This window comes from Bradyrhizobium macuxiense (assembly GCF_001542415.1).
GTDB lineage: Bacteria > Pseudomonadota > Alphaproteobacteria > Rhizobiales > Xanthobacteraceae > Bradyrhizobium > Bradyrhizobium macuxiense.
The window spans coordinates 1-56,662 of sequence record NZ_LNCU01000127.1; the positions used below are offsets into that span (position 1 = coordinate 1).

Below are 56,662 nucleotides of genomic sequence, written 5' to 3' on the forward strand. Positions count from 1 at the left end.
AAGCTGAGGTTGCGAAACTTCAGTGTTCCCCGGAGAGACCAGATGAACATCCACAAGAATGCGCCTTTGACGCCGAAAGGTCGAGAGGCGATGGTGCGGAGCGTGATCGAGGGCGGCCTGACGAAGGCCACAGCCGCGCTCCAATTCAATGTGACGGCAAAGACGGTCGCCAAATGGGTCAAGCGCTTCCGCGCATTAGGCGTCGATGGTTTGCGGGATCGTTCCTCGCGGCCTCATTCATTGCCAAGCCAAACCCCGGCAGCCACATGCGCCGCTGTCGAGACGTTCCGCCGGCAGCGCCACACCGGCAAACAGATCGCGCTCGAAGTTGGGGTCTCCGCAGCAACCGTCAGCCGTATCCTGCGCCGACTCGGTTTGAACAGGCTGGCTGCCCTGGAGCCGGCCGAGCCGATCCGGCGCTATGAGCGCCAGCATCCTGGTGAACTGATCCACATAGACATCAAAAAGCTCGGCAAGTTCAATCGGATCGGCCATCGGATCACCGGCGATCGACATGGGTCGAGCAATCTGCGTTCTCGCCGTCAAGGGCCAGGCTGGGAATACGTACATGTCTGCATCGACGATGCGTCACGGATCGCTTTCAGCCAGGTCATGAAGAACGAGCGAAAGGGTTGCGCCATCGCTTTCCTCAAGGCGGCCGTGGCCTACTACGTGAGCCTCGGCGTGAAGGTACAGCGCGTCATGACCGACAACGGCGCGTGCTACAAATCCTTCGCCTTCCTAAGGGCGTGTAAGCGCCTCGGCCTCAAGCACATCCGCACCAGGCCCTATACACCCAAAACCAATGGCAAGGCCGAACGCTTCATTCAAACCAGCCTACGAGAATGGGCCTATGCGCAGGCCTACAACACCTCAGCAGAAAGAGCAGCCGAGTTGCCACGATGGCTTCATTGCTACAACTGGCATCGTCCTCATGGCAGTATCGGCTCAAAGCCACCGATCAGCAGACTCGGATTGACCGGGAACAACCTCTTGAGGCTCCACACCTAGTGGCAGGTGTCCCCCCGCAAAACGCGAAAGCGTTTTTGCGGAGGGCGGTGACAAAACAGCCCAGTCTCACCGGGGAGAGTACGTATAAGCCGTAAACCATCGCGCAGGGAAAGCCGGATTGCTCCGGTTACACCTGTGGTCCTACCTCCCGCGTTTTTTACTACGCGGGACCCATGGGTGCGATCGGCACCCGGCTTTCCCTGCGCCCTCTGCTTGAAGGGAGGGCGGAAAGTGAACCAAAGCTCGGACAGCTTATGTCGCGAGAATGCGGATGTATGACTCACCGGCGGTACAACACATTCGGTGTCGTCCCAGCGAAAGCAGGGACCCATAACCACAAATGGTCATTGTTGAGCGACCGCTGGAACGACGAGGCCCATCAACAACATCCATCGCGGAGTATGGGTCCCTGCTTTCGCAGGGACGACGATGTCGTGAGAGTGACGCAAATCAACTTCAGGCGCCGGCGTCTCTGGAATACTGGATCACCCGCATGCGCGGGTGGTGACACTGAGCAAGCTGTTTGACAATTGAATACGTCTGCCATCGTCGGGGTTGCCGCCGTGACGATTGCAGAAGGCATCGTCGCGAACGACGGCTCGACCGCGCACTACTTCGCCCGTATCGCTTCCGGCGTATCCGGCTGCACGGAGGGATGTGCCTTGGCGAAAGCCGGCAGGGCCATCGCGGTTTCGTGGATGCGCTTCACGGTCGGCCAGGGCGACAGGTTGATCTGCTGGTTGACCGCCGCGGTGACATGGCTGACCAGGCAGATGTCGGCGAGACCGGGCGTGTCGCCGTGGCAGAATTGACCGGTCGCCTTGTGGCCGGCGAGGTGGCCTTCGAGCGCGGCGAGCGTCTCGACCGTCCAGTGCCGTCGCCAGGCGCTTTGCTGGCTGTCGCGCAAGTCCAGCTCGCGGTCGAGATAGCGCCGCACCCGCGGCGTCAGCAGCGGATGGCCCTCGCAGGCAACCATCTGCGCGAGCCCGCGGACTCGGGCGCGGCCGAGCGCGCCGGCCGGCAGCAGCGCTGGAGTCGGATGGGTCTCGTCGAGATAATCGATGATCGCGAGCGATTGGACCAGCACGGTGCCGTCATCGGTCACCAGCGCTGGCAGCGCCATCTGCGGATTGACCTTGCGGTAGGCATCAGTGCGGTGCGCATCCGCATCGATGTCGACCAGGATCACCTCGACCGGCACCTGTTTCAGGTTGAGCGCGATCCGCACCCGAAAGCTCGCCAGCGACCGCCAGAAGGAGAAGAATTGCATGGGCCCCTCAGGTGTCATGCCCGGGCTCGACCCGGGCATCCATCGTTCAGAAAGTGTCCTTGAAGATGGATCGCCGGGTCAAGCCCGGCGATGACAAGTGTCGGAGAGGTGATGATGCTTCCCTCTCCCCCTGTGGGAGAGGGCGGACGCGATGCGACAGTGTCGCGGATTGCATCCGCGACACCTTCTCCCACAAGGGGAGAAGGGAAGGAAGAGCTACCCCGCGCCGACCTTCTTCTTGCGCCAGGCCAGATGCACGGCGCAGGTACAGCCCGGCGGGTGCGAGGCGAGTTCGGTGGCGTCGTTGGCGGGCGTGGCGGCCGGAGCGATCGCGGGCTCCTTCGCGCCATCCTTCGACGGGATGTAGTTCAGGATAGGCGCGAGCCAGCGCTCGATCTCGGCGGGTGTCATGTCCTTGCGCGCGGCGTAGTCCTCGACCTGGTCGCGCTCGATCTTGCCGACGCCGAAATAGAAGCTCTCGGGATGCGAGTAGTAGAGCCCGGAGACCGAGGAGCCCGGCCACATCGCAAAGCTCTCGGTGAGCTTCACGCCGGCGGTGTTCTCGGCATCGAGCAGCGCAAACAGCGTCCGCTTCTCGGTGTGGTCAGGCTGCGCCGGATAGCCGGGCGCGGGACGGATGCCGTCGTACTTCTCGAGGATCAGTTCGTCCGAGGTCCAGGTCTCGTCCGGTGCATAGCCCCAGAACTCCTTGCGCACGCGCTGGTGCATGCGCTCGGCAAACGCCTCGGCGAGGCGGTCGGCCAGCGCCTTGCACAGGATCGAGGAGTAATCGTCATTGGCGTTCTTGAACCGGTCGGCGACCGCATCCTCGCCGATGCCGGCCGTGACGACGAAACCGCCGATATAGTCGGCCACGCCCGACTCCTTCGGCGCGATGAAGTCCGACAGCGCGGCGTTGAAGCGGCCCTCGCGCTTCTCGAGCTGCTGGCGCAGCGTGTGGAAGGTCGCGATCCTCTCCTTCCGCGTCTCGTCGGCATAGACCTCGACGTCGTCGCCGACGGCATTCGCCGGCCAGAAGCCGATGGTGGCGCGGGCGGTGAACCACTTCTCCTTGACGATCGTGTCGAGCATCTTGCGCGCGTCGTCATAGAGCGAGCGGGCGACCTCACCGATCTTGGGATCGTCGAGGATCGCGGGGAAGCGGCCGGCCAATTCCCAGGTCTGGAAGAACGGTGTCCAGTCGATGTAGGAGGCCAACTCGGCGAGGTCGTAGGCGTCGAAGCTCTTTTGCCCGAAGAAGGTCGGCTTCTTCGGCGGCACGGCAGCAAAGTCGATCGCGACCTTGTTGGCGCGCGCATCAGTGAGCTTCAGCCGCTTCTTGTCGGCCTGGGCGCGGAAATGCGCCGCGGAGATCTTGGCATATTCGGCGCGCACCTCGGTGGCATAGGCCTGCTTCTTCTCTGGCGACAGCAGCGAGGAGGCAACGCCGACCGCGCGGCTGGCGTCGTTGACATGCACGACCGGTCCGCCCCGATAGTTCGGATCGATCTTCACGGCGGTGTGCACGCGGCTCGTGGTGGCGCCGCCGATCAAGAGCGNGGTTCAGGCCCTGCCGTTCCAGCTCGGCCGCCAGAAAGCTCATCTCGTCGAGCGAGGGCGTGATCAGACCGGACAGGCCGATGATGTCGGCGTTCTCTGCCTTGGCGGTCTCGATGATCTTGTTGGCAGGTACCATCACGCCGAGGTCGATGACCTCGAAATTGTTGCACTGGAGCACGATGCCGACGATGTTCTTGCCGATGTCGTGGACGTCGCCCTTCACGGTCGCGAGCACGATCTTGCCCGCGGCGCTACGGCCGTCGCCGGTGACGCCATTGGCGAGGTTGCGCGCCTTCTCCTCCTCCATGAACGGCATCAGATAGGCGACCGCCTGCTTCATCACGCGCGCCGACTTCACGACCTGCGGCAGGAACATCTTGCCGTCGCCGAAGAGGTCGCCGACCACGTTCATGCCGGCCATCAGCGGCCCCTCGATGACGTCGAGCGGGCGGGAGGCGTTCTGCCGGGCGGACTCGGTGTCTTCCTCGATGAACTCGGTGATGCCGTGCACCAGCGCGTGGGAGAGCCGCTTCTCGACCGGCCATTCACGCCAGGCGAGATCCTGCTCCTTGGCCTGCTTCTCCTTGCCGCGGAACTTCTCGGCCAGCGCCAGCAGCCGCTCGGAGGCGCTCGCGTCGCGGTTGAGGATGACGTCCTCGCACACCTGGCGCAGCTCGGGGTCGATGTCGTCATAGACGATCATCTGCCCGGCATTGACGATGCCCATGTCCATGCCGGCCTTGATGGCATAGTACAGGAACACCGAGTGCATCGCCTCGCGTACCGGCTCGTTGCCGCGAAACGAGAAGGAGAGGTTGGAGACGCCGCCGGAGATATGGGCGCCGGGCAGGTTCTGCCGGATCCAGCGTGTCGCCTCGATGAAGTCGACGCCGTAATTGTTGTGCTCCTCAAGGCCGGTCGCGATCGCGAAGATGTTCGGATCGAAGATGATGTCCTCGGGTGGGAAGTCGAGCCGGTTGACCAGGATGTCATAGGCGCGCTTGCTGATCTCGGTCTTGCGCTTGAACGTGTCGGCCTGACCGGTCTCGTCGAACGCCATCACCACCACGGCGGCGCCGTGGCGCTTGGCGACCGTCGCTTCGTGGATGAACTTCTCCTCGCCTTCCTTCAGCGAGATCGAGTTGACGATCGGCTTGCCCTGGATGCACTTCAGGCCGGCCTCGATGACGTGGAATTTCGAGGAGTCGACCATCACGGGCACGCGCGCGATGTCAGGCTCGGCGGCGACGAGGTTGAGGAATGTCACCATCGCCGCTTCGGAATCGAGCAGGCCCTCGTCCATGTTGACGTCGATGACCTGGGCGCCGTTCTCGACCTGGTCGCGCGCGACCTGAAGAGCCGCGGTGTAGTCGCCCGCAGTGATCAGCTTGCGGAAGCGAGCGGAGCCGGTGACGTTGGTGCGTTCGCCGACGTTAACGAAGGGGATCGCATCGGTCAGCGTGAACGGCTCCAGGCCGGAGAGCCGCAGTCGCGGCTCGATCACGGGCACCACGCGCGGCTTGTGCGGCGCGACGGCGTTGGCGATCGCCGCGATATGGTCGGGCGTGGTGCCGCAGCAGCCGCCGACGATGTTGACGAGGCCGGAGGCGGCGAACTCGCCGATCAGCGGCGCCATGTACTCGGGCGTCTCGTCGTACTGGCCGAACTCGTTGGGCAGGCCGGCGTTCGGATACGCACAAACCAGCGTATCGGCGACGCGGCCGATATCGGCGATGTGGCCGCGCAGATCCTCGGCGCCGAGCGCGCAGTTGAAACCGATGGTGACAGGCTTGGCGTGCCGCACCGAGTGCCAGAATGCTTCGGGCAACTGGCCGGAGAGCAGGCGGCCGGACTTGTCGGTGATGGTGCCCGAGATCATCACGGGCACGTCGATGCCGCGCTCCTCGATGATTTCGGCGATCGCGTACAGCGCGGCCTTGGCGTTCAGCGTGTCGAAGATGGTCTCGACCAGCAGCATGTCGGCGCCGCCATCGAGCAGGCCGCGGGCCTGTTCGCCGTAAGCCTTGCGCAAATCGTCGAAGGTCACCGCGCGATAGCCGGGGTTCGACACGTCGGGCGAGATCGAGGCGGTGCGGTTGGTCGGGCCGAGCGCGCCGGCGACGAAGCGCTCCTTGCCGTCCTCGGCCGAGACGCGTTCGGCGGCAGCGCGGGCGAGCCGGGCGCCCTCGCGGTTCAGCTCATAGGCGAGGTCCGACATGTCGTAGTCGGCCTGCGCGATCGAGGTCGAGGAGAAGGTATTGGTCGCAACGATGTCGGCGCCGGCACGCAGATAGGCGGCGTGGATGTCCTCGATCGCCTGCGCCTGCGTCAGGATCAGGATGTCGTTGTTGCCCTTGATGTCGCGGTGGAAGTCCTTGAAGCGCTCGCCGCGGAAGGCGGCTTCGTCGAACTGCAGCCCCTGGATCATGGTGCCCATGGCGCCGTCGAGCACCAGGATGCGCTCACGGGCAGCCGCGAGCAAAGCGTTACGCTTGGGAGAAACGGGAACGGTCATGGATCAGGCAGCCTTCTGCGTGCCATTCGGGCGGATGCCGAGCAAATGGCTGATCGCGAACACGAGGTCCGCGCGGTTCATGGTGTAGAAGTGGAAGGTGTCGACGCCGTGCTTGAACAGCTTCTGCACCTGGCCGGCGGCCACGGTGGCGGCGACCAGCTTGCGCGTCTCGGCGTCGTTGTCGAGGCCGTCGAACTTCTCGGCGAGCCAGTCCGGCACGCTGGTGCCGGCGCGGGTCACGAAATTGCGGGCCTGCTTGAAATTGTGCATCGGCATGATGCCCGGCACGATCGGGATCTCGATGCCGCGTGCCCGCACGCGGTCGACGTAGCGGTAGTAGAGTTCGTTGTCGAAGAACACTTGCGTGATGGCACGCGTCGCGCCGGCGTCGACCTTGGCCTGCAGCGTGTCGATGTCGGCGTCGAAATCAGCGGCCTCCGGATGCTTCTCGGGATAGGCCGAGACAGAGATCTCGATGTCGGCGTGACGCTTCTTGATCCCGGCGACGAGCTCGGCCGAGCTCTGATAGCCGTCCGGATGGGTGAAGTAAGGCGTGCCGATGCCGCCCGGCGGATCGCCGCGCAGCGCCACGATGTGGCGGACGCCGACCTCGTGATAGCGGTCGACGATCTCGTCGATCTCGCCCCGCGAACTGCCGACGCAGGTCAGATGCGCGGCCGGCAGCAGGGCGGTCTCGCGCAGGATGCGGGTGATGGTCGAATGGGTGCGCTCACGGGTCGAGCCGCCGGCGCCATAGGTCACCGAGACGAAGTTCGGCGTCAGCGGCGCCAGGCGGTTGATGGTGTCCCACAGATTGCGCTCCATCTCCTCGGTCTTCGGCGGGAAGAATTCGAAGGAGATATTGGGAGTCTTCGGTGCATGGCGTCCGTTCGACGCGGGAGAAAGGGTCTCGGTCATGATACGCAAGGGCTCCGCAACGAGTGGGCAGACGTCTGGCCTGGATATGACGCCTAAGATAGGGAAAATGGACCAAATCAAACAGCCCATCGGGTATGGGAAATTGCCCATTGACGGTTGAAAATTGCTCAAAAGAGAACCGGTAAAGGTGCAAGTGGGAAGCTGATTCTAAATGCGGATGACATATATACTGTTGTTATTGATAATGAAATATGCGTCTTGGCGCGCGTCGACTCCTAAATAAGGTTGGGCAGAGCTGACCTTTCAATGAATTGTTTTATTTCGTCCCAAGGCAGGTGGCGCTGGGAGCATCCGGTACGGGCCTCGCGGCGCGGGCCTGATCTGCGCGGCCTGGGCCTTTGTCGGCCGATCGTACGACACTAGGCTGGCGCCATGATCCCGCTCTCCGTCCTCGACCTTTCTGTCGTCACCACCGGCACGAGACCCGCCGCCGCGCTGCGCAACAGCATCGATCTGGCACGCCATGTCGATGCGCTCGGTTATGTCAGGTACTGGCTTGCCGAGCACCACAATCTCGCTTCCGTCGCGAGCCCCGCGCCCGACCTGATGATCGGGCAGATCGCGGCGGTGACACAGAACATCCGCGTCGGCTCCGGCGGCGTGATGCTGCCCAACCATGCGCCCCTGGTGGTCGCCGAGCGCTTCAAGATGCTGGAGGCGCTGTTTCCCGGCCGCATCGATCTCGGCCTCGGCCGCGCGCCCGGCACCGATAGCGCCACGGCCTATGCGCTGCGCAGCCGGCTCGACCGCCGCGAGGGCGATGATTTTCTCGAACGGCTGCACGAGCTGACCCTGTGGGAGACGCGCGATTTCCCGGCCGGTCACCCCTACAACAAGGTGGTGGCGATGCCGGACGATTCGCCGCTGCCGCCGATCTGGCTGCTCGGCTCGAGCGATTATTCCGCCGAACTCGCCGCGCAGGTCGGGATGGGCTTTGCCTTCGCGCACCATTTTGCAACCCACGATGCGATCGCTGCGATGGTCAACTATCGCGCGCATTTCACGCCGTCGGGGTGGCGTGCCGCGCCGGCCGCGATCCTGGCCGTTGCCGTCGTCGCGGCCGAGACGGATGCGGAGGCCGAGAAGCTCGCGATGTCGATGGATCTCAACCGGCTGCGCCGCGACCGTGGCCAGTATCTGCCGCTGCCGAGCGTCGAGGAGGCGGAAGCCTATCCTTACACGGACGCCGATCGCGCCTTGATCGCCCGCAACCGCTCGCGTCTCTTCGTCGGCAGCCCGGCGACAGTGATGACGAAGCTGCGGCCGCTGATCACAGCGACCCAGGCCGACGAGTTGATGGTGATCACCGCGGTCTACGACCATGACGCGCGGAAGAAGTCGTACAGCCTGCTCGCCGAGGCGTTTGGGCTAAGGAAGAGGGCGGCATAACTGTCGTCGTCCCGGCGAAGGCCGGGACCCATACGCCGCGGCTTCAGCTGTCGAGCGAGGTGGTCATGGCCTTTCGTTTAACTAAGGTCGGTGGTTATGGGTCCCGGCCTTCGCCGGGACGACGTATGCGTGGAGGGCTGCGCGGGCGACTCAGTCCCGCGTTTCGCTGAACGTCGCACGGAAGGGGTGGCCGGGATAGACGCCGATGATGCGGAATTCGCGCGAGAAGAATTTCAGCTCCTCCAGCGCGAAGGCGAGCCCGCGGTCGTCGGGATGGCCGTCGACATCGGCGTAGAATTGCGTGGCGAAGAAATTTCCGTCGACCATGTAGCTCTCGAGCTTGGTCATGTTGACGCCGTTGGTGGCGAACCCGCCCAGCGCCTTGTAGAGCGCCGCCGGCAGGTTGCGCACCCGGAAGACAAAAGTGGTGACCAGCGGCCCCGACCCCTGCTCGGCCCATTTGGCCTCGCGCGCCAGCACCACGAAGCGGGTGGTGTTGTGGGCCTCGTCCTCGATGTCCTCGGCGAGGATATTGAGGCCGTAGATGTCGGCGGCGAGGCGGGAGGCGATCGCCGCCACGCTGGTGTCGCCGCGATGGGAGATGTCGCGCGCGCTGCCGGCGGTGTCGCCCGCGACGATCGGCCGGATGCCGAGCTTGCGGATCATGCGCCGGCACTGGCCGAGCGCGTGGACATGGCTCTCCACGGTCTTGATGTCGGCGAGCTTGGTGCCTTTGATCGCCATCAGCTGGTGGCGGATCGGCAGGAACCACTCGCCGACGATGAACAGGCCGGAGGCCGGCAGCAGATGATGGATGTCGGCGACGCGGCCGGCGACCGAGTTCTCGATCGGGATCATGCCGAGATCGGCCTCGCCCGACGAGATCGCGGCCAGCGCATCCTCGAAGGTCGGGCAGGGCATCGGCTCGGCGTCCGGATAGGCCTCGACGATCGCGATATGGGAATTGGCGCCGGGTTCGCCCTGGAACGCGATTTTCAGCTTCTTGGTCATGGTGGGCCTTTTACCAGCGGATCAGGCTTTTGCCAGTATCCGCCTGGTGGTTTCGAGATCGGCCGGGGTGTCGACGCCGCGCGGGACGGTGTCGACGATGGTGACGTCGATCCGCATGCCGGCCTCGAGCGCGCGGAGCTGTTCGAGCTTCTCCTGCAATTCCAGCCGGGAAGGCGGCAGGCGCACGAAGCGCTCGAGCGCGGCGCGGCGGTAGGCGTACAAGNAAGCCGATGTGATGGTAGCGCGGTCCGTCGCCATGGGGCGCGGTGGCGCGGGTGAAATAGAGCGCGCGGAGCCGGTTCGGACCGATCTGCGAGCCGACCGCCTTGACGACGCTGGGGGCCTGGTCCTCTTCCTCGGTATGGATCTGCGAGGCCAGCGTCGAAATATCGACGGCCGGATCGGCCAGCGGCGGCATCACGCTGCGAATGGTTTCGGGCGTGATGGTCGGGAAATCGCCCTGCAGGTTGACCACGATGTCGGCTGTCCCGTCCGGATCGAGGATCGTCATCGCCTCATGGACCCGGTCCGAGCCGGAGGGATGGTCGGCGCGGGTCATCACCACCTCGCCGCCGGCCGCCTTCACCACGTCAGCGATCTCGGCGGTGTCGGTTGCAACCGCGACCCGGCCGATCCGCGCAGCCTCGGCCCGCCGCAGCACGTGGACGATCATCGGCAGCCCGGCGATGTCCAAAAGCGGTTTTCCGGGCAGCCGCGTAGCGGCCATGCGGGCGGGAATCAGCACCAAGGTACGCGGTTCGGTCATTCGTGTCGGGGCCCGTCCGGCCTGCGGAAATTGATGGGGAGGGGGTCAAATCCGGCGCGTTTATACGGGTTGCCAGAGCGCGGGCAAACCGATATCTCAAACCTGCCTGGGGGGAGGCACGAATGGTCGATTCCCGGGTCCTTTCCCGCGGCCGTTTTCCCGGCCTGAAGTTGACATTCAAGGCCCGGAGCCTGACCCACAATGGACTCCTTCGAACTCAATAAGATTCTCGGTGCGCTTCTCGGCACCTGCATTGTTGTCTTGGTGACGAGCTTTACCGCCGGTGCAGTGTTCTCTGCGAAGGAGCCGGAGAAGCCGGGTTTCGAGATCGCAGTCAAGGAAGCGGCCCCCGCTGGTGGCGGCGAGGCCGCCGCGGCCAAGTCGGAGCCGATCGAGAAGCTGCTGCAGACCGCCTCGGTCGAAAAGGGCGCCGCCGCGGCCAAGAAGTGCCAGGCCTGCCACACCTTCGAGAAAGGCGGTCCGAACCGCGTCGGTCCGAACCTCTACGGCATCGTCAACGAGCCTCGTGGCGAAGGCCGCGGCTTCAACTTCTCGGCGGCCATGAAGGCCAAGGGCGGCACCTGGACCTTCGACGACCTCAACAAGTTCCTGACCAACCCGAAGGGCTTCATCCCGGGCACCGCGATGGGCTTTGCCGGCGTTCCGAAGGACAGCGAGCGCGCCGACATTATCGCCTTCCTGAACTCGAATTCGGAGCATCCCGCTCCGCTCCCGACGGCTTCGAAGTAATAACGATTTGCTTTTCGCGATCATGCGCGGACGAGACGGCCAGGCAATGCCTGGCCGTTTTCGCTTGGGCAATCGGGTGTCGCGGGACTGTTATCGGGACGTTTCGCCGCACCGACATCGTTCCCGGGTTATTATCATGAGGAAAAAGCAACGTAATTTGTCGAATCGTTGCCTTATATTGGGTCCCATGTAAGCGGGGGCCGCGAGCAGGAAAGACGAATTTTGGCGATCACCCGACGACATCTTCTTCAAGGCAGTGCGCTGGCCGCAATGGCTCCGGCGCTTGGGCTCAATCCCGGCTTGTCCACGGTCACGCCGGCATTCGCGGATGACGCCCCGAACGGGCTCAAATGGCGCCACGGCCTGTCGCTCTTCGGCAACGTCAAATACCCGGCCGATTTCAAGCGATTTGACTATGTCAATCCGGATGCCCCGAAGGGCGGTCTTGTCCGGCAAATTGCCATCGGCACTTTCGACAATTTCAATATCGTCGTCTCGGGCGTGAAAGGCTCCATCGCTGGCGGCGTCGCGATGGTCTATGAATCGCTGACGACGCCTTCGCTCGACGAAGTCTCGACCGAGTACGGATTGCTGGCGGAGGCTGCAAGTTATCCCGACGACTTCTCCTACGTCATTTACCGTCTGCGTCCTCAAGCAAAGTGGCATGACGGGGCACCCATTACCCCGGAAGACGTGATTTTCTCGCTCGGCGCCTTCAAGACGCATCATCCGATGTTTTCCGCTTATTACAGCCATGTAGTGAAGGCGGAGAAGATCAGCGATCGCGAAGTGAGGTTTGTCTTCGACATGCCGGGCAATCGCGAACTGCCGCAGATCGTGGGCCAACTGATGATCTTGCCCAAGCACTGGTGGGAAGGCACCGATGACCAGGGCCGTAAGCGTGATATTTCAGCGACAACGCTCGAGAAGCCGCTCGGGTCGGGACCGTATCGCATCAAGGAGTTTGTCGCGGGAAGGACTGTGACTCTCGAGCGAGTGAAGGACCATTGGGCACACGACGTCGCGACCAATGTCGGCTGCAACAATTTCGACGAGCTGCGCTACGAGTACTTCAGGGATCCGACGGTTGCGATCGAGGCGTTCAAGGGCGATCAGATCGATTGGCGTACGGAGAACAGCGCGAAGGCGTGGGCGACCGCCTATAGTTTTCCCGCTGTCACCGACAAGCGCGTGGTGCTGGAGGAGTTTCCGAACCGCAGTTCCGGCATCATGCAAGCCTTCGCGCCGAATCTGCGTCGCGCCAAATTCGCTGATCCGCGGGTGCGCCGGGCTTTGAACTTTGCGTTCGACTTCGAGGAAATAAACAAGCAGCTGTTCTTCGGCCAATACAAGCGCATCATCAGCTACTTCGACGGTGCCGAGGAACTGATGGCGACTGGCCTGCCGCAGGACAAGGAGCTTGCCATTCTCGAACCGTTGCGTGGACAGGTGCCAGCCGAGGTATTTACGACGGCCTACACGAATCCGGTCGGTGGAAATCCCGAGGCCGTGCGTGAAAATCTCCGCGAGGCATTACGTCTGCTGAAGGAGGCCGGCTACGAGGTGCGTGACCGCAAGCTGGTGAATTCAAAGAGCGGCGAGCCCTTCTCGATCGAATTGCTGAGCGAAGATCCGAATTTCGAAAGGGTCATGCTGGCCTACAAGCCCTCGCTCGAACGGCTTGGAATGTCGGTCAGTGTGCGCACAATTGATGCAATTCAATATGAAAACCGTCTGCGCGATTGGGATTTCGACATCGTTGTCGGGTCCTGGCCAGAATCCCTGTCTCCCGGCAATGAGCAGCGCGAATTCTGGGGAACGAAAGCCGCGGAAGCGCCGGGATCCCGCAACATCGTCGGCATCAAGAACCCCGCGATCGACAAGCTGATCGAGCGGGTGATTTTCGCGACGGATCGTGACGATCTTGTTGCTGCAACCAAAGCGCTCGACCGTGTGTTGTTGTGGAATCATTACGTGGTCCCGCAATGGAACTATCCCAAGGTGCGTACGGCGCGTTGGGATCGTTTCGGTCGCCCGGATCAGATGCCGAAATACGGTCTCTCGGGATTCCCGCTGATCTGGTGGTACGACGCCGACAAGGCGGCGAAGGTCAAGCGTTCATAACGTCAAGGATCCGCGCATGGTGCTATTTACCCGTCGGCACGCACTCGGTCTCGGCATCGGTGCGTTGAGTGCTGCAGGACTTCGCACAGCACCGGCAGCCGCCGACAACGGAACCGAGATGCATGGCATGTCGGTGTTCGGCGACCTGAAATATCCGGCAGATTTCAAGCAGTTCGACTACGTCAATACGAGCGCCCCGAAGGGCGGGGCCTTTTCGTTCATCCCTTCGGTGCGCGACAACAACCAGTCCTACTTCACCTTCAACTCGCTGAACGCCTACATCCTGAAGGGTGAGGGTGCGCAGGGCATGGACATGACGTTCGCGACATTGATGTCGCGCGCCAATGACGAGCCCGACGCGATGTACGGCTTTGCAGCGAAGTCGGTGCAGATCTCGCCTGACAAGCTCACCTACCGCTTCACCATGCGCCCCGAGGCGCGCTTTCACGACGGCTCGAAGCTGACCGCGCAGGACGTCGTCTTCTCGCTCACTACGCTGAAGGAAAAGGGCCATCCGCTGATCGTCGTGCAGTTGCGCGACTTCGTGAAGGCCGAGGCGCCCGACGATGCGACCGTCGTCGTGACCTTCGCGCCCAATCGCGCTCGCGACGTGCCGCTGTTCGTTGCGAGCCGGCCGATCTTCTCCAAGGCCTATTACGCGACGCGGCCGTTCGACGAAACGACGCTCGATACGCCGCTCGGCTCAGGGCCGTACAAGGTCGGCAAGTTCGAGGTCAATCGCTTCATCGAGTTTGATCGCGTCAAGGACTGGTGGGGCGCCGACCTGCCGGTCAACCGCGGCAGCTACAATTTCGATACCGTGCGCTACGAATTCTATCGCGATCGCGATGTCGCGTTCGAGGGCTTCACCGCGAAGAACTATCTGTTCCGCGAGGAGTTCACCGCCCGCGTCTGGGCGACGCGCTACGATTTTCCCGCGGTGAAGGACGGCCGCGTCAAGCGCGAGACGCTGCCTGACGACACGCCGTCCGGCGCGCAGGGCTGGTTCATCAACATGCGCCGCGACAGGTTCAAGGATGCGCGCGTGCGTGAGGCGCTGATCAACGCCTTCGACTTCGAGTGGACCAACAAGACCATCATGTATGATGCCTATGCGCGTACCGTATCGCCGTTCCAGAATTCGGACATGGTGGCGGAAGGGCCGCCCTCTCCGGAGGAGCTTGCACTGCTCGAGCCGTTCCGCGGCCAGATGCCGGACGAAGTGTTCGCCCTGCCCTACGTGCCTCCGATGTCCGACGGCTCCGGCCAGGATCGCACGCTGCTCCGCAAGGCCGCGCAACTGCTCAACGAGGCCGGTTGTGCCATCAAGGACGGCAAGCGCGTGCAGGCGAGCGGAGAGCCGTTCACGATCGAATTCCTCGTCGATGAGCCCTCGCTGCAGCCGCATCACGGGCCCTTCATCAAGAATCTCGGGACGCTCGGCATCGATGCGACGCTCCGCGTTGTTGACCCCGTGCAGTATCGCGCCCGGGTGGACGACTTCGATTTCGACATCACCATGCAGCGCTTCAGCTTCTCGGCGACGCCCGGCGACAGCATGCGGCCGTTCTTCTCGTCGCAGGCGGCGAAGACCAAGGGCTCCTACAATCTTGCGGGCATCTCCAGTCCTGTCATCGACGCGCTGGTCGAAAAGATCATCGGCGCGAACAACCGCCATGAGTTGACGATTGCCTGCCGCGCCTTCGACCGCGTGTTCCGCGCCGGCCGCTATTGGGTGCCGCAGTGGTATCGCAACACACATCCGATCGCCTATTGGGATCAGTTCGGTCATACCGAGAAGCTGGCGAAATACACCCAGGGCGTCGGTGCGCCTGAGAATTGGTGGTATGATGCGGCCAAGGCCGCGAAGCTCGAACAGGCGAAGTAGCCGATGAGCGCCTATATCGCCCGTCGCATTTTCCTGATGCTGCCGACGCTGCTGGGCATTCTGTTCGTCTCCTTCGTGGTCGTGCAGTTTGCGCCCGGCGGCCCGGTCGAGCGCGTCATCGCCCAGATCAACGGCGCCGATACCGGTGGCACCTCGCGCGTCTCGGGCGGCGGTGGTGATTTCGCTGCCCAGCGCGGCCAGGGCAGCGGCGCGGCCGCCGCGATCAACTCCAAATATCGCGGCGCACAAGGGCTGGATCCCGACTTCATCAAGAAGCTCGAAGTGCAGTTCGGCTTCGACAAGCCGGCGCCCGAGCGCTTTGCGCTGATGGTTTGGAATTTCGCCCGCTTCGATTTCGGCAAGAGCTATTTCCGCGACATCAGCGTGATCCAGCTCATCAAGGAGAAGCTGCCGGTCTCGATCTCGCTCGGGATCTGGATGACGCTGCTGACCTACCTGATCTCGATCCCGCTCGGCATCCGCAAGGCGGTGCAGGACGGGTCGCGGTTCGACACATGGACGTCGGCGGTGATCATCATCGGCTTCGCCATTCCCGGCTTCCTGTTCGCGATCCTGCTGATCATCCTGTTCGCCGGCGGCTCGTTCTTCAACATCTTCCCGCTGCGCGGCCTCACCTCGGACGGCTGGTCGCAATTCCCCTGGTACTGGAAGATCATCGACTATTTCTGGCACCTGACGCTGCCGATGATATCGATGGCACTCGGCGCCTTCGCCACCATGACGCTGCTGACCAAGAACTCGTTCCTCGACGAGATCCGCAAGCAGTATGTCATGACCGCGCGCGCCAAGGGCTGCAGCGAGCGGCAGGTGCTCTACGGTCACGTCTTCCGTAACGCCATGCTGATCGTGATCGCGGGTTTCCCGGGCGCCTTCATCCACGCCTTCTTCTCCGGCTCGCTGCTGATCGAGACCATCTTCTCGCTCGACGGCCTCGGCCTGCTCGGCTTCGAGAGCATCCTCAATCGCGACTATCCGGTTGTGTTCGGAACGCTGTTCATCTTTTCGCTGGTCGGACTCGTGGTCAATCTGATCTCCGATCTCGCTTACATGTGGATCGATCCGCGGATCGACTTCGAGGCGAGGGAGGTCTGATGGCGATGCTCGCTCCCCAGCCGGTCGAGACCTCGACGCAATCGCCGCTCGGCGAGACCGTGCCCGCCACGCAGCATGCTTTCTCGCCGTCGCCGCTGAACAAGCGGCGCTGGCAGAACTTCAAGGCGAATCGTCGCGGCTACTGGTCGTTCTGGATCTTCCTTGTGCTGTTCGTGACGTCGCTGTTCGCGAACGTCATCGCCAACGACAAGCCGCTGGTCGTCAAGTATGACGGCCATTACTACTGGCCGGTGCTGTTCAGCTATGCCGAGACCACCTTCGGCGGCGACTTCGAGACCTCGGCTGATTACCGTGACCCGTACCTGCAGAAGCAGATCGCGGCCAAGGGCGGCAGCATCGTCTGGGCGCCGATCCGCTATTCTTATGACACCCGTAACCTCGACCCGCCGACCTCCGTGCCGTCGAAGCCGACCTGGATGCTGACCGAGGCCGAGTGCAAGGACGTGGTGCAGCGGAAGGGCCTGAAGGGCTGCCGCGACCTCGAATATAACTGGCTCGGCACCGACGATCAGGGGCGCGACGTGCTGGCGCGGCTGATCTATGGCTTCCGTATCTCGGTGCTGTTCGGCCTGACACTCACGATATTCTCCTCGATCATCGGCGTCGCCGCCGGCGGCGTGCAAGGCTATTTCGGTGGCTGGATCGATCTCACCTTCCAGCGGCTGATCGAGATCTGGACCGCGATTCCCTCGCTCTATCTGCTGCTGATCATCTCGGCGGTGCTGCCGCCCGGCTTCTTCATCCTGCTCGGAATCCTGCTGTTGTTCTCGTGGGTCTCGCTGGTCGGGCTGGTGCGCGCCGAGTTCCTGCGTGGGCGCAATTTCGAGTATATCCAGGCGGCGCGCGCGCTCGGCGTCTCCAACGCCGTGATCATGTTCCGCCACCTGCTACCGAACGCGATGGTCGCGACCATGACGTTCCTGCCCTTCATCGTGTCGTCCTCGGTGATGACGCTCACCGCGCTGGACTTCCTCGGCTTCGGCCTGCCGCCCGGCTCGCCGTCGCTCGGCGAGTTGCTGTCGCAGGGCAAGGCCAATGTGCAGGCGCCGTGGCTCGGTCTCACCGGCTTCTTCTCGGTCGCGATCATGCTGTCGCTTCTGATCTTCATTGGCGAAGCGGCGCGCGATGCGTTCGATCCGCGCAAGACATTCTCGAAGGGTTGACGCATGGACGCCATCAACCAGCCCCTGCTCGACGTCCGCGATCTCTCGGTCGCGTTCGGCCGCTCGGTTGCGGTCGACGGGATCTCGTTCTCGATCAAGCGCGGCGAGTGCGTGGCGCTCGTCGGTGAATCCGGCTCGGGCAAATCCGTCAGCGCGCTGTCGATCCTGAGGCTGTTGCCCTATCCGACGGCCTCGCATCCCTCGGGCGCGATCCGCTTCCGCGGCCGCGACCTGCTCACGGCGTCCGACCGGGAGATGCGCGAGGTCCGCGGCAACGACATCTCGATCATCTTCCAGGAGCCGATGACCTCGCTCAATCCGCTCCACACCATCGAATCCCAGATCGGCGAGATCCTGTCGCTGCATCAGGGCATCGGCGGCACGGCGGCGAAGGCGCGGACGCTGGAACTGCTGCGCCAGGTCGGCATCCCCGAGCCCGAGACGCGGCTCAAGAGCTATCCGCATCAATTGTCGGGCGGCCAGCGCCAGCGTGTGATGATCGCGATGGCACTGGCCAACGAGCCTGACCTGCTGATCGCGGACGAGCCGACCACGGCGCTCGACGTCACCGTGCAGGCGCAGATCCTGTCGCTGCTCGCGGAGATCCGCACCCGGCTCGGAATGAGCATGCTGTTCATCACCCACGATCTCGGCATCGTCCGCCGCATCGCCGACACGGTCTGTGTGATGAACAATGGCAAGATCGTCGAGCAGGGGCCGGTCGAGCAGGTCTTCACCGCGCCGAAGCACGTCTATACCCGCGCGCTGCTTGCGGCCGAGCCGAAGCCCGATCCGGCGCCCCCGCAACCCGACGCGCCGGTCGTGATGTCCGCCGACAAGCTCAAGGTCTGGTTCCCGATCAAGCGCGGCTTGCTGCGCTCCACCGTCGGCCACATCAAGGCGGTCGACGGCGTCAGCCTTGCGGTGCGCAAGGGCGAGACGCTCGGCGTCGTCGGCGAGTCCGGCTCCGGCAAGACCACGCTGGGGCTGGCGCTGTTGCGGCTGATCTCGTCGGACGGTCCGATCGTGTTTCTCGGCAAGGACATCCAGGGCCTGCGCTTCAAGCAGATGCGGCCGTTCCGCCGCGACATGCAGATCGTATTCCAGGATCCGTTCGGCTCGCTCAGTCCGCGCATGTCGGTGGCCGATATCATCGACGAGGGGCTCGAGGTGCACCAGCCGCAGCTGTCGCGCGAGGAGCGCGAGGCGCGGGTGGTGAAGGCGCTGCAGGATGTCGGCCTCGATCCCGAGTGGCGCTTCCGCTATCCGCATGAATTCTCCGGCGGCCAGCGCCAGCGCATTTCGATCGCCCGTGCCGTCGTGCTGGAGCCGAACTTCGTCGTGCTCGACGAGCCGACCTCGGCGCTCGACATGCTGCTCCAGGCGCAGATGGTCGACCTGCTGCGCGACCTGCAGCGCAAACGCGATCTCACCTACATGTTCATCTCGCACGATCTGCGCGTGGTGGCCTCGCTCGCGAGCCACCTGATCGTGATGAAGTCAGGCAAGGTCGAGGAGGAAGGGCCGGCCTCCACGCTTTTCAAGAATCCGAAGAGCGAGTACACCCGCACGCTGTTCGCCGCAGCGTTCCGGCTTGAGACGGACGGCGAGGGAGCGGTGGCGACGTAGCCTTACACGTGTCATTCCGGGGCTCGTGAAGCGAGAACCCGGGATCTCCTTCCGCAAAACCTCTGGATTCCGGGTTCACGCGCTCTGCGCGTGCCCCGGAATGACAAGGCAGGGCTAAAGCCGCTTGATCGCCAGGACTTCGCTCCCCGCAGCCTTGATCCGCGCGATGGCCGCCTGCGTGGGTTCGATCACGGTTGCCATGTGATGCGCGTTGGCGTGCACGATGGTTGAGGCGTCGCGCGCGATCGCGACATGGCCCTTCCAGAAGATCAGGTCGCCGCGCTGCAGGTGCTTCTGCTCCGCCGCGCTCAATTCCCGGCCGAGTCCCTCCTGCTGCATGTCGCTGTCGCGCGGGCAGCCGGTGCCGGCGGCGGTCAGCGCGACCTGCACGAGGCCGGAACAATCGATCCCGAGGCTCGACTTGCCGCCCCAGAGATAGGGCGTGCCGACAAAGCGCTCGGCGATCGCGACAAAATCCCGCTCCATCGCATTGAGCGCGCCGACATGCAGGCGCGGCAGATGCCAGCCTTCGCGGGTCACCGCGAAGGGGCCGTCCTCGCGGATCACGGTCAGCTTGGTCCCCATCACCAGCGCGTCGGCCGGCGGCAGCTTGATCGAGGGGCCCGGGAAGGCGAGCGTGCGCAGCGCCGTCACCCTGTGGGTCGGCGCGGCCGCGGGGTCCATCAGCGCAGCGTCGGGAATCCAGCCGACATAGCCGTCGTCGACCAATTGGCCCCAGGCCCAGCCTTCGCCATTGCGGTCGTAGATCGTGACGCGCTCGCCCTTCAGCGCCTGCGTCATCAACTCGGCCTCGGCGGAGGGCGCCTTGCGCAACGGCGCGATGGCCTCGAACACCTCGAACTGCTCGCCCTCGACGAAGCGTGCCGCCTTGACCTTGCCCTCGAGATATTTCGCGGCGAGGTCGGCGCGGGCCGGGGTCAGGCGCGGGTCATGCATAGCGCTGGCTCAACAGCTTGTAGATCGCACGTGCGGCCTGGCACTCGCCGCCTTCGGGGCGCCCGGGTTTTGCCGAGGGCGTCCAGCCGTAGATGTCGACATGCAGCCAGCTTGTCGCCTGCTCGACAAAGCGCTGCAGGAACAGCGCGCAGGTGATCGAGCCGGCGAAGCCGCCGGACGGCGCGTTGGTGATGTCCGCGGTCTTGGAGTCGAGCCAGGCATCATAGGCCGACCAGAGCGGCAAGCGCCACAACGGATCGTTCTCGCTCCTCGCGTGGGCGGCAACGTCGCACGCCAGCGTCTCATCGTTGGTGTAGAACGGCGGCAAATCCGGGCCCAGCGCGACGCGTGCCGCGCCGGTCAACGTGCCCAGATCGACCAGGAGATCCGGCGTCTCCTCGTCGGCCAGCGCCAGCGCGTCGGCGAGCACCAGCCGTCCCTCGGCGTCGGTGTTGCCGATCTCGACGGTGACGCCCTTGCGCGACTTGAAGATGTCGAGCGGACGGAACGCGTTGCCCGCGACCGCATTTTCGACCGCGGGGATCAGCACGCGCAGCCGCACCTTCAGCCTGGCGTCCATCACCATCTGCGCCAGCGCCAGCACGTTGGCGGCGCCGCCCATGTCCTTTTTCATCAGCAGCATGCCGCTCGACGGCTTGAGATCGAGCCCGCCGGTGTCGAAGCAGACGCCCTTGCCGACCAGCGTCACCTTCGGATGCGCCGGATCGCCCCAGGTCAGATCGATCAGGCGTGGCGGACGCGTCGAGGCCATGCCGACGGCGTGGATCAGCGGAAAGCCCTGTTCGAGCGCCTCGCCGGTGATGCAGTTGAAGCTGGCACCGAACCGCGCCGCCAGATCGCGCGCGGCTTCCGCAAGCTCGGCTGGGCCCATGTCGTTGGACGGTGTGTTGATGAGGTCGCGCGCGAGCGCGGCCGCATCCGCCATGCGCGCGATATCGGCGGCATCGATGCCGTCGGGCGGCACGAGCCGCACATCGGGCGCCTCGTTCTTGCGGTAGCGGCCGAAGCGGTAGCAGCCGAGCGCGGCGAGCCTGATGTCATGGGGCGCGTTGGCAAAGCGGTAGACGCCCGGCGGCAGCAGACCGGGCAGCGCGCCCGGCCGGAACACATCGCGCGCCTTGTGGCTCTCGTCCTCGATACCGAACAGCACCTGCACGATGGCGCCGTCGGGTGCCGGCAATGTCAGGCATTTGCCGGGCTTGGCCGCAAAGCCGTTGGCTTCGGCGAATTGACGCGCCGGTGCCGGCAGCTCATTCCGGATCGCGTCCCATGTCGTCTTGGTAACGAAGGTGATCGGGATGGCGTTGGTTGCGTTCTCGAAGACGGACGGCATTGGCAAGCTCGGTCGTGGTAGCATCGCTCATCGCTAGTACACGCCTTTCGGCCGTTGTGGTAGGCTCCGCAAGCCGCAGCATCCGGGGAGGGCTGACATGGCCAAGAAGGGTCTCGACGGCAGGCACCGCGACAAGACGGGCCGCATCGACAAGAAGCACGGCAACACGCTGGTCGGCTCGCTGCGCAAGACCTATGGCGAGCATTTTGCAGCCGGCCGCCGCAAGGACATGATGCTGAAGACGCTGCTCGTCGAGACGGGCACCGAGTCATTGCACGAATATTTACGCAAGCATCACAAGTAGCAGGTCGTTCGATCGCATTTGTCGGTCGGTGTCACGACAAGCATCGCTTTCCCGGAGCGGGGACGCGATCGATATGGTGCTGAGAAGCGTCGGTGAATCCGCCGCGCGATCGCGCTGATCGCCGCGTCTGAAAAGTTGCGACAGGATTTTCGGGCAGCCCCGATCGGCTCATCTCTTCCGGCGCTCTCCCTGTGTCCACGACCGCAACCTCGCTGCGCTTCGGCGTGGGTAGGCAGACCGCCAAGATCCGTTCGCCGAGGTGGGTGCGGCCGGTTCCCGGCGACGCAAGGCCCTCCACCGGGAATTAACCGGGCGTTAGGGTTAACAGTCTATTGCTGGCGCGTTCGGCTCGATCATCTCGCCCGATTTCGTGAGTCAAAGTGCCATGCGTCGACAGTCCAACCTGGGCCGGCTTGTTGCCCGGTATCTCGCTTCCGCGGCGTTTGTGACGGTCCTGGCGGCAGGTCTCGGCGGTTGCCAGACCATGTCCGACGTGACGGGATCACTGACCGCCCGATCGGAACCGGCGTCCGATGATCCGCGCCGTTCCGTCGAGCTCTACGGCGACCGCTACCGCAAGAATCCGAAGGATGCCGCTATCGCGATCGCCTACGGCCAGGCCTTGCGGACCACCGGCCAGCGCGAGCAGGCTTGCGCGGTGCTGGAACAGGCAACCATCGCCAATCCCGGCAACAAGGCGGTGCTCGCCGCCTATGGCCGTGCGCTCGCCGACAACGGCAATTCGCAGACCGCATTCGACGTGCTGAGCCGCGCGCATACCCCTGACAATCCGGACTGGCGCATCCTGTCGGTCCAGGGAACCACCCTCGACAAGATGGGCCGGCACGAGGAGGCGCGCCGCTATTATGCGAGCGCGCTGCGGATCGTCCCGGACGAGCCGTCGGTGCTGTCCAATCTTGGCCTCTCCTACATGCTGACCAAGGATCTGCCCAAGGCCGAGGAGACGCTGCGCCGTGCCTATGCCGGTGCCCGCGCCGATGGGCGGATCCGGCAAAACCTTGCGCTCGTCGTCGGCCTACAGGGCCGCTTCGCCGAGGCCGAAAGCATCGTCAAGGCCGATCTGCCGGCGGCCGAGGCGGAAGCCAATGTCGCTTATCTGCGCGACATGCTGAACCGCAAGGACGGTCCGCGGATCTCATCGCGATCCGCGCCGGTGGTCGCCCAGGACGACCAGAACGACAACTGAGGCTGACATCAGGCCCCATTAAAAAACGCCGGGCAATGCCGGGCGTTTTCGTATCCGTGTGCCGGCGTCCCAGAGCGCGATGAGATCAGGTTGAATCGTCATCGCGCCTTAGTTTCTTGCTTGAGCATGATCTCCGCGCAAACGCTACGCGTTTGCCGCGAGGGAAAACCGCTTCAGACTTTTCCGGATCATGCCCTAATAGATCGCCGAGATCTTGATGTAGGACGGCCCGAGGATCACGATGAACAGACAGGGCAGGAAGAACAGGATCATCGGCACGGTCAGCTTGGGCGGCAGCGCCGCTGCCTTTTTCTCGGCCTCGTTCATGCGCATGTCGCGATTTTCCTGCGCCATCACGCGCAGGCTCTGACCGAGCGGCGTGCCGTAGCGTTCGGACTGCTGCAGAGCGAGGCACACCGATTTCACGCCCTCGAGCCCGGTGCGGCGGGCCAAGTTCTCATAGGCGGCCTTGCGATCCTGCAGGTAGGAGAGTTCGGCCGTCGTCAGCGCGAACTCCTCCGACAGCGCAAGCGACTGTCCGGCGATCTCGTTGGCGACCTTGCGAAAGGCGACTTCGACCGACATGCCAGACTCGATGCAGATCAGCAGCAGGTCGAGCGAGTCGGGGAAGGCGCGCTTGATCGAGAGCTGACGCTTGGTGATGGCATTCTTCAGGAACAGCATCGGCGCCTGGAGACCTGCATAGGTCGCCGCGACGCAGATGCCGATCTTGAGCGTGATCGACCAATTGGCTCCCGTGATGAAGAATGTGTAGACGATGGCGGCGATCAGCATCACGATCGGGGCGACCGCGCGCGCGAACAGGAAGGTGACGTAGGGGGCGTGGCCGCGATAGCCCGCCATCACGAGCTTTTCGAGCGCAGCCTCCTGGGCGAGCCATTTGGTGAGGTTCAGGTCGTCCACCACCTTGGAGACGATCTGTTTCGGCGTCTGCCGCAGCGCCACCTTTTCCGTCTTGGCGAGACGGTCGCGTTCGCGTTGCCGGATGCGTTCACGCTCGCTGGCGACGGACTTCATGCGCTTGTTGAGATTGCCGCCGGCGAACAGCGGCATCACCAGCGTATAGACCGTGGCGCTCGCCGCGAAGAAGGCAAGCAGCATGGTCATGAACCTGACGTCGTGGATCTTGGTCACAAGGAAATCGATCATGCTGCACCGTCAGAAATCGAAATTAATCATCTTCTTCATTACGAGAACGCCGATCGTCATCCAGATGGCGCAGAATACCAGCATCAGCTGGCCGGTCGGATTGGTCCACAACAGTGCGATGTAATCCGGTGTCGTGATGAACACGAGGAGCATCACAATTGGCGGAAGCGAGCCGATGATGCCGGCGGAAGCCTTGGCTTCCATCGACATGGCCTGGATCTTCTCGGCCATCTTCTTGCGGTCGCGCAACACCCGGGACAGGTTGCCGAGCGCTTCCGACAGGTTGCCGCCGGATTTCTGTTGGATTGCGATCACGATCCCGAAGAAGTTCGCTTCCGGCAGCGGCATGCGTTCGTAGAGCCGGGAGCAGGCCTCGGCGAGCGGCATGCCGATGGCCTGGGTTTCGATGATCGCGAGGAACTCGCTGCGCAGCGGTTCCGGCGAGTCACTGGCGACCACCTTGATGGATTCGAACAGCGGCAGGCCGGCCTTGATGCCGCGCACGATGACGTCGACAGCATCCGGCAGCGCCTTCAGGAACGCCTTTTCCCGCCGCTTCTTCAGGAAGCCGAGCAGCCAGCGGGGCAGGCCGAAGCCCATGGCAAAGCCGATGCCGGCTGCACCGAGCGGGCCGCCGCCGGCCAGGAATGCCGCGCCGAACCCGACCAGGCCGAGAACGCCGGAAATGATCCAGAACTTCTGCTCGGACCATTCCAGTCCAGCCTGCGAGATGCGCATGCCGAGCGGGACCTTCTTGTCCTTCTGGCTTCGCGCCTCGAGTTCCTTCAGCGATCCTTCGACCTGCTCGCGGCGCGAGCGTTGCGTGCGTTCGCCGCTGCGCGCGGCCGTGGGCTCGGTACGTGCCACGGATGCGCGGCGCGACTCGGCCTTCTTCTCGCCGGACAGATAGGGATACAGGAACACCCAGGCGAGACCGCCAACGGTCGTGGCGGCGAGGAAGGCCAGGGCAAGGGATTGCATTTGCATCGTGCGGTCCCCTTAGTCCGGCGGCGGGGCTTCGGAGGCATCGAGGGCCGCCGCAAGCCGCTTCTCTTCATTGTAGTAGCGCGCGCGCTCCCAGAATTTGGGCCGGCCGATGCCGGTCGAGCGGTGCCGGCCGATGATCTTGCCGTTCGCGTCTTCCCCGAGCATGTCGAAGAGGAAGATATCCTGGGTGATGATGGTGTCGCCTTCCATGCCCATCACTTCGGTGATGTGCGTGATGCGGCGTGAACCGTCGCGCAGGCGCGCGGCCTGGATGATCACGTCGATCGATGCGCAAATCATCTCGCGGATGGTGCGGGAGGGCAGCGAGAAGCCGCCCATGGTGATCATCGATTCGCAGCGCGACAGCGCTTCGCGCGGGTTGTTGGCGTGCAGCGTGCCCATCGAGCCGTCGTGACCGGTGTTCATCGCCTGCAACAGGTCGAACGCCTCGGGTCCGCGGACTTCGCCGACGATGATGCGCTCCGGGCGCATACGCAGGCAGTTGCGGACCAGTTCGCGCATGGTGACCTGGCCCTCGCCTTCGATATTCGGTGGGCGGGTTTCCAGCCGCACCACATGCGGCTGCTGCAGCTGGAGTTCGGCGGCGTCTTCGCAGGTGATGACGCGTTCGTCGTGCTCGATATAGTTGGTGAGGCAGTTCAGCAGCGTGGTCTTTCCCGAGCCGGTGCCGCCGGAGATCAGCACGTTGCAGCGAACACGGCCGATGATCTGCAGGATGGCCGCCCCTTCAGGCGTGATCGCGCCAAACTTGACGAGCTGCTCCAGCGTCAGCTTGTCCTTCCTGAATTTGCGGATGGTGAGCGCTGGCCCGTCGATCGCCAGCGGCGGCACGATGGCGTTGACGCGGGAGCCGTCGGCGAGACGCGCGTCGCAGATCGGCGAGGATTCGTCGACGCGCCGGCCGACCTGGCTGACGATGCGCTGGCAGATGTTCAGGAGCTGCTGATTGTCCCGGAAGCGAATGCCGGTGCGCTGGATCTTGCCGCCGACTTCGATGAACACGGTGCCAGCACCGTTGACCATGATGTCGGCGATGTCGTCGCGCGACAGCAGGGGTTCCAGCGGGCCGTAGCCGAGCACGTCGTTGCAGATGTCGTCGAGCAGCTCCTCCTGCTCGGCGATCGACATCACGATGTTCTTGATCGCGATGATCTCGTTGACGATGTCGCGGATTTCCTCGCGCGCCGACTCGCTGTCCAGCTTGGCGAGTTGGGCGAGGTCGATCGCCTCGATCAGGGCGCCGAAGATCGTGGCCTTGACCTGATAGTAGTTGTCGGAGCGGCGGGTCTCCATGGCGGGAGCGGGCACCGGCTTCGACGGGGCGAGCGGCGGCGACGGTATTGCCGGTGCGCCGGACTCGCGCGACATGGTCGACGAGCCGGCAGGCTCCGGCGTCTGAAAGGCGGGCTTGGGTGCCCGCAGATCCACATCGCTTCCGCTACGCTTACCAAACACGACGTCTTGACTCCACGCGGGCCACTATTTGGACCGTAACTTTTCGAGCAGGGGTGACAGGAACGATCCCCTCGGCTTCTTGGTTTCGCCGCGGCCTGTCAGCCGCTGCGCCATTTGCAGGAATATCTCGACCGCGCGGTGATTGGCGGAGATTTCCGCGATCATCTGGCCGTTGTTGGCAGCCGAACCGAAAATCTGCGGGTCGAACGGAATGGTGGCGATCGGCTGGCTCTCGATCGCCTTGGCGAATTCGCTCGCCGCGATCTCCGGCCGCTTCGGCACGCCGACTTGGTTCAGGCAGTACAACGGCGCGCGGTCGTTCGGCCGGGCTGCCTTGAGAAGGTCGAACATGTTCTTGGCGTTGCGCAGATTGGCAAGGTCCGGCGCGGCCACGATCAGGATATCGTCGGCCGCGATCAGCGCTCGCTTGGTCCATCCCGACCATTGGTGGGGCACGTCGAGCACGATGCAGGGCATCGTGGTGCGCAGCGTGTCGAAGATCGCGTCGAACGCTTCGGCCCCGAAATCGTAGACCTTGTCGAGCGTCGCCGGCGCCGCCAGCAGGCTCAGATGGTCGGTGCATTTCGAGAGCAGGCGGTCGACGAAGGCGGTATCGACACGGTCGGGCGAGAACACGGCGTCCGCGATGCCTTGTGCCGGGTCCTGATTGTAGTTGAGGCCTGCGGTGCCGAAAGCGAGATCGAGATCTGCGACGACGGAATCCAGCGCGAGGTCGCGGGCAATCGCCCAGGCGACGTTATGGGCGATCGTCGAGGCACCGACGCCGCCCTTAGCCCCGACGATCGCCACGATGCGGCCGACGGCCTTGGCTTCCGGTGCCGAGAACAGGTTGCAGACCGCGCGCACCACGTCGATCGCATGTGCCGGCGCGATCACATAGTCGCTGACGCCGCGACGCACCAGTTCGCGATACAGCGTGACGTCGTTGACGCGGCCGATCACGATCACGCGGGTGCCGGCGTCGCAGACTGTGGCGAGTTGATCGAGGCCGGCCAGCACGTCATTGCGGCCTTCGGTTTCGAGAATGATGACGTTCGGCGTCGGCGCCGAGCGATAGGCCTCGATCGCGGCGGCCATCCCGCCCATCTGGATCTTGAGATGGGCTTTGGCCAGCCGGCGATCTTCGGCCGCCGACTGTACGGCGGCAGCGGTCTCGACCGTCTCGCAGAATGCCTGGACCGAAACCCGCGGTGCCGGCGCAATATGATCCTCCGCGGGCGGCGTCGTGACGTCCGGCTGCTCTTCGGAGTTTTGTCTTGCGTAAGTGATCATTTGCCGGTGTCGCTGAGTTTGGCCTTATCGGACTCGGGATAGCTTGTCGCGGTAGTGGTCCCCTTGCGATACTTGTCGAAGGCGATGTTACGACGCGGTGCGTAGGGCGGGGTCTCTGCACGCGGCTGCACGAGGTCCGTCGGCTCCGCTATCATGGCGGCCATGTTACGTTGATAGGCGCAGCCGTAATTGTAGTAGTCCTTGTTCTCGATATAGGACTTGTTGTGGATCGACTGGCTGAGGTCTTCCGGCCACAGGCCGCACGGTCCGGCGACCGCCGTCATTCTCGGATAGTTGACTCGGATCGCCGGCATCTGGCGCGGATCCTCGGGGTGGTATTTGCGGACGATGACCCCACGCGGCGGCACGCCGGCGGCAGCGAACGTCGCCTGGATCTCGTGCAGCGACTCCTGGGCGGCGCGTGCGTTCGCGGTGTCGACGGGAAGGTCGATGGTGACGGCACCGGTGCCGTCCCGCATCCAGTCCCGCGCCATCCCCATGACATCGGCGCGCTGTTCGGCGGTCAGCCCGCCACGGCTGCGGCCGACGAAGACCACGATCGAGCGATTTGCCTCGGTGACAGCGATCGGATGGCGCTGGCGATAGTCGGCCGGCGCGTTGACCATCGCGAGACTGTCGTCGTTGGTGTGCTGGCAGGCGCCGAGCGTCACGGCAAGACCGACGAACGCCCCCGTGAGACAAAGGGCGCGCTTCCAATCGGCTGATGTCAAGGATGTCGTTTGTGTCATCGTCCCCGCCTCAGTCGGTAATGAAGCCGTAGGTGCCGCGGTAATTCCGCGCCGGCTCGGTACGACCCGGAACGCCGTAGATGCGATTGATGCTGCCGAGCAAGTCGGCTTGCGGATCGGACGCGTTGGCGAAGCCGTCATCCGGACGCGACAGATCCTTCTGGGCCACCGCGCGGACGACATACGGCGTCACCAGCACCATCAGTTCGGTCTGGTTGTTGACGAAGTCGCGGCTGCGGAACAGCGTGCCGAGCACGGGCAGCGACGCCAGTCCTGGAAGGCCGTTGATCGCCTGCTTGGTCTGCTGCTGGATCAGGCCGGCCATCGCCATCGAGCCGCCCGAGGGAATCTCCAGGGTGGTCTCGGCGCGGCGGGTCTTAATCGAGGGAATCGTCGTTCCGTTCTGACCGCCGGTCAGTGCGTTCTCGCTCGAGACTTCCGACACTTCGGTCATCACGCGCAGGCTGATCCGTCCCTCCGACATCACGACCGGGGTGAAGTTGAGCGAGATGCCGAACTTCTTGAAGCTGACGGTCTGGACGCAGTTTCCGATCGCGCCGGTGGTCGATGTCTGGCAGGTCACGCCGGTGGGGATTGGAAACTCGCCGCCCGAGATGAAGGTCGCCGATTCGCCGGAGATCGCCGTCAGGTTCGGCTCGGCGAGCGTCCGCACCACGCCCGCGCTTTCCATGGCGCGCAGCGTCGCCTTGACCGACGGGGTCGACCCGAACGACGTGGTGATGGCGTTGCCCGACACCAGGGGTGCGTTGTTTGCCGTGAACGGGTTGGCATTGTTGAAGTTCACGACCGCGGTACCGTAGTTGAGGGTGCCGGACAGGTCGATGCCGAGTTGCTTGATGATCGAGCGTTGGACCTCGGCGACGGTGACTTTCAGCATCACCTGGTCGCGGCCGCGAACCGCGATGGAGTTCACGACCTTGTCGGCGCCGCCGGCCAGCCGCATTGCGATGTCATTGGCTTGCTGCGCCTCGATCGGGCTCGATGCGGTGCCAGACAACATAATGCTGTCACCGATGCCCTCGACCTGGATATCGGCATTGGGCATCACCTGGCGCAGCGCGGCGCGTATGCCGTTGAGGTCGCGCTTGACGGCGATGTCGTAGGCGGCGATCTGCTGGCCCGCGGCATCGAAGAACACGATGTTGGTCTGGCCGACCGTCGCGCCGATGATGTAGGCGCGCTGCGCCGAGCGGACCACGGCATTGGCGATCTTGGGATCGGCGACCAGCACGTCCTTGATGTCCCGCGGCAGGTCGATCACCACGGACTTGCCGACGCCGAGCGACAGGAAGCGCGCGTTCATCTGGCCGTCGGCTCCTGCCGGCGCCGCGAGGCGATAATCGCTGGCCATCACCGGCGTCAGCGCCGGGTTGAGCGTGAACGCGGCGACCGCCGAAAACGACAGGGCGCGGACCAGCGAGGTCCGCCTCGTACGCTGATTTGCCCCGCATTGCATCCCGTGTGTCCTCATCGTCACTTCTGCATCGTTGCCTGGCTGGCAACGCCGTAACGGATGACGTTCACCGTCTCGCCGCGCCTGTTGCGGTTGTCCTCGGTATTGACGTCGGTTGCGTTGACGTCTGCGATGCTGCGCAGCGCGAGCGACAGTGTGCCGCTCTGGCGCGCCCGCGCCAGCGTCTCGGTCTGTTCGGGCTTCAGCTCCAGCGTCACGGTCTTGCCGACCAGCGCGTTGGCGCCGTCCTTTTCCTTCGGAGCCTGATCGATCGCGAGCACACGGACATTGGTCAGGATGACCTCGGAGTTGACGATGTCGGGGCCGTTGCGGTCGGGATTCTTGTCCCGCTTGGACAGCAGGACGTCGACCCGGTCGTTCGGCAGAATGAAGCCGCCGGCTGCAGTCTCGGGCGAGATTTCGGTCGATACGGCGCGCATGCCGGTCGGCAGGATCGCAGCCATGAAGCCGCTTCCGTCGGCCTTGACGAGCTTCTGCTGGCGGATCGGTTCGCCCTGGATGAAGGGGGCGCGGGCGATCGAGCCGGTGACGTCCTTGATGGCGTCGGCGTTGGTGTCCCGGCGCATGAAAGTGTTGCTGGCGGTCGCCGCCGGCCAGGTCTGCCATTGCAGGTCGTCAGGCTTTACGGTCTGACCGAGACCGATGTCGGATCGTGCGACCAGGATGTCGACTGTCGGCAACTGCGCAACGGGCGGGGTGGCCGGCGCCGGCTTGTTGTCGCTCCCGCTCGCCAGATAAAGGGCCGCGAGGCCGGCGCAGCCTGCGATAGCCAGGACCAGAATGCGGGCCGTATTCATTACGCTTCACTTTCCACATGACGCCGCGACGCTGCCGCCGCCGTGATGGGAGTTGACCAGCTATTCGTCAAAGCATGGTTAATGAGGCGTATCTAAATCGCCTTAACGGGTGGTTACCCGTCGCCTTGCGCCCAGGTTCAACCCATGGCGGCGAAGTGGGTGAGGTCGATCGCCTTGATCCAGACCGTCTCCGGATAGACCAGCAATGCACCCAGCGCGAGCGCGATGCCGTAAGGGATGCCGGTCTGCTTGTCGTGCAGGCGGGCGAGCCAGGCCTGGGAGGCGAGCGGGTAGGGCAGCGGCCACAGCCTGAACTGCAACAGCAGCACGGTCAGCGCGCCGCCGAACAGGGAGGCAAGGACCAGGTATTCGAGCAGGTGCTCGAACCCAAACCACAGGCCGATCGCCGCCGCGACCTTGGCGTCGCCGCCGCCGACCCATCCCATCGCAAACATGCCGAACGCCACGACGAGCACCAGCGCGCCGGCGCCGATATGATTGAGGATATCGTAGGGCCCCATCCCGATCAGCGGCGCCAGCACCGCGAAGCCGGCGAGCAGCGCCAGCGAGACCCGGTTCGGAATCGTCATGGTCAGGAGATCGCTCGCCGCCGCGAAGGCCATCAGGGCCGGAAACAGCATCAAGCGCGCGATGTCGAGGATCATGGTTGAAACGCCATCAAGCTGGAGCTGGGGTCGAGGTCTGACGCTAGCGGCCAATGGTGAACAATCGGGAAAGGGGCGTCCGTCCCCTTTAAGGCAACGGACGATCGACCCCGGACAAATAGCAAAGGCCCCGGGAGCGCCGGGACCTTTGCTGCGAACCCGCCGGAAACTGCTTACTTGAGCGAGGTCGAGATCGAGGTGAAGGTCGTGGACAGCGCCTTGCCGACGCCGTTGACCGCGGCGATGATAGCAATTGCGATACCGGTCGCGATGAGACCATACTCAATGGCGGTCGCGCCGGACTCATCCTTCACGAAGCGCGAAACAAGGTTCTTCATAAATTGCTCCTGTGTACACGTGGCTGGTCGAACTACATTTGGTCTGGCCGGCGTTCTCAGCACCGTGACCATTGCGGCACCGTAAGTTTCGACAATTGCGGCGCAGTTAATTTGATCGCGCAAAATCGGGCCGAACCCGCAGTTGTTGCGCACAGTAAATTTGGAATTAAGCCGATCGCGAAAATTGCACGTTGTTGCTGGATGTCTGGTTTGGTCGGGATTCACAGCTCCTTAAGCGCGAGTCGTTAGCTATAGGACTTGCCATTGGAAGATGCTGTCATGCCCACGCTGCCTCTCGAAGTGATCTCGATGCTCGGCCAGACAATGATCAAGGTCGTGCCGATCACGCTCATGCTGGCGGTGGTCTTCACCGTGATGACGCACTTCTGGGCATGCAATCCCGGCAAGCCATGGTGGCAGAAGCGCGAGCTCGTCACCGACATCTGCTACTGGTTCTTCGTGCCGGTGTTCGCGCGCGTGTTTCGTATCGGCCTGCTGGTGGTCGGCGCCGCGGCCGTCTTCAACGTGCATGGCGCCGACGAACTGATCGCGTTCTACGACAATGGACACGGTCCGCTGTCGAGACTTCCGCTTGCGCTGCAGGCCATCATCTTCCTGGTCGCCTCCGACTTCATGCTCTACTGGCTGCACCGGATGTTTCATGGCGGCGGGTTCTGGAAGTATCATGCGATCCATCATTCATCCGAGGATCTCGAGTGGATTTCGGCGGCGCGCTTCCATCCCGTCAATCTCCTGATCGGCACGATCTCGGTTGACGTCATCCTGCTGATGGCGGGCATCTCGCCGAACATCATGCTGTGGGTCGGTCCGTTCACCACATTCCACTCGGCCTTCGTCCACGCCAATGTGAACTGGGCGCTCGGTCCCTTCAGATACGTGATCGCGACGCCGGTCTTCCATCGCTGGCATCACACCAGCGTCGATGAGGGCGGTGACACCAACTTCGCCGGTACCTTCCCGATCTGGGATATCCTGTTCGGAACGTTCCGGATGCCTGACAACGTGCTGCCTGCGGACTATGGCGCCGACGACAAGGCAATTCCGACCGAGATCACCGGACAACTGGCCTATCCGTTCCGTCAATGAGTTGATCCGGCGTTTGCCGCCATGAGCTCAGAGATCGCAACCATTCCACGGGAGAGAGCCTCCGCTCTCGGCGAGGTGCCTGCCTGGTTGTGGGTGGGGTGCGGCGTCTATGCGCTGCTGCTGCTGACCGGCAGCAAGCTGCTCGCCGATTCCGACACCTACTGGCAGATCGCCGTGGGCCGCTGGATCCTCGACCATGGCGCGGTGCCGTCGGTCGATATCTACTCGTTCACCAGGGCCGGCGAACCATGGATGTCGTCGTCCTGGCTCTCGCAGGTCCTGTACGCGAAAGCCTACGATCTGGCCGGCTGGACCGGGCCGGCGGCGCTGGCCGCGATCTGCATCGCCGCTGCGTTCGCGCAGCTCACCGCCATTCTCAGCCGCCGGATGCCGGCAACCTATGCGAGCGTCGTCGCGCTCGCCGCGCTGGCGGTGTCGACCCAGCATCTGCTGGCCCGTCCGCACGTGCTGGTGCTGCCGGTCATGATCGCCTGGACCAACAGCCTGATGGTCGCCAGCGAACGCCGCGAGGCGCCCTCGTTCTGGCTGCCGCTGCTGATTGCGCTGTGGGCCAATCTGCACGGCGGCTTCCTGTTCGGTCTGGTGCTGGTCGGTGCATTCGCGCTCGATGCTGTCTGGAATGCCGAGCCGGCACGGCGGCCGATGCTGGCGCTGCGCTGGATCGCTTTCGGGATCGGCGCGCTCGCGGCCTGCTGCGTGACGCCCTATGGCTGGGGCGCGATCCAGGCTTCGCTGAAGATTCTCGGTCTCGGTGAGCTGCTGCATCTCATCGGGGAATGGATGCCGGCGGATTTCGGTCGCGTCGGCCCATTCGAGCTGTCTGTTCTCGCCCTGATCGGTGCCGCGCTCTATGCCGGCGTGCGGCTGCCGCCGCCGCGGATCGCCTTGGTGCTCGGCCTGCTCTACATGGCGCTGGCCCATGTCAGGAACGTCGAGATCTTCGCGCTGCTCCTGCCGCTGGCCGTGCTCACGCCGGTGGCGTCCCGGTTCGGCTTGCGGGCGGCGGGCGCTGTCCGGCTGAAGGCTGCGCCGGCCATGGCGCTGCTGGTGCTGCTCTGCGGCGCGACCTGGGCGGTTGCCAGGAGCGAGAGCATCGCGCCGCCGCCTCTCCAGTCGCCGGCGGCCGCAGTCGACGTGCTGAAGGCGCACAATGTCAAGCGGGTGCTCAACGACCTTCCGTTCGGCGGCTACCTGATCTGGCGGCAGGTGCCGGTGTTCATCGATGGGCGCGCCGAGCTGTATGGCGAGACGTTCGACATCGATTACTATCGCGCGCTGCAGCTCAAGGATGTCGGCCGCTTCATGGATCTGCTCCGCACCTATGACATCGATGCAGTGATGCTCGAGCCTGCGACGCCTGCCGCGAAACTGCTGGACCGGACCGGCGGCTGGCAGCGTGTCTATGCCGATGACTACGCGGTGGTGCATGTACGCACCGCCAATTGACCGGCGCTTCTCCGTTCGACAGGATCGGGCATGAGCTTGGCAGGTGCTATCACCGATGGCCGGCAAGGCATCCTGCGGCCGCCTTGGGCCGTGCTCGTGAGCGGCATCGGGATGTCGGTCTATGTCTGGGTCATCCTGGCCACGACCATTTCCTATCCAGGCCGGATCGGGCTCGACTACAATACGCTGGGCACCGACTGGATGGTCTTCTACGGCGCGATCCGTTCGGTCCTCGATGGCAACGCGCCGCTGATCTTCGACGGCGACCGGTTTACCGGCTTCCTCAACACGGCGTTTGCGGACTGGCTCTCCAAGCCGTTGGCTTTCCGGCCGTGGGCCTATCCGCCAAGCTTTCTCATGCTGCTTCTACCGTTCGCCTCCCTCGGGTTCTTTGGCTCCTATCTGGCGTTCCAGGCTGCGAGCGCCGGCCTGATGGCGGTCACGCTGCGAGCGAATGCGGCGGGTTCGCCCTCTCCGGGGATCCTCCTGGCGATGGTCCTGTTGTGCCCGGCATCGGCGATCAATGTGATCGATGGTCAGGTCGCGTTTCTGGTCGTCGCGCTGATCGTCGCCGGCCTGGGATCTCTCGAGAAGCGCCCGGTCCTGGGCGGGCTGGCGTTGGGGCTGCTGACGTTCAAGCCGCAATTCTGCATTCTGGTCCCGTTGGCGCTGATCGCGGCCGGGCGGTGGCGCGCGCTCTGGGCGGCCGGCCTGTCCGCGCTCGCGATGGCCGTTGCGAGCGGCCTGATCTTCGGATGGGATCTGTGGCTGCGCTGGTATCCCGTCATGATCGACAATCTGGTCAGGCCCGATGCGAAATGGATCGAGTACGGCCGCATGTGGGGCAACAGCGTCTACACCTGCGTCAGCCTGCTCGGCGCTCCGCCGGCGCTGGCCTCGGCAATCCAGCTTGCTGCGATGATTGGCGCTGCTGTCTCGGTCGTTCTCGCCTTCCGCTCGCAGTTGAGCCCGACGCAGAAGACGGCCGTATTCCTGGCGGCGACCCTGCTCGCCGCGCCGCATTCCGGGCCCTATGATCAGCTCCTGCTGGTGGTTGCGGGTGTGTACTGGCTGATGACGCAAGGCCGCACGCAACCGATGTGGTGCTGGACGGTGATGCTCATGATCTGGCTCGTGCCGATCGTCAGCCCGCCGCTGCTCTTTACCACGGGCCGGTTCGCCCCGCTGCTGACGGCGATGCTCATCGTGCTTGTGCTTCGCCGCGCGGCGCCGATGCCGGACACGTTGGCCCGGTAGACTTCGCCGCGATGCGACCCAACTCGCACGCGGCATTGCTTTCGATCAATCGAGCCTCTGATCGAGCGTCCCTTCAATCGGTTGGGTCATCTGCTGGCTGCGGGCGTCGGGACGCGTGACGTCGTCGCACCCGGGCAGAGCGCGACGAAATGAGGTTGGGCTGTCGTCGCGCGTTTTCGTTCCGGTCGACGGGCCGGGGCTACCCGTTCCGGAAGTCGGGACATCCACGCAATTGGCGGAGCGATTTTTGCTCTTCTTAAATGAATTGCGGTTAGATTTGCGGCGTCGGGCGCCGGTCCGCTGCGTATCGCTTTTGCCGGCTTGTCAACGTCCCGGGGTAGAGTATGTCGTTTCAGTCCCAACGTATTCGCGCCGTCACGCGCGTCGGATTTATCTCCTTGGCCGCAGCCATGCTGCTGTGGCCCGCGATTTCCTCGGCTGCGCCGGATCCGGACAGGATCGCGGTCAATGTCGATCAGGCCAAGCTCGTCAAGCTGCCCTCGGGCATCGCCACGATCGTCGTCGGCAATCCCCTGATCGCCGACGTGACCTTGCAGAACGGCGGGGTGGTCGTCGTCACCGGCAAGGGCTACGGCGCGACCAATTTCATCGCGCTCGACCGCACCGGCCAGGTGCTGGTGGATCGCCAGATCCAGGTCGAAGGCCCGACTGACCAGCTCGTCACGGTCTATCGTGGGATCGATCGCGAGACCTACAGCTGCATGCCGGTCTGCCAGCGTCGTGTCACGCTCGGCGACGGCGAGAGCTACTTCAAGGCGACGATGGGGCAGGCCAGCACGCTGAGCAACGAGGCGACCGGCTCGGGCGCTGCGGCCAAGCCGACAAACTGATGCGTCCTCGGTCCGGCGTTTCCCCAACGCCGGAGCTACGGACGTCGATCCCAGACCGGCACTTCAACACGGTTAAGATTGGCTTGACGGATCGGGTCGCTCTGTCTCGATCCGACGAAACACTTCAACAATGAGTCTTCGCTAGTTGTTGCCGCCAGTCACCTGGGGTCGTTGATGTCGTTGCCCGCCCGTTTTTCCCTGAAACTCCTTCATCGCTTCCGCCGCAATCGTCGCGGCTCGGCGGCCGTCGAATTCGCGCTGATAGCGCCGCTGTTCTTCGGATTGCTGTTCGCGATCATAGAGACGGCGATGATCTTCTTCGCCGGTCAGGTGCTGGAGACGGTGGCGCAGGATTCTGCGCGTGTGATCATGACCGGTCAGGCACAGAACGGCCAGGTCACGGGCTGTTCTGCGCCCTGCACCCAGGCGCAATTCAAGAGCTATGTCTGTAGCCAGATCAACGCCTTGTTCGATTGCGTCAACGGCATCTATGTCGACGTTCGCAGTTACCCCGCGAACCAGTTCGGCTCCGTCAACATCACTCCGCCGATCGATTCGAGCGGCAACTTTCTCCCGACCATGCAGTACAACATCGGTGCCAGCGGCAGCATCGTCGTGGTTCGCCTGTTCTATCAATGGCCGCTGTTCGTGACCGCACTCGGCTTCAACTCCGCCAACCTGAACAACAACAAGCGGCTGCTGACGGCGACCGCAGCCTTCAAGAACGAGCCCTTCTGATGCGGATCATGCGGCAGATATCACGTATCACGCTCTGCTTGTACCGCTTCGCCGGCGACGGGCGCGGGCTTGCCGCCGTCGAATTCGCGATGGTCCTGCCGGTCATGCTGGTGATGTTCTTCGGCACCGTCGAGTTTTCGTCCGGCGTTGCCGTCGACCGCAAGGTGACGTTGATCGCGCGAACGCTCTCTGACTTGACCTCACAGTCGAGCTCGGTGGCGGACAGCGATCTCACCAACTTCTTCAGTGCCAGCATCGGCATCATGACGCCCTATGATCCGTCGCTCACCAAGGGCACATTGTCGGAGATCTACGTCGACGGCAGCAAGAACGCGAGAATTCAGTGGAGCAAGTCCGGGGTCATCGCCAGCGGCTCCACGCAGGCGACCCTGACGAGCTCGACCCGCAATCCTGGCGATACCGTAACCCCCATCGTTCCGCCCGCGCTGCTGATTCCATTCACCTATCTGATCCTCAGCGAGGTGAGCTACAACTACAAACCGACGGTCGGCTACGTGATGGCGAAAGGCGGCATCAACCTTAGCGACGTCGCCTATACGCGCCCGCGCCAATCGACCTGCGTGTACTATCCGCCGCCGAGCTCCGGAACATCGCAGAACTGTCCGACCACATAGGCCGCCGACGCGGCGGCTCGCTCGCAATCAAAACAAGCGCAATCAAAACAAAAAGGCCGCATCCGAGGATGCGGCCTTCGTTGTCTTGACGCAATTTCCTGGAGCTTAGCGCTCGCGGGAAATCGGCTTATCCAGCGGCGCGGAGATTGTCGGCCGAGGATTTGCCGGAACGGCGGTCAGCCACGATCTCGTAGGAGATCTTCTGGCCTTCACGCAGAGTGCCAAGGCCGGCGCGCTCGACAGCACTGATGTGCACGAACACGTCGTTCCCGCCTTCATCCGGCTGGATGAAGCCGTAACCCTTGGTCGCGTTAAACCACTTCACGGTTCCCATGCTCACGTGGGTAGTCCCTTCTCAGATAGACAGTTCAAAACCCGCTGGTTGGCGGGGTGGTGAGATCGAATTTTTGGAAGGGTCGTCAGCGTCTGAACCGGCTGTACCGGTAATAGCTAATGTCGTCCGGCCGAAAATCGATACCGGATATTATTCGATAGAACGGTTCAAAACAATCCTGACGTGCGCGATTTTTTGGCCGGCGAGCCGCCGGCCAATTGTTGCGCAGGACACCAGGATGTCATGCGCGCAACAGTTGCAAAGTTTCGTTCAGCGGCGGCGGAACTGACCGCCGCGTTGCTGACCGCCCCGCGGCGGGCCGCCCGGCGAGCTCGGGCGCTCGTCCTTGTGGCGGAAAATCAGCCGGCCCTTTTCGAGGTCGTAGGGCGACATTTCGATCGTGACGCGGTCGCCGGCCAGCGTCTTGATCCGGTTCTTCTTCATCTTGCCGGCGGTGTAGGCGACGATCTCGTGCCCGGCATCGAGTTGCACCCGGTAGCGAGCGTCGGGGAGGATTTCGGTCACCAGTCCTTCGAACTGGATCAGCTCTTCCTTAGCCATGTGTTTCTCCAGATCGAGCGACGGCTAGTGCTGTGGTTGCTTGTTGCGGTTGGGTTGCGGTTTCGGCCGGCTTTCGCGGTGCAAGAAGGCGACGCCCTGCATGCTTTCGCTGTTGCCGGCCTGCGACGGACGAGGCGACTCGCCCCGGCCCGTCTGCGGCGCGCCATTATTACCACCTCGACGGCGGCGGCGGCGAGGCCCTTTTGCACCTGGAGCGCCCTCATTCCCACGGACATTATGCGCGCGTGACGCAGAGCGGCCGCCCCGGTGCGGCTGGGTCGCCTGCGCCGGCGCGGCGGCGTCGCGATTGCCCGGCGTGCGGCGGTCTTCCCGCGGCACGGCAATACGGATCAACCGCTCGATATCGCGCAGATAGCCCATTTCCTCGGCGCCCGCGATCAGCGAGATCGCGACCCCGTCGGCGCCGGCACGCGCCGTGCGGCCGATGCGGTGGACGTAGGTTTCCGGGATGTTGGGCAGGTCGTAGTTCACGACATGGCTGATGCCGTCGACATCGATGCCGCGGGCGGCGATGTCGGTCGCCACCAGCGTGCGGATTTCGCCGGAACGGAACGCCGCCAGCGTGCGCTCGCGGTGGTTCTGCGACTTGTTGCCGTGGATGGCGTTGGCCTCGATCCCGGCCTTGGCAAGGCTTTTCACCACCTTGTCGGCGCCATGCTTGGTGCGGGTAAAGACCAGGGCGCGGTTGACCGGTTCCTGCTTCAGCAATTGTGCCAGCACCGCGGGCTTGGCGGTGAAATCGACCTGGATCGCGCGCTGGGTGATCCGGTCGGCGGTCGAGGACACCGGCGTCACCGCCACGCGGGCGGGATCGCGCAGCATCGCCTCGGCGAGCTCGGCGATGTCCTTGGGCATGGTGGCCGAGAAGAACAGCGTCTGCCGCTTGATCGGCAGCTTGGCGACGATTTTGCGGATGTCGTTGATGAAGCCCATGTCGAGCATGCGGTCGGCTTCATCGAGCACCAGGAACTCGACCTGATTGAGCTTCAGTCCGTTGCTCTGCACGAGGTCGAGCAGGCGGCCGGGAGTGGCCACCAGCACCTCGACGCCTTGCATCACGGAACGGACCTGGCGACCCATCGGCACGCCGCCGATCGCAAGCGCCGAGGAGAGGCGGATGTGGCGGCCATAGGCATTGAAACTGTCGAGGATCTGCCCGGACAGCTCGCGGGTGGGGGAGAGCACCAGCACGCGGCAGCTCTTGGGCTGCGGCCGGACGCGGTTCTCGAGCAGCCGATGCAGGATCGGCAGCGCGAAGGACGCGGTCTTGCCGGTGCCGGTCTGGGCGATGCCGACGACGTCACGGCCGGCAAGCGCGAGCGGGATGGTCTGGGCCTGGATGGGGGTCGGCGTGAGATAGTTTTCTTCTCGAAGCGCGCGGGCGATGGGATCGGCGAGGCCGAAATCCTGAAAGGAGGTCAAAAGGGCGTTCTTTCCATAAAGGCAGTCGTCGTCCCGGCTGGTATCGCCAGGAGCGCACGAGGGCGTTGGGACACCCGCGTGTCTAGGGCATCTAGCTTGGTTGGCTGATAAGGCGAGCCAGAAGCCGTTGGGACGGCTTGGAACACGCAGCTCGCGGGGCTCCGCGATTCTCGCGGGCACGGCGGTCATATGGACCAGGAACGCGGCGGTTTCAAGGTGTTGCGTATGTGGGATCAGGGAACCGCCCGATCGTCGCGCAGATTGTCACAGACCCATGCCGGAAATTTAGCCAAAACACCAATTATGCTCAGAAAATAACCAGACTGCTCTTTCGGCATACATTCGGGTCGCCCAATGATTGAGCAGTCGAATTCCGTATTTCTCCGGAATTCGAGGAATTATCTAGTCAGTTCATTGGCTTAATTGGCATCCGGACCGTGGCACGGTTCTTGCGATTCTCTTAACCGCAGGCGGCCAGACGGCCGTTCGCAGCGTTCACGCCTGCGTCAGGGAGATGACATTTCATGCTTACTCAGCTTACTCACGATATAGCGACGATGACCCGTCGCCGCGCTCTCGCGGCGACTGCCGGCCTGGTTTTGGGTCTGGCTGCGTCCTCGCCGTTCTCGCCCGCGCAAGCGGCCGACGACACCATCAAGGTTGGCGTTCTCCATTCGCTCTCCGGCACCATGGCCATCAGCGAAACCACGCTGAAGGACACGATCCTTTTCCTGATCGACGAGCAGAACAAGAAGGGCGGCGTGCTCGGCAAGAAGCTCGAGGCTGTCGTGGTCGACCCCGCCTCGAACTGGCCGCTGTTTGCCGAGAAGGCGCGTGAACTGATCACCAAGGACAAGGTCGCGGTCGTGTTCGGCTGCTGGACCTCGGTCTCCCGCAAATCCGTGCTCCCGGTGTTCAAGGAGCTGAACAACATCCTGTTCTACCCCGTGCAGTACGAAGGCGAAGAGTCCGAGCGCAACGTGTTCTACACGGGCGCAGCGCCGAACCAGCAGGCGATCCCCGCCGTCGACTACCTGATGAAGGAAGAGAAGGTGAAGCGCTGGGTGCTTGAAGGCACCGACTACGTCTATCCGCGCACCACCAACAAGATCCTCGAGGCCTATCTGAAGTCGAAGGGCGTTGCGCCCGAGGACATCATGATCAACTACACGCCGTTCGGCTTCTCCGACTGGCAGACCGAAGTTTCCAAGATCAAGACCTTCGGCTCGGCCGGCAAGAAGACCGCGGTGGTCTCCACCATCAACGGCGACGCCAATGTTCCGTTCTACAAGGAACTCGGCAACCAGGGCATCAAGGCGACCGACATTCCGGTCGTGGCCTTCTCGGTCGGCGAAGAAGAGCTCGCCGGCATCGACACCAAGCCGCTGCTCGGCCATCTCGCCGCCTGGAACTACTTCGAGTCGATCAAGACCCCTGCGAACGAGAAGTTCATCAAGGAGTGGCAGGCCTACACCAAGAACCCGAAGCGCGTGACCAACGATCCGATGGAGGCGCACTACATCGGCTTCAACATGTGGGTGAAGGCGGTCGAGAAGGCCGGATCGACCGATCCGGACAAGGTGATCGACGCGCTCCCGGGGATCGAGACGCCGAACCTGACCGGCGGCGTGGCCAAGATGCTGCCGAACCATCACATCACCAAGCCGGTGTTCATCGGCGAGATCAAGGGCAACGGCCAGTTTGACGTGGTCTGGAAGACCCCGGGCCTGGTGGCCGGCGACGCGTGGTCGAAGGAGCTCGAAGGCTCCAAGGACCTGATCGGCGATTGGGTCGGCAAGAAGTGCGGCAACTGGAACACCAAGACCAACAAGTGCGGCGGTCAGGGCTCCTGATCTGATCCACGACACGACACAACACAACCTTCCAAGACCTTGGAGAAGGCGGCATCGCTCGCCGCCTTCTCCTCACACTCCTGCCGGGGTATTCGACGTGCTTGTTCATTGTTCTGATCGCGTTCGCGCGCTGCTGCTTGCTGTTCTGCTGCTGACCTGTCTTGTCGTGCCGGCACTCGCCGGGCCGTTCGAAGACTCGGTCGCCAAATTCGCCAATGACGACTTCTCCGACACCGAGGCTGCGATCGGCGAGGTCGCATCATCAGGCAATCCGCTTGCGTCAACGATTCTGAGCGCGCTGCAGGATGGCCGGCTATCAGCGGATCCTGACACCAAGAAGATCTTCGTCACGCGAAGCGACGGCAAGATCATCGACGCCGCAACCGGCGCCGCCGTCGACAAGCTGTCGGACAATGTCGCCGACGTCCGGGTCAATAATCGCCTGCGTCGTGCCATCGAGGCCGCGCTCGGCGGCTTGACGCTGTTGTCGTCGGATCCGGCCAAGCGCCTTGCCGCCGCGCAATCGGTGTTCAAGAGCCACGAGGAGAACCTGCTGCCGACGGTGGAGAGCGCGCTTGCGAAGGAGACCAACAAGTCGATCAAGCAGGCCCTTGCCGAGGCGCGCGCCGCCATCATCCTGTTCAAGTCCGATGCGTCCGACAGCGACAAGCTCGATGCCATTGCCGTGATCAAGGCGCGCGGCGACCAGGAGGCTCTGGCGCTGCTCAACGATGTCGGCACGGATCAGCCGGCGCTGGTCACCAAGGCTGCAAGCTCCGCGATCTCCTCGATCCAGAGCAACCTTGCAATGTGGTCGATGGTGCAGAATGCCTGGTACGGCCTGTCGCTCGGCTCGGTGCTGCTGCTCGCCGCGATTGGGCTTGCGATCACCTTCGGCGTGATGGGCGTCATCAACATGGCCCATGGCGAGATGGTGATGCTCGGGGCCTACACCACCTTCGTGGTGCAGGAGATGATCCGCACCCGCTATCCCGCCCTGTTCGACTATTCGCTGCTGATCGCCGTGCCGCTCGCCTTCCTGGTCGCAGGTGCCATCGGCGTTGTGATCGAACGCACCATTATCCGTTTCCTCTACGGCCGTCCGTTGGAAACGCTGCTTGCGACCTGGGGTCTGTCGCTGGTGCTGCAGCAGGCGGTGCGCACCATGTTCGGCCCGACCAACCGCGAGGTCGGCAATCCCTCCTGGATGAGCGGCGCGTTCGAGCTCGGCCAGATCACCATCACCTATAACCGGCTCTGGATACTCTGCTTCACGCTCGCGGTGTTCGCCATCCTGCTCGCGATGCTGCGCTACACCGCGCTCGGGCTCGAGATGCGCGCGGTGACGCAGAACCGCCGCATGGCGGCCTCGATGGGGATCGCCACCTCGCGGGTCGATGCGCTGACCTTCGGACTCGGCTCCGGCATCGCCGGTATCGCCGGCGTGGCGCTGTCGCAGATCGACAATGTCAGCCCGAATCTCGGCCAGAGTTACATCATCGACAGCTTCATGGTCGTGGTGTTCGGTGGCGTCGGCAATCTCTGGGGCACGCTGGTCGGCGCCTTCACGCTCGGCATCGCCAACAAGTTCCTCGAGCCGGTGGCAGGCGCGGTGCTCGGCAAGATCGCGATCCTGGTACTGATCATCCTGTTTATCCAGAAGCGGCCCCGCGGCCTGTTCGCGCTCAAGGGACGGGCGGTGGAAGCATGACACCGCACATCCTCACCCGTTCGCTGGATCGCGCCGCGACCAGCTTCATCCTGATCGTCGCGGCCTTCGGCGTGCTGATCCCGTTGTCGAACCTGCTGCTGCTGCCGGGCTCGGTCTTCCACGTGCCGACCTATCTGGTGGCGCTGTGGGGCAAGTATGTCTGCTACGCCATCCTGGCGCTCTCGATCGACCTGATCTGGGGCTATTGCGGCATCCTCTCGCTCGGCCACGGCGCGTTCTTCGCGCTCGGCGGCTACGCCATGGGCATGTACCTGATGCGCCAGATCGGAAGCCGCGGTGTCTACGGCAATCCTGTTCTGCCCGACTTCATGGTGTTCCTGAACTGGGACAAGCTGCCCTGGTACTGGTACGGCTTCGACAAGTTCTGGTTTGCGGCGCTGATGGTGCTGCTGGTGCCGGGACTTCTTGCCTTCTGCTTCGGCTGGCTCGCCTTCCGCTCCCGCGTCACCGGCGTCTATCTCTCGATCATCACGCAGGCGATGACCTATGCGCTGCTGCTCGGCTTCTTCCGCAACGATTTCGGCTTCGGCGGCAATAACGGCCTGACCGACTTCAAGGACATCCTCGGCTTCAACGTCCAGGCCGAGGGCACGCGCTGCGCGCTGTTCCTGCTGAGTTGCCTCGCACTCGTGATCACCTTCGTGATCTGTCGCGCGGTGGTGACCTCGAAGCTCGGCAAGGTGCTGATTGCGGTGCGCGATGCCGAAAGCCGCACCCGCTTCCTCGGCTACCGGGTCGAATCCTACAAGCTGTTCGTGTTCACGCTGTCGGCCTGCATGGCCGGCGTCGCCGGCGCGCTCTATGTACCGCAGGTCGGCATCATCAATCCGAGCGAGTTCGCACCCGGCAATTCGATCGAGGCCGTGATCTGGGTCGCGGTCGGCGGCCGCGGCACGCTGGTGGGCGCGGCGCTCGGCGCCTTCGTCGTCAACTACGCCAAGACCTTCTTCACCTCGGGGGCACTCGCGCCCTATTGGCTCTTCATGCTGGGCGCGCTGTTCATCCTGGTCACGCTGCTGCTGCCCAAGGGCATCGTCGGCACCTTCAATTCCTGGTGGGAGCCGCGGAGGGTGCAGCGCAACTCGTGCATCGCGGCCGACGAGGCGAGCGCGGCGCGTGAAGACGGCGTCGGCGCCCCGAAGATGGCGGAGTAGGATCATGAACGTGATGGATACCCGCGCCACCTCGGCCATGCTCTATCTCGACGGCGTGCATGTCTCGTTCGACGGCTTCCACGCCATCAACAATCTGTCGCTGACGCTCGAGCCCGGCGAGATGCGTGCGATCATCGGTCCGAACGGCGCCGGCAAGACCACGATGATGGACATCATCACCGGCAAGACCAAGCCGGACGAGGGCACTGTGCTGTTCGACGGCACCGTGGACCTGACCCGGCTCGACGAGACCCGCATCGCCGAGCTCGGCATCGGCCGCAAGTTCCAGAAGCCGACGGTGTTCGAGAGCCAGACCGTGCAGGACAATCTCTTGCTCGCGCTCAATGTCGACCACTCCGTCCGCGGCACCCTGTTCTGGCGCGGCAGCAGGGCCGAGGCCGAGCGCATCGACAAGGTGCTCGAAACCATCCGCCTGACCGATGCGCGCAACCGCCTCGCCGGCAGCCTGTCGCACGGCCAGAAGCAGTGGCTGGAGATCGGCATGCTGCTGGNCCCGAAGGTGCTGCTGGTCGACGAGCCGGTCGCCGGCATGACCGACGCGGAGACGCACCTGACTGCGGAGCTGCTCAAGGAGATCAACAAGAACCACACCATCATGGTGGTGGAGCACGACATGACCTTCGTGCGCGAGCTCGGCGTCAAGGTGACCTGCCTGCACGAGGGCTCGGTGCTGGCAGAAGGCACCATCGACCAGGTGTCGTCCAACGAGCGGGTCGTCGAAGTGTATCTGGGGCGGTAAGCGATGCTGAAGGTCGACAACATCAACCTCTATTACGGCGCGGCACAGGCGCTGCGCGGCGTCTCGCTCACCGCCGAGCCCGGCAAGGTCACCTGCGTGCTCGGCCGCAACGGCGTCGGCAAGACCTCGCTGTTGCGCGCCATGGTGGGGCAGTACCCGATCGCCTCCGGCGCGATCAATTTCGACGGCAAGGACATCACGGCGCTGAAGCCCTACGAGCGGGCGCGGCGCGGCATCGGCTTCGTGCCGCAGGGTCGCGAGATCTTCCCGCTGCTCACGGTGGAAGAGAACCTGAAGACCGGCTTCGGGCCGCTGAAGCGCGAGGACCGCAACATCCCCGACGATGTGTTCTCGCTGTTTCCGGTGCTGGAAACCATGCTCGGGCGCCGCGGCGGCGACCTCTCCGGCGGCCAGCAGCAGCAGCTTGCGATCGGCCGTGCGCTGGTGATGCGGCCAAAACTCCTGCTGCTCGACGAGCCGACCGAGGGCATCCAGCCCTCGATCATCAAGGATATCGGCCGCGCCATCTCTTATCTGCGCAATCTCGGCAACATCGCGATCGTGCTGGTCGAACAATATCTCGACTTTGCCTGCGAACTCGGCGACAGTTTTGCGGTGATGGACCGGGGTGCGGTGAAGTATGCCTGCGCCCGCACGAACCTCGATCCGGCCGAGATCAGCGGCCAGATGGCGCTGTAGTGAGATTGTAGCGCTGCGGCGTGCGAGCAAGGGAGCGTTGGGGCGGATGCGGAGCGACATCGCGGGCGCGGCCTCAGTGACATTTGCAGCGAACCGCGCCCGGGGCGCGGTGCGGTTTGACGTGCACCTTGCGGACGGCGTCACTCGCCGCGGCGACCTGCATGAGTCTGGTTCGCTGCGCGTGCGCTTTCCCTCGCCTGAGGGCGAGGGCCTGTCGGCCATGTTCGTCAACACAGCCGGCGGCATTGCCGGGGGCGACCGCTTCGACATTGCGATCGCTGCCGGCGAAGGGGCTCGGCTGACGCTGACCACGGCGGCGGCCGAGAAGGTCTATCGTGCATCGACAGCGTTTTCGAGCGAAGTGGATACCGGTTCGCGGGAAGAAAAAGCGTCCAAACAAAATAAGATCGCTGCAGCACGGCTCGACATTTCGTTGAAGGCCGGGCCGAGCGCGCATCTGGCCTGGCTGCCGCAGGAGACGATCCTGTTCGACCGCGCCCGCATCCAGCGCCGCTTCGACATCGATCTCGCCGAAGATGCCTCCCTGCTGCTCTGCGAGATCGTGGTATTCGGCCGCGCCGCGATGGGCGAGACCATGCGCCATGGCGAGTTCGTCGATCGCTGGCGGATGCGCCGCGGCGGCCGGCTGGTGTTTGCCGAGACGGTTCGTCTCGACGGCGAGATCGGCGAGAGGCTGGCCCGGCCCGCGATCGCCAACGGCGGCACGGCCATCGGCACCGCGCTGATCGCGCCGGGCGACGCGGCGTTGGTCGAGCGCGTTCGCGCGGCGGCGGACGGCTTCGGCGGCGAAGTCGGCATTTCCGCCTGGAACGGATTTGCAATGGCGCGCTTCTGTGCCCAAGATGCGGCGCGGCTGCGCGCCGACATGATCACCGTGCTCGGCCGCGCCTCCGCGGTCCCGCTGCCGCGGCTGTGGCTCAACTAACCCTTTCAAGACCATCAGAGTGCTCGCATGAATTTGTCTCCCCGCGAAAAGGACAAGCTCCTGGTTTCGATGGCGGCCATGGTGGCTCGCCGCCGGCTCGAGCGCGGCGTCAAGCTGAACCATCCCGAGGCGGTGGCGTTGATCACCGACTTCATCGTCGAGGGCGCGCGCGACGGGCGCACCGTCGCCGAGCTAATGCAGGCCGGCGCCAAGGTGCTGACGCGCGCCCAGGTGATGGATGGCATCCCCGAGATGATCCACGACATCCAGGTCGAGGCCACATTCCCTGATGGCACCAAGCTCGTCACCGTGCACGAGCCGATCCGCTGACGTTCATTGTCATTCCGGGGAGCGAAGGCCGAACCCGGAATCCAGAGATTGTGCTTCGAGATTCTCAGATGTGCAGTGCGCATCATAGTTCACGCTTCGCGTGGCCCGGAATGACGGAGGAAGAAAAATGATCCCCGGCGAACTCTTCATCAAGGATGGCGAGATCGAGCTCAATGCCGGCCGCAAGACCGTGACGCTCTCGGTCGCCAACACCGGCGACCGGCCGATCCAGGTCGGCTCGCATTATCATTTCTTCGAGACCAACCCGGCGCTGAAGTTCGATCGTAAAAGGGCCCGTGGCATGCGCCTCGACATCGCCGCCGGCACCGCCGTCCGCTTCGAGCCTGGCCAGACCCGCGACGTCCAGCTCGTCGCGCTCGCCGGTAAGCGCGTGATCCACGGCTTCCGCGCCGAGGTGAAGGGCAAGTTGTGATCCGATGCTCCCCGCGATCCGCCTGATCTCTGAAGCTGCCGAGTTCGCGGCACGCCGTCACAGCGGGATGGCGCGCAAGGGACGCAGCGGCGAGCCCTACATCAATCATCTCGCCGAGGTCGCGAACCTGCTTGCTGCGGTCACCGATGGCGCCGATGCCGAGTTGGTGGCCGCCGGCTGGCTGCACGACACCATCGAGGATACTGCGACCACGCGCGACGAACTTGCGCGCGCATTCAGCGCGCGTGTTGCCTCGCTCGTCGTCGAGTGTACCGATGACATGAGCCTGCCGAAGCCTGTGCGCCGGCAGAAGCAGATCGACGACGCGCCGCACAAGTCGCAGGCGGCGAAACTCATCAAGACCGCGGACAAGATCAGCAATATCGGTGCCCGGATCGTGCTGCATCCGAGCAAGCACGAACGCGACGATCTTGCCGATTATGCCGGCTGGGCCGAGAAGGTCGTCGCCGGTTGCCGGGGCGTCAATCCGCGGCTTGACCGCATTTTCGATGACACCATTGCGCGCGCGAAGGCTGCGCTGACTGAAGCAGGGGGTTGACATGTCCGTGAAAATCAAGCGTTCCGTCTATGCCGACATGTTCGGGCCGACCACCAGCGATAAGGTGCGGCTTGCCGACACCGATCTGATCATTGAGGTCGAGAAGGATTTCACCACCTATGGCGAGGAGGTGAAGTTCGGCGGCGGCAAGGTGATCCGCGACGGCATGGGGCAGTCGCAGGTGACCAACGCGCAAGGCGCCGCCGACACCGTCATCACCAACGCGCTGATCGTCGACCACTGGGGCATCGTCAAGGCCGACGTCGCGATCAAGGACGGGATGATCGCGGCGATCGGCAAGGCCGGCAATCCCGACATCCAGCCCAACGTCACCATCATCATCGGCCCCGGCACCGACGTGATCGCAGGCGAGGGCAAGATCCTCACCGCCGGCGGATTCGACAGCCACATCCATTTCATCTGCCCGCAGCAGATCGAGCACGCGCTGATGTCTGGCGTTACCTCGATGCTGGGCGGCGGCACCGGCCCGTCGCACGGCACCTTCGCCACCACCTGCACGCCCGGTCCATGGCACATGGGCCGGATGATCCAGTCGTTCGACGCCTTCCCGGTCAATCTCGGCATTTCGGGCAAGGGCAACGCGTCGCGTCCGGCGGCCCTGGTCGAGATGATCAAGGGCGGCGCGTGCGCGTTGAAGCTGCACGAGGACTGGGGCACCACGCCGTCGGCGATCGACACCTGCCTCTCGGTCGCCGACGATTACGACGTCCAGGTCATGCTGCACTCGGATACGCTGAACGAATCCGGCTTCGTCGAGGATACCGTGAAGGCGTTCAAGGGCCGCACCATCCATGCCTTCCACACCGAGGGCGCCGGCGGCGGCCATGCACCGGATATCATCAAGATCGCGGGCTTGAAGAATGTGCTGCCGTCCTCGACCAACCCGACCCGGCCGTTCACCCGCAACACCATCGACGAACATCTGGACATGCTGATGGTGTGTCACCATCTCGATCCCTCGATCGCCGAAGACCTCGCGTTTGCCGAGAGCCGGATCCGCAAGGAGACGATTGCGGCCGAAGACATCCTGCACGATCTCGGCGCGCTCTCGATGATGTCGTCGGATTCGCAGGCGATGGGCCGGCTCGGAGAGGTCATCATCCGCACCTGGCAGACCGCCGACAAGATGAAGAAGCAGCGTGGGGCGCTGCCGCAGGACAAGGGCAACGACAACGACAATTTCCGCGTCAAGCGCTACATCGCCAAATACACCATCAACCCGGCGATCGCGCATGGTGTGTCGAAGCTGATCGGCTCGGTCGAGAAGGGCAAGCTCGCCGACCTCGTGCTGTGGTCGCCGGCGTTCTTCGGCGTCAAGCCGGATTGCATCATCAAGGGCGGCTCGATCGTGGCCGCGCCGATGGGCGATCCGAACGCCTCGATCCCGACGCCGCAGCCGGTGCACTACCGGCCGATGTTCGCGGCGTTCGGCAAGGCGCTCACGGCCTCGTCGGTGGTGTTCACGTCGAAGGCCGCCGTCACCGGCGGTCTCGCCCGCAAGCTCGGCACGGCCAAGAGGCTCTATGCGGTGCAGAACACCCGCGGAAAGATCTCCAAGAAGAGCATGATCCACAATGATGCGACCCCCGAGATCCAGGTCGATCCGGAGACCTATGAGGTACGTGCAGACGGCGAGCTCCTGACCTGCGCGCCTGCAGAGGTGCTGCCCATGGCACAGCGTTACTTTATGTTCTAAAACCCGTCCCGGTAACTGGAGCGTTTTCGAGCGAAGTGGATTTCCGGTTCGCGGAAAGAGAGCGCGTCAACATAAGACTCGAACCAGAAGAGAAAACCGGGAGGAATTTCCGTGATTTACGTCGTTGCTACGCTGACCATCAAGCCCGAGACCCGCGCCGAGTTCATCGCTGCGGCGACGGCCTGCATCAAGGAGACACGGAAGGAGCCCGGCAATATCGGTTACGATCTGCACGAGAGCGTCACCGACCAAAGCAAGATGGTGTTCGTCGAGCAGTGGGAAAATGCCGAGGCGCTGGTGCCGCATCGCACCGCCGAGCATATGAAGACGTTCGGCCGGGTCGCGGTGAAGTGCATGTCCGCGCCGCCGAGGATCGAGGTGATCACGCCCGAGAAGGTCGACGTCCGCTAGCCAAGAAGAACAAGGAGCCAATCCATGATCTACGTCATCGCCACGACGCCGATGAAGCCGGAAAACCGCGAGGACTTCATCAAGGGTCACAAGGCCTGCACTGCCGAGACCCGCAAGGAGAAGGGCTGCCTCGCCTATGACGGGCACGTCAGCGTCAACGACCCCAACCTCTATGTGGTGGTCGAGCGTTGGGAGACCCGCGACGATCTCACCGCGCATGCCAAGGCACCGCACATGAAGGTGTGGCGGGAATATTCCGCACAGATGAAGACCGGGCCGACGGTGATCGAGATCATCAGCGACGGCAAGGTCGAGAAGTTCTGAGGCTTCAATGATCCGCGCGACCAAGGTTCTGGGACTTCACCGCTGGAAGGACGCACCGGCCGACACCGTCGTGCTCGATTTCGACGATCGGCACCGGCGGCGGATGGCGATGACCGGGACGCGCGGACTCGAATTCCTGCTCGATCTCGAGAACGCCACAGCGTTGCGTGGCGGCGATGCGCTGGTGCTGGAGGACGGCCGCCTGATCGAGGTGGTCGCCGCTCCGGAGCCGCTCATCGAGATCCGCGGCAGCGATCCGCATCATCTGATCCGGGTCGCCTGGCATCTCGGCAACCGTCATCTGCCGACGCAGATCATGCCGAAGGGCCTGCGCATCCGCAGGGATCATGTGATCGAGGCGATGGTGAAGGGGCTCGGCGCCCGCGTCATCGAAATCGAAGCGCCGTTCGATCCCGAAGGCGGCGCCTATGCGGAGCATGCGCACGCCGAGGTACAGGCGCATGGCCATACCGGGCGCGATCATGTCCACAGCCATGCGCATGATCACGGCCATGATCACCATCATGATCATGACCACCATCATCACGGCGATGATCATCGCCATGGCCATGGCCATGATCATCAGCATGACGAGCATTGCGGTCACGACCACCACCATCACGACCACTCCCATGCTCACGACCACAAATGAGCCGAATCCCGCCGCAGTCAGCAGCGGGATGACGGAGGGCGAGGCGAAGGCGCTGTACCGGCTGATGACGTGGCTGTCGCCGTCCTTCCCGGTCGGCGCGTTCGCCTATTCCAGCGGCATCGAATGGGCGGTGGAGGCCGGCGATATCGCCGATGCCGGATCGCTTCGCGGCTGGCTCGCCGCAATGCTGATCGACGGCAGCGGTTTCTGCGACGGCGTGTTCCTGGCGCAGAGCCATCGTGCGGCATCGGAGCAGGATGGCGCCGCGCTGAGGGAGATCGCCGAGCTCGCCGCCGCCTTCGTGCCGTCGCGCGAACGCCAGCTCGAGACCACGACCCAGGGACGCGCTTTCATCGACATCGCGCGAGCCGCCTGGAATTCACCTGGCCTCGACGCGACCATTGCGGCCTGCGACGCCCCGATCGTGTATCCGGTCGCCGTCGGCCTCGTCAGCGCCGCGCACGGCATTCCGCTCGCGCAGTCACTGCACGCCTTTCTCCACGCCGTGGTGTCCAACTGGATTTCCGCCGGATCGCGGCTGATCCCGCTCGGACAGACCGACAGTCAGCGCGTGCTGGCCGATCTCGAGCCTGAAGTCGCCGCGACCGCGCGCCGTGCCGGAGCCGCGTCGCTCGACGATCTCGGCAGCGCGACTTTCCGCGCCGATCTCGCAAGCTTGCGGCATGAAGCGCAGTATACGAGGCTCTTTAGGTCATGACGCGTGACACCATCCACCCGTCGTCCCCGCGAAAGCGGGGACCCATAAACACCGGCCTTGGTGATTGCGTGAGGCGGTGGCCTCGGCCCGTCGTAACAACGGAATTCGGTGGTTATGGGTCCCCGCTTTCGCAGGGACGACGATAACAAAGAGAGCTGTTCACATGCCCACTTCTCACGGTCCGTTGCGTGTCGGCGTCGGTGGTCCGGTCGGCTCCGGCAAGACCGCGCTGATGGATCTGCTCTGCAAGTCGATGCGCGAGCGCTACGACATTGCCGCGATCACCAACGACATCTACACCAAATGGGACGCCGAGTTTCTGGTGCGCTCGGGCTCTCTGACGCCGGATCGCATCGCGGGTGTCGAGACCGGCGGCTGCCCGCACACGGCGATCCGCGAGGACGCTTCGATGAACCTGGCCGCGGTCGCCGACATGCGGGCCAAATTCCCTGATCTCGATCTGGTCCTGATCGAGTCCGGCGGCGATAACCTTGCCGCGACCTTCTCGCCCGAGCTGGCCGATCTCACGATCTATGTCATCGACGTTGCCGCGGGCGATAAGATCCCCTCCAAAGGCGGCCCCGGCATCACGCGATCCGACCTGCTGGTGATCAACAAGATCGACTTGGCCCCCCATGTCGGCGCATCGCTGGAGAAGATGGACACCGACGCCAGGCGGATGCGCGGCGAGCGTCCCTTCGTGATGACCAACCTGAAGAAGGGCGAGGGCCTCGACCGCATCATCAAGTTCATCGAGACCAAGGGCGGCCTTCGGTCGCAGGCTCCCGGCAAGGCGGCCAAGGCGAGCTAATAGAGGCGGGNCTAGCCAGGACGGGCTAGCCGTTAATCATTGTGGCGCTCGCGGCCGCCGATCCCATTGTCCCTGCGGCTCGCTCGTCCTCCGGGATGACCGGCGATGGTGGGCGGATCGCATCTGCTACAAAAAGTTGTGCGATCGCCGGAACAAAATCCAACTTTGTCGATTAGCAACCTCTGGCGCCGCCAAAGATTGGCCGGATGGCGTCGGCGTTAATGCTGCTGACCAGCTTCTGTTGCGTACCGATGATCGCTATTCCATATTCCGCTGCGGTTGGCTTTCATCGCACCTCGATTTGTCGCCGCCCTCGCAGACCTCAGATGCATTCCATTTCTTGTTGCCACCCCCTGATTGCCGAGTAAGCGAGTGGTTCGGCTGGGCTTCATCGTTGCCTTGATTGCGCTGATCGGAGTCCTGCTGTCCGGTCTCGCGGCCTATCGGGTGCACGACCAGGAACTCGCGCTCGACGGCATCGCGTTGGCGCGAGCGATCGACGTCCATGCCAGCCTGGTGCAGGACCGCCTGACCGAACGCGAGTTGCTGGCGCGGGTGGCTTCGGGCCTGTTCCGTTCGCCGTCGACGGTGAAGGCCAACATGCTGCAGCCGCTGCGCTCGGCGATCTACGCCTTCAAGACCGATTTCGTCGTCGCCGCCTGGATTGCGCGGCTGAAGCCGAACGAGCTGGGGGCGGCGGAGGCGGAGCTGAAAGCCGCAGGCTTCACCAACCCGTCGATCCGCGACTTCGACGACCAGCCGCTCGACCTCAAGGCGCTCGACAGGCCGATCAACGTGCTGATGGATGTCGAGCCGCGCAACCAGGAAACCCTGAGCATCCCGGGCCGCGCCTTCGACCGCCACTCGGTGGTCGGCCCGATGCTGGCCCGAGCCATGGCCGAGGCCAAGCCGGTCGCATCGGACCCGATCCCGCTGCTGCGACAGAATGGCCCGGTCGGCGTGGCGCTCGCGGCGCCGGTGTTTCAGGAGCATGCGTCGGAGCCGGCCGGCTTCATCACGTTTTCCTACGAGCTGTCATCGCTGATGCTCACCAACGACGACTCCTCGCTGTTCTCGGTGGCGCTGAAGGACCCGCGCGATTCCAACGACGAGTTCATCGCCAACGAACAGGGCGTCGTCACCTCGCGTGCGGTACGCCAGGACGGGCCGGCGCCGTCGATGGTCCGCACGGTGAGCTTCGGTGGCCGCGACTGGTCGCTGGACTACTACGCCAAGAGCAACGCCACGGTGCGCGCGCAGCAGACCGCGACCATCGTCGCGGCGATCGGACTGGCGCTGACCGGCATCGTCTGCGGCCTGTTCGGCTATGTCGCCTACAACAATTTGCGGCTCAGCCGCGAGATCGAGGTGCGGATCGGATTCGAGCGGCGGCTGACGGCTGTCATCGACGAGCTCAACCATCGCGTCAAGAACATCCTCGCGGTGATCCAGTCGATCGTGACGCGCACGCTGCGCCACGGCTCCGACGTCGAAGTCGCGCGCGAGCTTCTGATCGGCCGGATCCACGCGATGTCGAATGTCGTGACGCTGCTCAGCGAGAGCCAGTGGCAGGGCGTCAAGCTGAAGGGCCTGTTCGAGTCGCGTTCGATTCCGCATGCCGAGCGCATCGCGGTGAACGGTCCGGACATTACTGTCAGCGCCCGCGCGGCGCAGTCGCTGTCGCTGTTGTTCTTCGAGCTCGCCTCGCATTCCGACGAGGGTCTGTCGCTGGTCGGCAAGCACCCGCACATCGTCGCCAATTGGGAGGTCACGGGTGACGGCGCGGACTCGATCTTCCATTTCCGCTGGGAGGAGTTCAACACCAGCGAGGCAACGCGGCGGCCGGACAGCGACTTCGGCCTGATCCTGCTCGACCGTGTCGCGCCCGAAGCGCTCGGCGGCACGGCAAAGCGCTATTTCACCGACGTTTCCTACGTCTACGAGCTGATCGCGCCGATGGGTACCGTCGTCGACATGACGGAGCGCGACCGCACCGAGCAGTTTTCCGCGCCGGTGCGCCCGGTGAAGAAGTAGCGCCCGGAAGCGCCCGGGTGGGGCACTGACGATCAGCCGGCGGCAAAGCCGCCGGCTCGTCCGAAAGGCTCCCTTTCGGTCGTCCTGGAAGCCGTGCTACCGCGCTGCGAAGGATGTCGCTGGAACTTTCAGGCCGAGCGCCTGAACCTCTCTTGGCGACCTGCAACCCATTGTTAAACCTTCATTGAGCATGCTTGGGCGAGACCGAGCAGGATACCGTCTGAGGACCCCGATGAGGCTTTGGGTCAGCTTGACCTTGCTGACCGCGCTGTTGCCCGCGGGGCTATCGTTCGCCCTGACCACGGCAAAGGCGCCGGACGACCTCACGAAGGTCCGCGCCAGCTATCGGCGTCCCGACAGCATTCCCTTTCCGAGCAGCAATCCCTATTCCGAGGCGAAATCCGCGCTGGGAGAAATGCTGTTCTTTGATCCGCTGCTGTCGCGGTCGAAGACGCACTCATGCGCGAGTTGCCACAATCCATCCCTCTCATGGGCTGACGGACTTCCGCGTGCCATCGGCGAGGATCCCAAGGGGCTGCCGCTTCGCGCCCCGACCCTGATCGATGTCGCTTTCACCGAACCCCTGGGGTGGGACGGCAAGTTCAAGGACCTCGAATCCGTCGCGTTCGGACCCATCGAGGCTCCGGCGAACATGAATCTGCCGAGAGCGGAACTGGTTGCGCGGCTTTCGGCGATCCCCGGCTATGTCGATGCATTCTCTCACGCCTTCGGCGACAGCGCGATCACGCCGCCGAGGATCGAGGCGGCCCTGGCCACGTTCGAGCGCTCCATCGTGGCAGGCGAGGCACCGTTCGACCGGTGGATCAAGGGAGACGAGACCGCCATCAGCACGTCGGCGAAGCAGGGCTTCGAGCTCTTCAACGGCAAGGCGCGTTGCGCATCCTGTCACAACGGGCCGTCGTTCACGGACGGATCCTTTCAGGATATCGGCGTTGCCAAGGGCCATGACATCGGCCGCGGCGTCTTCTTCCCGACGTCCGTAAAACTCCGATACGCGTTCAAGACCCCGACCCTGCGCGATGTCGCGCGCCGCGGGCCCTACATGCACGACGGTTCGGTCGGAACACTGGAACAGGTTGTTGAGCTTTATAACAAGGGCGGGATCGACCGTCCGAGCCGGTCGCCCGACATCAAGCCACTGTCGCTGACCGCGAGTGAGAAGAATGATCTGATC

50 protein-coding genes and 5 pseudogenes (1 of these 55 cut by a window edge) are annotated in these 56,662 nt (G+C 63.9%); 34 read left to right on the forward strand and 21 right to left on the reverse strand.

Annotated features, from left to right (window positions below; translation table 11 throughout):
* Window positions 1-42 precede the first annotated feature (42 nt).
* A complete protein-coding gene (locus tag AS156_RS38605; protein ID WP_066500989.1) occupies window positions 43-1,011 on the forward strand; it encodes an IS481 family transposase in 969 nt (322 codons plus the stop codon).
* A 610-nt stretch (window positions 1,012-1,621) separates the two neighbouring features.
* Here the strand turns inward: AS156_RS38605 and maiA are convergent.
* The 4 genes and pseudogenes from maiA to metF all read right to left on the reverse strand — a co-directional run bounded on the left by maiA (window position 1,622) and on the right by metF (window position 7,274).
* Window positions 1,622-2,281 (reverse strand): maleylacetoacetate isomerase, encoded by a 660-nt coding sequence (gene maiA, locus AS156_RS38610; protein WP_066515610.1) that lies wholly within the window; start codon window positions 2,279-2,281, stop codon window positions 1,622-1,624.
* A gap of 216 nt (window positions 2,282-2,497) precedes the next feature.
* Window positions 2,498-3,840: pseudogene (locus tag AS156_RS45480) on the reverse strand (vitamin B12 dependent-methionine synthase activation domain-containing protein); the annotation flags it as partial.
* Between the two features lies 1 nt (window position 3,841).
* Window positions 3,842-6,356: pseudogene (gene metH / locus AS156_RS38615) on the reverse strand (methionine synthase); the annotation flags it as partial.
* 3 nt (window positions 6,357-6,359) lie between these two features.
* The gene (gene metF / locus AS156_RS38620; protein ID WP_066515611.1) at window positions 6,360-7,274 is read right to left on the reverse strand and encodes a methylenetetrahydrofolate reductase [NAD(P)H]; all 915 of its coding nucleotides are present in this window, start codon (window positions 7,272-7,274) and stop codon (window positions 6,360-6,362) included.
* 393 nt (window positions 7,275-7,667) lie between these two features.
* Between metF and AS156_RS38625 the strand changes: the two genes are divergently transcribed.
* Complete coding sequence (locus tag AS156_RS38625) at window positions 7,668-8,684, forward strand: LLM class flavin-dependent oxidoreductase (protein ID WP_066515612.1); 1,017 nt, start codon at window positions 7,668-7,670, stop codon at window positions 8,682-8,684.
* Window positions 8,685-8,834: 150 nt separating this feature from the next.
* On the opposite strand, the gene AS156_RS38630 is transcribed toward AS156_RS38625, so the two are convergent.
* From AS156_RS38630 to AS156_RS38635, 3 genes and pseudogenes are all read right to left on the reverse strand, one after another.
* Window positions 8,835-9,695, reverse strand: coding sequence for a prephenate dehydratase (locus AS156_RS38630; protein ID WP_066515618.1), 861 nt, complete (start codon window positions 9,693-9,695; stop codon window positions 8,835-8,837).
* A gap of 21 nt (window positions 9,696-9,716) precedes the next feature.
* Window positions 9,717-9,918: pseudogene (locus AS156_RS45485) on the reverse strand (3-deoxy-manno-octulosonate cytidylyltransferase); the annotation flags it as partial.
* A gap of 1 nt (window position 9,919) precedes the next feature.
* Window positions 9,920-10,461: pseudogene (locus AS156_RS38635) on the reverse strand (3-deoxy-manno-octulosonate cytidylyltransferase family protein); the annotation flags it as partial.
* A 201-nt stretch (window positions 10,462-10,662) separates the two neighbouring features.
* Between AS156_RS38635 and AS156_RS38640 the strand changes: the two are divergent.
* The 6 genes from AS156_RS38640 to AS156_RS38665 all read left to right on the forward strand — a co-directional run bounded on the left by AS156_RS38640 (window position 10,663) and on the right by AS156_RS38665 (window position 19,149).
* Window positions 10,663-11,211: a c-type cytochrome gene (locus tag AS156_RS38640; protein ID WP_066515620.1), complete on the forward strand. Its 549-nt coding sequence runs from the start codon at window positions 10,663-10,665 to the stop codon at window positions 11,209-11,211.
* 222 nt (window positions 11,212-11,433) lie between these two features.
* Window positions 11,434-13,335, forward strand: a complete 1,902-nt coding sequence (locus tag AS156_RS38645) for an extracellular solute-binding protein (protein WP_066515623.1) — start codon at window positions 11,434-11,436, stop codon at window positions 13,333-13,335.
* Window positions 13,336-13,351: 16 nt separating this feature from the next.
* Window positions 13,352-15,223, forward strand: a complete 1,872-nt coding sequence (locus AS156_RS38650; protein ID WP_066515625.1) for an extracellular solute-binding protein — start codon at window positions 13,352-13,354, stop codon at window positions 15,221-15,223.
* A gap of 3 nt (window positions 15,224-15,226) precedes the next feature.
* A complete protein-coding gene (locus AS156_RS38655; RefSeq protein ID WP_066515627.1) occupies window positions 15,227-16,336 on the forward strand; it encodes a microcin C ABC transporter permease YejB in 1,110 nt (369 codons plus the stop codon).
* Window positions 16,336-17,520 carry an ABC transporter permease gene (locus AS156_RS38660; protein ID WP_066515632.1) on the forward strand — a complete coding sequence of 395 codons (1,185 nt, stop codon included), beginning with the start codon at window positions 16,336-16,338 and terminating at the stop codon, window positions 17,518-17,520. The genes AS156_RS38655 and AS156_RS38660 overlap by 1 nt, the downstream gene beginning before the upstream one ends.
* A 3-nt stretch (window positions 17,521-17,523) precedes the next feature.
* Window positions 17,524-19,149: an ABC transporter ATP-binding protein gene (locus AS156_RS38665; protein ID WP_066515634.1), complete on the forward strand. Its 1,626-nt coding sequence runs from the start codon at window positions 17,524-17,526 to the stop codon at window positions 19,147-19,149.
* Window positions 19,150-19,263: 114 nt separating this feature from the next.
* Here AS156_RS38665 and AS156_RS38670 read toward each other — a convergent pair whose 3' ends face one another.
* Window positions 19,264-20,106, reverse strand: a complete 843-nt coding sequence (locus AS156_RS38670) for a C40 family peptidase (RefSeq protein WP_066515647.1) — start codon at window positions 20,104-20,106, stop codon at window positions 19,264-19,266.
* Window positions 20,099-21,460: a leucyl aminopeptidase family protein gene (locus AS156_RS38675; protein ID WP_066515649.1), complete on the reverse strand. Its 1,362-nt coding sequence runs from the start codon at window positions 21,458-21,460 to the stop codon at window positions 20,099-20,101. The genes AS156_RS38670 and AS156_RS38675 overlap by 8 nt, the downstream gene beginning before the upstream one ends.
* Window positions 21,461-21,557: 97 nt before the next feature.
* Here AS156_RS38675 and AS156_RS38680 point away from each other — a divergent pair, with 97 nt between their 5' ends.
* Together AS156_RS38680 and AS156_RS38685 are read left to right on the forward strand one after the other, a co-directional pair.
* Window positions 21,558-21,764, forward strand: a complete 207-nt coding sequence (locus AS156_RS38680; RefSeq protein WP_066515651.1) for a hypothetical protein — start codon at window positions 21,558-21,560, stop codon at window positions 21,762-21,764.
* A 385-nt stretch (window positions 21,765-22,149) separates the two neighbouring features.
* A complete protein-coding gene (locus AS156_RS38685; protein WP_066515654.1) occupies window positions 22,150-22,971 on the forward strand; it encodes a tetratricopeptide repeat protein in 822 nt (273 codons plus the stop codon).
* Window positions 22,972-23,166: 195 nt separating this feature from the next.
* Here the strand turns inward: AS156_RS38685 and AS156_RS38690 are convergent, their stop codons facing one another.
* From AS156_RS38690 to AS156_RS38730, 9 genes are all read right to left on the reverse strand, one after another.
* On the reverse strand, window positions 23,167-24,141 hold the full coding sequence (locus AS156_RS38690) for a type II secretion system F family protein (RefSeq protein ID WP_066515656.1): 975 nt from the start codon (window positions 24,139-24,141) through the stop codon (window positions 23,167-23,169).
* 9 nt (window positions 24,142-24,150) lie between these two features.
* A complete protein-coding gene (locus tag AS156_RS38695) occupies window positions 24,151-25,128 on the reverse strand; it encodes a type II secretion system F family protein (RefSeq protein ID WP_066515658.1) in 978 nt (325 codons plus the stop codon).
* 12 nt (window positions 25,129-25,140) lie between these two features.
* Entirely contained in the window at window positions 25,141-26,604 is a 1,464-nt protein-coding gene (locus AS156_RS38700) for a TadA family conjugal transfer-associated ATPase (protein WP_082747970.1), read from the reverse strand.
* 24 nt (window positions 26,605-26,628) lie between these two features.
* Complete coding sequence (locus tag AS156_RS38705; RefSeq protein ID WP_066515664.1) at window positions 26,629-27,897, reverse strand: CpaE/TadZ family protein; 1,269 nt, start codon at window positions 27,895-27,897, stop codon at window positions 26,629-26,631.
* The gene (locus tag AS156_RS38710) at window positions 27,894-28,646 is read right to left on the reverse strand and encodes a CpaD family pilus assembly protein (RefSeq protein ID WP_066515671.1); all 753 of its coding nucleotides are present in this window, start codon (window positions 28,644-28,646) and stop codon (window positions 27,894-27,896) included. The genes AS156_RS38705 and AS156_RS38710 overlap by 4 nt, the downstream gene beginning before the upstream one ends.
* A gap of 10 nt (window positions 28,647-28,656) precedes the next feature.
* Entirely contained in the window at window positions 28,657-30,123 is a 1,467-nt protein-coding gene (locus tag AS156_RS38715) for a type II and III secretion system protein family protein (protein ID WP_245313253.1), read from the reverse strand.
* A gap of 17 nt (window positions 30,124-30,140) precedes the next feature.
* Window positions 30,141-30,938, reverse strand: a complete 798-nt coding sequence (cpaB, locus tag AS156_RS38720; protein WP_066515675.1) for a Flp pilus assembly protein CpaB — start codon at window positions 30,936-30,938, stop codon at window positions 30,141-30,143.
* A gap of 137 nt (window positions 30,939-31,075) precedes the next feature.
* A complete protein-coding gene (locus AS156_RS38725; protein ID WP_066515676.1) occupies window positions 31,076-31,603 on the reverse strand; it encodes an A24 family peptidase in 528 nt (175 codons plus the stop codon).
* Between the two features lie 173 nt (window positions 31,604-31,776).
* Window positions 31,777-31,941: a Flp family type IVb pilin gene (locus tag AS156_RS38730; protein ID WP_044587508.1), complete on the reverse strand. Its 165-nt coding sequence runs from the start codon at window positions 31,939-31,941 to the stop codon at window positions 31,777-31,779.
* Between the two features lie 279 nt (window positions 31,942-32,220).
* On the opposite strand from AS156_RS38730, the gene AS156_RS38735 reads away from it, so the two are divergent.
* The 6 genes from AS156_RS38735 (at window position 32,221) to AS156_RS38760 (ending at window position 37,996) form a co-directional block, all read left to right on the forward strand.
* Entirely contained in the window at window positions 32,221-33,048 is an 828-nt protein-coding gene (locus tag AS156_RS38735; protein WP_066515677.1) for a sterol desaturase family protein, read from the forward strand.
* 21 nt (window positions 33,049-33,069) lie between these two features.
* Window positions 33,070-34,515 (forward strand): hypothetical protein, encoded by a 1,446-nt coding sequence (locus tag AS156_RS38740; protein WP_066515678.1) that lies wholly within the window; start codon window positions 33,070-33,072, stop codon window positions 34,513-34,515.
* Between the two features lie 30 nt (window positions 34,516-34,545).
* Complete coding sequence (locus AS156_RS38745; RefSeq protein ID WP_245313254.1) at window positions 34,546-35,772, forward strand: glycosyltransferase family 87 protein; 1,227 nt, start codon at window positions 34,546-34,548, stop codon at window positions 35,770-35,772.
* A 344-nt stretch (window positions 35,773-36,116) separates the two neighbouring features.
* Window positions 36,117-36,623, forward strand: a complete 507-nt coding sequence (locus tag AS156_RS38750) for a pilus assembly protein N-terminal domain-containing protein (RefSeq protein WP_082747971.1) — start codon at window positions 36,117-36,119, stop codon at window positions 36,621-36,623.
* Window positions 36,624-36,797: 174 nt separating this feature from the next.
* Window positions 36,798-37,361, forward strand: coding sequence for a TadE/TadG family type IV pilus assembly protein (locus tag AS156_RS38755; RefSeq protein WP_066515682.1), 564 nt, complete (start codon window positions 36,798-36,800; stop codon window positions 37,359-37,361).
* Window positions 37,362-37,369: 8 nt separating this feature from the next.
* Window positions 37,370-37,996, forward strand: a complete 627-nt coding sequence (locus tag AS156_RS38760; RefSeq protein WP_136626642.1) for a TadE/TadG family type IV pilus assembly protein — start codon at window positions 37,370-37,372, stop codon at window positions 37,994-37,996.
* A gap of 127 nt (window positions 37,997-38,123) precedes the next feature.
* Here the strand turns inward: AS156_RS38760 and AS156_RS38765 are convergent, their stop codons facing one another.
* The 3 genes from AS156_RS38765 to AS156_RS38775 all read right to left on the reverse strand — a co-directional run bounded on the left by AS156_RS38765 (window position 38,124) and on the right by AS156_RS38775 (window position 40,334).
* Window positions 38,124-38,336 carry a cold-shock protein gene (locus AS156_RS38765; protein ID WP_016842648.1) on the reverse strand — a complete coding sequence of 71 codons (213 nt, stop codon included), beginning with the start codon at window positions 38,334-38,336 and terminating at the stop codon, window positions 38,124-38,126.
* Between the two features lie 264 nt (window positions 38,337-38,600).
* Window positions 38,601-38,891, reverse strand: a complete 291-nt coding sequence (infA, locus tag AS156_RS38770) for a translation initiation factor IF-1 (protein ID WP_066515688.1) — start codon at window positions 38,889-38,891, stop codon at window positions 38,601-38,603.
* A 24-nt stretch (window positions 38,892-38,915) separates the two neighbouring features.
* The gene (locus tag AS156_RS38775; protein ID WP_066515691.1) at window positions 38,916-40,334 is read right to left on the reverse strand and encodes a DEAD/DEAH box helicase; all 1,419 of its coding nucleotides are present in this window, start codon (window positions 40,332-40,334) and stop codon (window positions 38,916-38,918) included.
* Window positions 40,335-40,858: 524 nt separating this feature from the next.
* On the opposite strand from AS156_RS38775, the gene urtA reads away from it, so the two are divergent.
* From urtA to AS156_RS38860, 18 genes and pseudogenes are all read left to right on the forward strand, one after another.
* Window positions 40,859-42,187, forward strand: coding sequence for an urea ABC transporter substrate-binding protein (urtA, locus tag AS156_RS38780; protein WP_066515694.1), 1,329 nt, complete (start codon window positions 40,859-40,861; stop codon window positions 42,185-42,187).
* A 130-nt stretch (window positions 42,188-42,317) separates the two neighbouring features.
* Entirely contained in the window at window positions 42,318-43,898 is a 1,581-nt protein-coding gene (gene urtB, locus AS156_RS38785) for an urea ABC transporter permease subunit UrtB (RefSeq protein ID WP_066515763.1), read from the forward strand.
* Window positions 43,895-45,073, forward strand: a complete 1,179-nt coding sequence (gene urtC, locus AS156_RS38790; protein WP_066515696.1) for an urea ABC transporter permease subunit UrtC — start codon at window positions 43,895-43,897, stop codon at window positions 45,071-45,073. The genes urtB and urtC overlap by 4 nt, the downstream gene beginning before the upstream one ends.
* A gap of 4 nt (window positions 45,074-45,077) precedes the next feature.
* Window positions 45,078-45,585, forward strand: a 508-nt coding sequence (locus tag AS156_RS38795) for an ATP-binding cassette domain-containing protein (protein WP_245313256.1), incomplete at its 3' end; no start/stop codon positions are given.
* Between the two features lies 1 nt (window position 45,586).
* Window positions 45,587-45,833, forward strand: a pseudogene (locus AS156_RS45490) (ABC transporter ATP-binding protein C-terminal domain-containing protein); the annotation flags it as partial.
* Between the two features lie 3 nt (window positions 45,834-45,836).
* Window positions 45,837-46,532, forward strand: a complete 696-nt coding sequence (gene urtE / locus AS156_RS38800; RefSeq protein ID WP_066515710.1) for an urea ABC transporter ATP-binding subunit UrtE — start codon at window positions 45,837-45,839, stop codon at window positions 46,530-46,532.
* A 46-nt stretch (window positions 46,533-46,578) separates the two neighbouring features.
* Window positions 46,579-47,478, forward strand: a complete 900-nt coding sequence (locus tag AS156_RS38805; protein ID WP_066515765.1) for an urease accessory protein UreD — start codon at window positions 46,579-46,581, stop codon at window positions 47,476-47,478.
* A gap of 27 nt (window positions 47,479-47,505) precedes the next feature.
* On the forward strand, window positions 47,506-47,808 hold the full coding sequence (locus AS156_RS38810; RefSeq protein WP_028334687.1) for an urease subunit gamma: 303 nt from the start codon (window positions 47,506-47,508) through the stop codon (window positions 47,806-47,808).
* Window positions 47,809-47,935: 127 nt separating this feature from the next.
* Window positions 47,936-48,241 (forward strand): urease subunit beta, encoded by a 306-nt coding sequence (locus AS156_RS38815; protein ID WP_066515712.1) that lies wholly within the window; start codon window positions 47,936-47,938, stop codon window positions 48,239-48,241.
* A gap of 4 nt (window positions 48,242-48,245) precedes the next feature.
* Entirely contained in the window at window positions 48,246-48,800 is a 555-nt protein-coding gene (locus AS156_RS38820) for an HD domain-containing protein (RefSeq protein ID WP_066515714.1), read from the forward strand.
* A 1-nt stretch (window position 48,801) separates the two neighbouring features.
* Window positions 48,802-50,517: an urease subunit alpha gene (gene ureC, locus AS156_RS38825; RefSeq protein ID WP_066515716.1), complete on the forward strand. Its 1,716-nt coding sequence runs from the start codon at window positions 48,802-48,804 to the stop codon at window positions 50,515-50,517.
* Between the two features lie 111 nt (window positions 50,518-50,628).
* Window positions 50,629-50,928 carry a putative quinol monooxygenase gene (locus AS156_RS38830; RefSeq protein WP_066515718.1) on the forward strand — a complete coding sequence of 100 codons (300 nt, stop codon included), beginning with the start codon at window positions 50,629-50,631 and terminating at the stop codon, window positions 50,926-50,928.
* 24 nt (window positions 50,929-50,952) lie between these two features.
* The gene (locus AS156_RS38835) at window positions 50,953-51,252 is read left to right on the forward strand and encodes a putative quinol monooxygenase (protein WP_066515719.1); all 300 of its coding nucleotides are present in this window, start codon (window positions 50,953-50,955) and stop codon (window positions 51,250-51,252) included.
* 7 nt (window positions 51,253-51,259) lie between these two features.
* Complete coding sequence (locus AS156_RS41595; protein ID WP_082747972.1) at window positions 51,260-51,904, forward strand: urease accessory protein UreE; 645 nt, start codon at window positions 51,260-51,262, stop codon at window positions 51,902-51,904.
* Window positions 51,885-52,622, forward strand: a complete 738-nt coding sequence (locus AS156_RS38845) for an urease accessory protein UreF (protein ID WP_066515721.1) — start codon at window positions 51,885-51,887, stop codon at window positions 52,620-52,622. Before AS156_RS41595 ends, AS156_RS38845 begins: the two co-directional genes overlap by 20 nt.
* A 163-nt stretch (window positions 52,623-52,785) precedes the next feature.
* Entirely contained in the window at window positions 52,786-53,433 is a 648-nt protein-coding gene (ureG, locus tag AS156_RS38850; protein WP_066515722.1) for an urease accessory protein UreG, read from the forward strand.
* Window positions 53,434-53,805: 372 nt separating this feature from the next.
* Window positions 53,806-55,467, forward strand: a complete 1,662-nt coding sequence (locus AS156_RS38855) for a CHASE domain-containing protein (RefSeq protein WP_066515725.1) — start codon at window positions 53,806-53,808, stop codon at window positions 55,465-55,467.
* 232 nt (window positions 55,468-55,699) lie between these two features.
* Window positions 55,700-56,662, forward strand: partial view of a cytochrome-c peroxidase gene (locus AS156_RS38860; protein WP_066515728.1) — the 5' portion only. Its footprint extends 63 nt past the window's final position; the window shows 963 of its 1,026 coding nt (coding positions 1-963); its start codon is at window positions 55,700-55,702; the stop codon falls past the right edge of the window.

Excerpts from the sequence above, each read along its gene's own strand:
- AS156_RS38605 (WP_066500989.1), top strand. The coding sequence starts at position 43 with ATGAACATCCACAAGAATGCGCCTTTGACGCCGAAAGGTCGAGAGGCG.
- maiA (WP_066515610.1), bottom strand. The coding sequence starts at position 2,281 with ATGCAATTCTTCTCCTTCTGGCGGTCGCTGGCGAGCTTTCGGGTGCGG.
- metF (WP_066515611.1), bottom strand. The coding sequence starts at position 7,274 with ATGACCGAGACCCTTTCTCCCGCGTCGAACGGACGCCATGCACCGAAG.
- AS156_RS38625 (WP_066515612.1), top strand. The coding sequence starts at position 7,668 with ATGATCCCGCTCTCCGTCCTCGACCTTTCTGTCGTCACCACCGGCACG.
- AS156_RS38630 (WP_066515618.1), bottom strand. The coding sequence starts at position 9,695 with ATGACCAAGAAGCTGAAAATCGCGTTCCAGGGCGAACCCGGCGCCAAT.
- AS156_RS38640 (WP_066515620.1), top strand. The coding sequence starts at position 10,663 with ATGGACTCCTTCGAACTCAATAAGATTCTCGGTGCGCTTCTCGGCACC.
- AS156_RS38650 (WP_066515625.1), top strand. The coding sequence starts at position 13,352 with ATGGTGCTATTTACCCGTCGGCACGCACTCGGTCTCGGCATCGGTGCG.
- AS156_RS38655 (WP_066515627.1), top strand. The coding sequence starts at position 15,227 with ATGAGCGCCTATATCGCCCGTCGCATTTTCCTGATGCTGCCGACGCTG.
- AS156_RS38660 (WP_066515632.1), top strand. The coding sequence starts at position 16,336 with ATGGCGATGCTCGCTCCCCAGCCGGTCGAGACCTCGACGCAATCGCCG.
- AS156_RS38665 (WP_066515634.1), top strand. The coding sequence starts at position 17,524 with ATGGACGCCATCAACCAGCCCCTGCTCGACGTCCGCGATCTCTCGGTC.
- AS156_RS38670 (WP_066515647.1), bottom strand. The coding sequence starts at position 20,106 with ATGCATGACCCGCGCCTGACCCCGGCCCGCGCCGACCTCGCCGCGAAA.
- AS156_RS38675 (WP_066515649.1), bottom strand. The coding sequence starts at position 21,460 with ATGCCGTCCGTCTTCGAGAACGCAACCAACGCCATCCCGATCACCTTC.
- AS156_RS38680 (WP_066515651.1), top strand. The coding sequence starts at position 21,558 with ATGGCCAAGAAGGGTCTCGACGGCAGGCACCGCGACAAGACGGGCCGC.
- AS156_RS38685 (WP_066515654.1), top strand. The coding sequence starts at position 22,150 with ATGCGTCGACAGTCCAACCTGGGCCGGCTTGTTGCCCGGTATCTCGCT.
- AS156_RS38690 (WP_066515656.1), bottom strand. The coding sequence starts at position 24,141 with ATGATCGATTTCCTTGTGACCAAGATCCACGACGTCAGGTTCATGACC.
- AS156_RS38695 (WP_066515658.1), bottom strand. The coding sequence starts at position 25,128 with ATGCAAATGCAATCCCTTGCCCTGGCCTTCCTCGCCGCCACGACCGTT.
- AS156_RS38705 (WP_066515664.1), bottom strand. The coding sequence starts at position 27,897 with ATGATCACTTACGCAAGACAAAACTCCGAAGAGCAGCCGGACGTCACG.
- AS156_RS38710 (WP_066515671.1), bottom strand. The coding sequence starts at position 28,646 with ATGACACAAACGACATCCTTGACATCAGCCGATTGGAAGCGCGCCCTT.
- AS156_RS38715 (WP_245313253.1), bottom strand. The coding sequence starts at position 30,123 with ATGCAATGCGGGGCAAATCAGCGTACGAGGCGGACCTCGCTGGTCCGC.
- cpaB (WP_066515675.1), bottom strand. The coding sequence starts at position 30,938 with ATGAATACGGCCCGCATTCTGGTCCTGGCTATCGCAGGCTGCGCCGGC.
- AS156_RS38725 (WP_066515676.1), bottom strand. The coding sequence starts at position 31,603 with ATGATCCTCGACATCGCGCGCTTGATGCTGTTTCCGGCCCTGATGGCC.
- AS156_RS38730 (WP_044587508.1), bottom strand. The coding sequence starts at position 31,941 with ATGAAGAACCTTGTTTCGCGCTTCGTGAAGGATGAGTCCGGCGCGACC.
- AS156_RS38735 (WP_066515677.1), top strand. The coding sequence starts at position 32,221 with ATGCCCACGCTGCCTCTCGAAGTGATCTCGATGCTCGGCCAGACAATG.
- AS156_RS38740 (WP_066515678.1), top strand. The coding sequence starts at position 33,070 with ATGAGCTCAGAGATCGCAACCATTCCACGGGAGAGAGCCTCCGCTCTC.
- AS156_RS38745 (WP_245313254.1), top strand. The coding sequence starts at position 34,546 with ATGAGCTTGGCAGGTGCTATCACCGATGGCCGGCAAGGCATCCTGCGG.
- AS156_RS38750 (WP_082747971.1), top strand. The coding sequence starts at position 36,117 with ATGTCGTTTCAGTCCCAACGTATTCGCGCCGTCACGCGCGTCGGATTT.
- AS156_RS38755 (WP_066515682.1), top strand. The coding sequence starts at position 36,798 with ATGTCGTTGCCCGCCCGTTTTTCCCTGAAACTCCTTCATCGCTTCCGC.
- AS156_RS38760 (WP_136626642.1), top strand. The coding sequence starts at position 37,370 with ATGCGGCAGATATCACGTATCACGCTCTGCTTGTACCGCTTCGCCGGC.
- infA (WP_066515688.1), bottom strand. The coding sequence starts at position 38,891 with ATGGCTAAGGAAGAGCTGATCCAGTTCGAAGGACTGGTGACCGAAATC.
- urtA (WP_066515694.1), top strand. The coding sequence starts at position 40,859 with ATGCTTACTCAGCTTACTCACGATATAGCGACGATGACCCGTCGCCGC.
- urtC (WP_066515696.1), top strand. The coding sequence starts at position 43,895 with ATGACACCGCACATCCTCACCCGTTCGCTGGATCGCGCCGCGACCAGC.
- urtE (WP_066515710.1), top strand. The coding sequence starts at position 45,837 with ATGCTGAAGGTCGACAACATCAACCTCTATTACGGCGCGGCACAGGCG.
- AS156_RS38805 (WP_066515765.1), top strand. The coding sequence starts at position 46,579 with ATGCGGAGCGACATCGCGGGCGCGGCCTCAGTGACATTTGCAGCGAAC.
- AS156_RS38810 (WP_028334687.1), top strand. The coding sequence starts at position 47,506 with ATGAATTTGTCTCCCCGCGAAAAGGACAAGCTCCTGGTTTCGATGGCG.
- AS156_RS38815 (WP_066515712.1), top strand. The coding sequence starts at position 47,936 with ATGATCCCCGGCGAACTCTTCATCAAGGATGGCGAGATCGAGCTCAAT.
- AS156_RS38820 (WP_066515714.1), top strand. The coding sequence starts at position 48,246 with ATGCTCCCCGCGATCCGCCTGATCTCTGAAGCTGCCGAGTTCGCGGCA.
- ureC (WP_066515716.1), top strand. The coding sequence starts at position 48,802 with ATGTCCGTGAAAATCAAGCGTTCCGTCTATGCCGACATGTTCGGGCCG.
- AS156_RS38835 (WP_066515719.1), top strand. The coding sequence starts at position 50,953 with ATGATCTACGTCATCGCCACGACGCCGATGAAGCCGGAAAACCGCGAG.
- AS156_RS41595 (WP_082747972.1), top strand. The coding sequence starts at position 51,260 with ATGATCCGCGCGACCAAGGTTCTGGGACTTCACCGCTGGAAGGACGCA.
- AS156_RS38845 (WP_066515721.1), top strand. The coding sequence starts at position 51,885 with ATGCTCACGACCACAAATGAGCCGAATCCCGCCGCAGTCAGCAGCGGG.
- ureG (WP_066515722.1), top strand. The coding sequence starts at position 52,786 with ATGCCCACTTCTCACGGTCCGTTGCGTGTCGGCGTCGGTGGTCCGGTC.